We start from the raw sequence: 57671 nt of genomic DNA, 5'->3' as shown, positions 1-57671 counted from the left end.
GAAGAAGGGCAGACGCTGGACGGTTTCCTGTGGGCTTATGTCGACAACCAGCCCATCGTCAATCACTTCCAGCCGGGCGAATTTCCAGCAAAAACTGATTTGTCGGACCGGCTTTCAAAAGACCTGGCCAGGCGCGGTTTCAAGTTTGTCGGCTCGACCATCATCTATGCCTACATGCAGGGCATCGGCATGATCGACGACCATGCGCCGACCTGCTTTTGCCGCACGGGCCGCTGATGACGATGGCTGCGTTGGTGGTGCTCGACACCGATTTCGACGGCGCGCGTTTTCTGGCCGCCTGCGGCAGGCATGGTGGCAAGCGCCTGCACTACACTGCGCTGGCGCCGCGCCCCGTCGATGCCGGCCAGTTGCCGTCGCCATGGCGGGAGCAGTGGCCGCCCCATGTGCGCGGCCTGCACCGCATGGTCTCGCGCGACGGGCTCGTCACGCTGGACCTGCTGATCGGCGAACCGGGCGCCAGCCTGGCGCAGCTGGCGCTGCGCGTCGACGAGGTCTGGCTGGCGTGGACGCCGCCGTCGATGACGGTGCTGGCGCGGCTGATGAACGATGGCGCGCGCCTGCAGGCGGTGCGGCTCGACGACGCCCAGCGTACGGCGCTGTGGAAGGCCGGCTTTGCGTTTGACGACAGCCGCCTGCGCGCCGTGTTCCATGCGCGCCAAAAACCGATCGAAGCCGTCCCCGACATCGACCGGCGCGCCATCGTGATCGGCGCCGGCGTGGCCGGCAGCGCCGCCTGCGAACGGCTGGCCGCGCGCGGCTGGCAGGTGACCCTGGTCGAGCGCCATGCGCAGCCGGCCGGCGAAGCTTCCGGCAACCTGGCCGGCATCTTCATGCCGCTGCTGTCAAGCGACGACAATATCCCCACGCGCCTGGTGCGCGCCGCCTACCTGTACGCGCTGCGCTACTGGGCCGGCCTGGGCGGCGTCGGCAGCGCGTTCGAGGGCGCCAGCTGCGGCGTGCTGCACCTGGCGCGCGATGGCGCGCATGCGCAGGTGCAGCGCCGCATCGCCGCCAGCGGTGATTATCCGCCCGAATTTGCGCGCTGGCTGGAAGCGCACGAAGCGAGCGCCATGCTGGGCGCCAGCGCGCCGCACGGCGCCTGGTGGTTCGCGCAGGGCGGCTGGGCGCGCCCGTCGTCGGCCTGCGCCGCCATGCTGGACGCCTGCGGCGCGCGCCTCACGCGATGCTTTTCCAGCAGCGCGCTGACGCTGTCGCGCGTCGATGACGAATGGCAGGTGCTCGATGCCGCGGGCGTGGCGATCGCCGCCGCGCCGACCGTGATCCTGGCCGCCGGCGCTGGCGCCGTGCAGTTCGCCCAGGCCTCCGGTTTGCCCTTGTACACCGTGCGCGGCCAGGTCACGCATCTGGACCCCGCCAGCCTGTCGGCGCGGCCCTTTGTGGTCTGCCGCGAGTCCTACATGACGCCGCCGCATGCGGGCGTGGTCTGCGTCGGCGCCACCTACGATGCGCAGGATGACGACGCCAGCCTGCGGCCAGCCAGCCAGCGGGACAATATCGACAAGACCGCCGCCATCCTCGGCGTGGCGCCGTTCGACGCACCCTTGGCCGGGCGCACCGGCTTTCGCTGCATGGCGCCCGACCGCATGCCGCTGGTGGGCGCCTTGCCCGATCCCGGCGTGCCGCGCCGCTGCGAGCAGTTGCGCGACGTGCCGCGCTGGCCCGGCCTGTTCGGTCTGCTGGGCTATGCCTCGCGCGGCTTGATCTGGGCGCCGCTGGCGGCCGAGGTGCTGGCCTGCCAGCTCGAAGGCGAGCCGCCGCCGCTGGAAAACCCGTTGCTGGCGGCCATCGATCCGGGCCGCTTCGTGCTCAAGGAACGGCGCCGCGCGCAGTAGGCCGAGCGCACCAGCGGCCATATACGTTTTCCAGCTTTCCTAACTCTTTTTAATTTGTTTTACGAACAACACAAGTTCGCTACAGTGAGCGTGTGGATGTTCTGACGACGACGGAAAGAGGTGGCAAGATGGTGGCAACAACATTGGTATTCGATCCCCGGGCCGCGCATGTTTGACGCCGTGCTGAACGACGCGCGCGCCCAGGCGCAGGCGCAGCAGATGCCGTATGCCGGCATCGTCAGCGCGCAGGATGCGTGGCAGCTGGTGCAGGCCGGCAAAGCCCAACTGGTCGACGTGCGCACCAATGAAGAACGCGTGTTTGTCGGCCAGGTGCCCGGCTCGCTGCACGTGGCCTGGGCCACCGGCACGGCGATGAACCGCAACCCCCGTTTTGCGCGAGAACTGGAAGCGAAGGTGGGTGGCAAGACGGCCGTGGTGCTGCTGCTGTGCCGCAGCGGCAAGCGCTCGGCCGCCGCTGCCGAGGCGGCCGCCAAGGCCGGTTTCAGCAATGTCTTCAATATCGCACAAGGCTTCGAGGGCGACCTCGACGACCAGCAGCAGCGCGGCCATCAAGGTGGCTGGCGCTGGCATTCCTTGCCGTGGGTGCAAGAGTGAACCCGCACGCTTTGTCCGCTGAACTTTCCGCTCCCGCCGCCTCTGCGCCGCAATGGGAGCTGCACCAGATCGTCGATGAACTGCGCGCCGTGCGCGAGCGCTGGCGCGACGGACTGGCCAGCAACCAGGAATGCGGCGCGCGCCAGTTCCCTTCGCGCCAGCATTTGCGCGAGCTGGTCGGCGCCCTGTGCGCGGCGCTGTTCCCGATGCGCCTGGGGCCGCTCGACCTGCAGCAGGAGAGCGAAGATTTTTTTGTCGGCCATACGCTCGACACCACCCTGACGGGCCTGCACGAACAGGTGCGCCGCGAACTGGCTTACCAGGCGCGCCAGCATGGCTTGCCGCAGGCGGTGAGCGCCGAGCAGCAGGCGCTGGCCATCGTGCAGCGCTTTGCACGCGCGCTGCCCGGCATCCGCGCCTGGCTCGACACCGACGTGGCGGCCGCCTTCCATGGCGACCCGGCCGCGCACAGTGTCGATGAAGTGTTGCTGTGCTACCCGGGCATCCTGGCCATCATCCATTACCGCCTGGCCCATGCGCTGCATGCGCTGGGTGCGCCGCTGGTGGCGCGCATCATCGCCGAAGTGGCGCATTCGCAGACCGGCATCGACATCCATCCGGGCGCCGTGATCGGCGCCAGCTTCTTCATCGACCACGGCACCGGCGTGGTGATTGGCGAGACGGCCATCATCGGCGAGCGGGTGCGCATCTACCAGGCCGTGACCCTGGGCGCCAAGCGCTTTCCGGCCGGTGCCGACGGCGTGCTGAAAAAGGGCCTGGCGCGCCACCCGATTGTCGAGGACGACGTGGTGATCTACGCCGGCGCCACCATCCTCGGCCGGGTGACGATAGGCCAGGGCTCGGTCATCGGCGGCAATGTCTGGCTGACCCGCAGCATCGCGCCCGGCAGCCATGTCACGCAGGCGCATAACCAGCAGGAGGCACCCGAACCCGTTTCCGCCAGCCCACCTACCTTGAGGACCCCATGTTGATCAAACAGTTTGGACTGGCCGTGCGCCAGTTGCGCGAAGGGCGAGGCTGGTCGCAGGAGCGCCTCGCCGAAGCGGCCGATTTGAACCGCTCGTTTATCGGCGAGATCGAACGCGGTGCGGCCACGCCGTCGCTGCTGACGGTGGAAAAATTGGCGCATGCGCTGGGCATCGGCCTGGCCGGGCTGCTGGCGCGCTGCGAACCGGAGTTAATTGACTGATCAAGCCGCGTTGACGGCCATAGCATGTTGAGAGAACAGGGGAGACGCCCGATACTTTATTTGGTTTCCAAATAAGCATATTCACTTTTCTCATCAGGAGTACTTGTTCATGTCCGATGCAACAAACGACAACCAGATTGCGCTGGGCGACAACGCCGCGCGCCAGCTGGCCAATGCCAGCAAGAGCGTTCCCCAGTTATCCACCATCACGCCGCGCTGGCTGGTGCATCTGCTGCAATGGCTGCCGGTCGAAGCGGGTATCTACCGCTTGAACAAGGTCAGGAATCCCAAGGATGTGCGCGTTGCCTGCTCGCAGCGCGACGAGTCGGAACTGCCGCAAACCTTTGTCGACTACGAAGACCAGCCGCGCGAGTATTTCCTCAATGCCGTCAGTACCGTGCTCGATGTGCATACCCGCGTGTCGGACCTGTACAGCAGCCCGCACGACCAGATCAAGGAGCAGCTGCGCCTGACCATCGAAACGATCAAGGAGCGCCAGGAAAGCGAATTGATCAACAATCCCGATTACGGCCTGCTGGCCAGCGTGCATGACGACCAGCGCATCTTTACCCTGACGGGCGCGCCGACGCCGGACGACCTCGACGAACTGCTGACGAAAGTATGGAAGGAGCCGGGCTTCTTCCTGGCGCACCCGCTGGCGATCGCCGCCTTTGGTCGCGAATGCACGCGCCGCGGCGTGCCGCCACCGACCGTCAGCCTGTTCGGTTCGCAGTTCCTGACATGGCGCGGCGTGCCGCTGGTGCCGTCGGACAAATTGCCGATCGAAGACGGCAAGACCAGGATCATTTTGCTGCGCGTGGGCGAACAGCGCCAGGGCGTGATCGGCCTGTTCCAGCCTGGCCTGGCGGGCGAACAAAGCCCGGGCCTGTCGGTGCGCTTCATGGGCATCAACCGCCATGCGATTTCGTCCTACCTGATTTCGCTGTATTGCTCGCTGGCCGTGCTGACCGACGATGCGCTGGCCGTACTGGAAGACGTGGAGATCGGTAAATACCATGACTACCCAGACACCTACAAGTGATGGCGCGGCGGGCCTGCCCGCCGTCCCATTTCTTCCTGACGAGGCGACCCTGAACCGGCTGGCCGGCGAGTTTTTCGCGCGCCTGCCAGGTGTGCGTCCCGAGTTGGACAAGTCGCCCAGCCTGGGCGGTTCGGGCAGCGCGCTCGACGCGGCGCCACGCTACGCCAATCCGCAGCGTCCTGCGCCCCAGCCCGGCCCGTCGTTTGCCGCCATCGCCCCCGGCGTGGCGACGGCGCAGGTGCCGCCGGTCAAGCCACCCCTTGAAGCGCCGGTCGCGCCGGCGCCTGCCTCGATCCCGACGCCGCGCGCGTCCGGCATCGGTGCGCCGTCGCCCTATTATTTTGTCGGCGGCGCGCATGGCTATCCCACTTCGCATGACAAGCTCGATGGGCTGGCACGCCAGGGGCAGGGCCAGCCGGGTACGGACGATCTGAAGGACGTGTACGCGGCGCCGCAGCGTGGCCAGCAGCTGCCAGTCACGCCATCGGCCGGCGCGCCGCAGTTCTATTTCGAGACCGTGCTGCCGGCGCGGCCGACCGGAAAGGCGCAGCGACAAACGCCGGCACCATTCGACGTGCAGGCCGTGCGGCGCGATTTTCCCGTGCTGGCCGAGCGGGTCAACGGCAAGCCGCTGGCCTGGTTCGACAATGCGGCCACTACCCACAAGCCGCAGTCGGTGATCGATCGCGTGTCGTATTTTTATGCGCACGAGAACTCGAACATTCATCGGGCCGCCCATGCGCTGGCCGCGCGCGCCAGCGATGCGTATGAGGCGGCGCGCGCCAAGGTCGCCAGTTTCCTCGGCGCCGTATCGCCCAATGAGATCATTTTCGTGCGCGGCGCCACCGAAGGCATCAATCTGATCGCCAATACCTTTGGCCGCACGTTCATCGGCAGCGGCGACGAGATCATCGTCTCGCAGCTCGAACACCACGCCAATATCGTGCCGTGGCAGCAGCTGGCGGCGGAAAAGGGCGCCACCCTGCGCGTGATCCCGGTCGACGACAGCGGCCAGATCATCCTCGACGAGTTCCGCACGCTGTTGAATAACCGCACCAAGCTGGTGTCGGTGACGCAGGTGTCGAATGCCCTGGGCACCGTCACGCCGGTGGCGCAGATCATCGCGCTGGCGCATGCGGCCGGCGTGCGGGTGCTGGTCGACGGCGCGCAGGCGGTGTCGCACCTGCGGGTCGACGTGCAGGCGCTGGGGGCCGACTTCTATGTGTTCTCGGGCCACAAGGTGTTCGGCCCGACCGGCATAGGCGCCGTGTACGGCAAGCTCGATTTGCTGGAGCAACTGCCGCCATGGCAGGGTGGCGGCAACATGATCGCCGACGTCACCTTCGAGCGCACCGTGTACCAGGGCGTGCCGAACCGTTTCGAGGCCGGCACCGGCAATATCGCCGACGCCGTGGGACTGGGCGCGGCGATCGACTACGTGCAGCGCATCGGCCTGGACAACATCGCCGCCTATGAACATGCGCTGCTCGACTACGCCACGCACAAGTTGCAAGCGATACCCGGCGTGCGCCTGATTGGCACAGCGGTTGAAAAGGCGAGCGTGGCCTCGTTCGTGCTGGCCGGTTACGAGCCGGCCGAGGTGGGCCGCGCGCTCAATGAGGAGGGCATCGCCGTGCGCTCGGGCCACCATTGCGCCCAGCCGATTTTGCGCCGCTTCGGCGTGGAAGCGACCGTGCGGCCATCGTTTGCGTTCTACAACACCTACGAGGAAATCGACCGCATGATCGTGGTCATCCGGCGCCTGGCCGCAGCGCGCCGATAACTGTTGTCAGCCAGCGTCATGGCACTGATGCCGTCTCGCAGCGATGTGAGGCGGCATTGTTGCTTTGTCATGGCGGTTCTGCAACAGTCTGGTTGCGGCGCAACGACGGGCGGTATAATTTGCCGGTGGCAAGCTAGCCGCGGCGCCGTGCCGCCGGCGCCCGAGGAGAGATGCAGTGGAAGACCAGCACAGCGCGCCCGAGCTGTTTTTGTTCCTGGCGTCGACCGTCCATGACATGAAAAATTCCATCAGCGTGGTCAGCGGCACGCTGGAGTCCCTGCTGGCGGCCGAGCAGGCCAAGGCCACCGACGAGGTCAAGGCCGATCCCGCCTACCTGCAGATGGCGCAGATGCTGTACCAGACCAAGCGCCTCAACGACAACCTGATCCAGCTGCTGGCGCTGTACAAGCAGGTGGGCAAGCCCGGCTACCCGTTCGACGTGCAGCCGCAACTGGTGGGGCAACTGGTGACGCAGGTGGTGGACCAGGAAAAAATCCTGCTCGCCTCCAAGGGTATCGCGATGGAAACGGCATTCCCGCCCGAGCTGATCTGGACCCTGGACGAGGACCTGGTGATCGGCGTGCTGGCCCATGCTATCAACAACGCCATCCGCTACACGAAGGACACGATACGCCTGTCCGTGGCGGAAGAAAACGGCATGCTGGCGTTGCGCGTGGAAGACAATGGCGACGGCTATTCGAAAGCGCTGCTGGACGCGGGCGAAGCGGCCATGGATGGCCTGTCGGCGGGCGTGAATTTTTCCACCAACAGTACCGGCCTGGGGCTGTATTTTTCCAGCGAAGTGGCGAAGATGCACAAACACCGTGGCCAAAGCGGCAGCATCGCACTGGCCAATGGCGGCGCGCTCGGCGGCGGCTGCTTTACCCTGCGCCTGCCGTGAACCGGGCACTGACGATGGACCAGACCTCCCGCCCCAACGAAGCCGATACCACCGACTGGGCCGAAAAACACTATCTGCTGGTCGACGATTTTGTCGGCATCCGCATTTTGCTGCGCGAATCCCTGCGCAACCTGGGGGCGCGCCATATCGACCAGGCCGCCAGCGGCGGCGAAGCGATGAAGCTGCTGGCCAAGACGCGCTACGACGTGGTGCTGTGCGACTACAACCTCGGCGAGGGCAAGAACGGCCAGCAGGTGCTGGAAGAAACGCGCGTGCGCAACCTGACGGCGCCGTCCAGCGTGTGGCTGATGGTGTCGGCCGAGAAAAGCGTCGAGTCGGTGATGGGCGCGGCCGAGCACCAGCCCGACGCCTACCTGATCAAGCCGATCACCGAAGGCGTGCTGCTGACGCGGTTGAACCGGGTGTGGCATAAAAAGCAGGTGTTCCGCGAGATCGACCAGGCCTGCATGGAAAAGGATTATCTGCGCGCGGCCAAATTGTGCGACGCGCAGATCGCGCAGAACAAGCTGCACGAGCTGGACTTGCTGCGCATGAAGGCCAGCCTGCTGCTGAAAAGCGGCGAGCCGGAAAAGGCGCGCGCCATCTATGAAAAAGTGCTGGCCGAGCGCGATTACAGCTGGGCCCGGGCAGGGCTGGGCAAGATTCGCATGAACAACGGCGAGCACGAGGCGGCGCGCCAGATCTTCCAGGGCGTGATCGTGGAAAACCGCTATTACATCGACGCCTACGACCAGATGGCGGTGGCCTACCAGCTGATGGGCCAGCATGAAGAGGCGTGCGGCGTGCTGGAAAAGGCGGCGCGGCTGTCGCCCAATTCGGTGCCGCGCCAGCGCAACCTGGGCCAGGCGGCTTTAAAGATCGGCAATGTGAGCATGGCCGAAAAAGCGTTTCGCAAATGCGTGGCGATCGGCGAATTTTCCGTGATGAAGACAGTGGACGCCTACCTGGGCCTGGCGCGCGTGTGCGGCCTGAAAAAGGAGGCGAAGGAGGCGCTGCAGTGGCTGATGCTGGCGCAGCGCGAATTTCCGCCTGAAGAGATCGGCTTGCGCGCCAAGATCACCGAAGGCCTGGTACACCATGAGACGGGCGACTACCGGCGCGCGCGCAAGAGCGGCGACGAGCTTGAGGCGATGCTGGAGCAAGACCCGGCGCGCCCCGGGAAGGAAGTGTGCATGGAGCTGGCCACCTTGCTGTTTGCCGTCGGCGTCAAGGATGCGCCGGCCGGCCTCTTGTGCTATGTGGTGAAGAACAATCACGACAACCAGGTGGTGCAGGACGAGGTGCAGAAGATCTTCGACAAGGCCAAGATGAGCGATGAAGGCACCAGCCTGATCCTGGCTTCGCGCAAGGAAGCGTCGGACCTGATGAACAAGGGCGTACTGCTGTGGAAGACCGACAAGCTGGACGAGGCCGTGGCGTGGATGCGCGCGGCGCGCGACAAGTTGCCGAACAACCTGCGCATCCTGTTCAACTCGGTGCAGATTATCGTGTCATATTTGCAGCAGCGTGGCTATCACGCGGAACTGGCGGCCGAGGCCGTCGACGTGTTGCTGTATGTGGATAAAATCGCACCAGGCCAGCAGCGTTTTGCGCAGCTGATGGAGCAATTGATGCAACTCACGCCAGCGGAGGCGGCGGCAGGCGAAGCTGCCGCACCGGTGGCGGAAAACGTGGCGCCAGCGCCCGAGAAAGCCGTAAAACACATGCGCGGGCGTGGCGGATGATAAACTATGCGCCAGCGTGGTGCAGGCAGCAGCCGGTTCCGCGCTGAAGTTGCTTTACAACAATAAGGAAGAAACTATGCGTGATGTGGTCAATGAAGTCTACAAAAAAATGAAGGTCGGCAGCATCGCCTGGGTACGCCCGGTCGCCGCCAAGGGAGACACGCTGGAAACATTCCAGTCCTCGTACGAGCACGCCAAGGCGCTGGCCGACGAAGGCCTGATCACCATCGGCGACGTCAAGCGTCAGGATGACAACATGATCGAAGCGATCCGGATTCATCGTTTGGCCTGAGCACCCGTAATGCCGGGTTCGCCAAGCGAAGCTTGAAATGCTGGGGTCAGACCCTCGATGCCGCCAACTCGGAGGCTTGCGCTGACGGTCGTGGGGTCTGGCCCCGGCTGTTCACGGGTTCTGCAAAAACTACGACTTGCCTGCTTTGCCCTTTGGTGCCGCCGCACGTCTGACCGGCGCCTTGGTCTTCGCTGCCGTCTCCGCCGCAGCCGGTTTGGCGCGTGGCGCTGGCTTGGCTGCGGCGCCTTCCTTGGCCGGTTCCGGCGTCATGGCCGTCGATACCGCCTGCTTGAACTGATCCTGCAGCAAGTTCCACCACACGGCCGGATTGGCCAGCTGGGCCGCCGCGTCGGCTGACGGGCTGGCTTGCTGAGCGGGCTGAGCCTGTGGCGCTGGCGCTTCCTGTGGCGCAGGCGGTGGCGGTGGCGGTGCTTTTTCAGCCGGCTTGGCCGCTGGCGGCGTCTGCTGGAAGAAGGCCGAGGCGTAAGGCACGGAATCGAACAGGTTTTTTTCGGTGGCGCCCGGCTGCGTGATGGCGGCGGCCATCGAGGCGCCCATCGATTTCAGGGTGGCGATGGTGCCGCGCTGTACTTCCAATGCCTGGATGCTGCCGCGCAGCATGCTGATATTGAGATTGAGCCATGCTTCGACGGCTTTCAGGTCATTGATTTTCTTGTCCAGCTCTTCCACCGACAGGCTCGGCGCGGTCATGCCGGGGACACCCATGCCAGGCACGCTCATGCTGCCCCACAGGTTCTTGACGAAGTCGAGCGTATCAGTCATCACTGCTGCGCCCGGAAGATGGGGCATTTGCGGATTTGCCATGCGAGAGTCTCCTGGTAGGTCGATGGCCCTAGCGTAGCAGATATCAGCTTGCTACTGACGAAATCGCGATGACATTTTTCGCCCGCATTTTCCGGCAAGCTCAGGGGTATTGATCTGCAGCAAGAAAGCGCGTCTGCGGTACAGGCGTTACACTAGCAGCCATGACGTCCGCCTCCTTTTTCAAGCCGCCGCGCCGCCGCACCGTGATCTTTGTCGCCGTGATCGGCGCGCTGCATGTCGTGGCGCTGCAATGGCTGGGCGGGCATGCGGGCAGGGTGGCCGTGCACGAGCAGGCGCAGCTGGTCAGCATGGCCATCGTTGCCGAGGCGCCACCACCGCCCGAGGCGGCGCCGCCACCGCCGGTGCCCTTGCCACCGCCGCCCGCGCCGCCGCTGCCGGCCTTGCCTGCCTTGCCGGTGGTCGATTTGCCGCAGGTGATCGTGCCCGATGCGCCGGCACCGCTGCAGGTGGCGCCGGTGGCGCCGTCCGCACCGGAAAACCCGGCACCGGCGACGGCGCTGGCGCAATTGCCGGCCATCACGCCGCCGGCTGAAACTGCTGCGCCGCCGCCGGTGGTTGAGCAGGCGCGGCGCTACAAAACCGATGTGCCGGCCTCGGCCGATTTCGACCTGCAGGTCGACCGGCGCGATGCCGACGGCACCAAATGGACGGGCGTGGCGGCGATGTCGTGGCAAAATAAGGGCGACAGCTATCGTTTGAGCCTGGAAGTGGGCCTGAGCATGCTGATCACCCGCATCAACCTGCTGGTGCTGAGCAGCGAAGGGGCGATCGACGCCAGCGGCATCGTGCCGGCCAAGGCCACGGAAAAACGCCGCGGCCGCGCGCAGACGGCAACGCATTTCAATGCGGCGGACCAGACCATCCGCTTTTCTGCCACCACCGCCACCGCACCCTGGCAGCAAGGAGCGCAGGACAAGGCCAGCCTGCCGTTCCAGCTGGCCGCCATCGGCCGCGCCGACGTGAGTCAGCTGGCTGGCAATATCGACATCCTGGTCGGCGAAGAGAAGGAAGCGACCGTGTTCCGCTTCCAGATGGTGGGCGAGGAAACACTGGACACCGATATGGGCCGCTTGCAGACCTGGCATCTGCGCCGCCCGCCCAAGCGCGGCAGTTATTCCTCGCAGCTCGATATCTGGCTGGCGCCGTCGCTGCAATGGTATCCGGTACAAATACGCAATACAGAAGCGAACGGGGCGCTGACCACGCAAACCGTCTCCAAAATCACCGTGACAGGATCATGAATGACTTTTACACCCATCAAACAACTGCTGGCCGCAAGCTTGCTGGCCGCCACTTTTTCTTCCGCCATCGCCGCCGAGGACGCCGCCGAACATCCGGTGATCAAGCGCCCGTTCAAGCTGGCGCCGTCGGCCGACCTGGTCTATTCCATCAAGGCAAAGCAAAAAGGCATCGCGCTGTCGGGCGAGTCCGTCAGCAACTGGCGCGCCGGCGACGGCAAGTACACGCTGGTGGCCGAAACCAAAGCTGCGCTGTTTGGCAAGATACTCGAACAGCGCAGCGAGGGCGCGGTCGATGACTACGGCCTGGCGCCGGCCCAGTTCGTGGAAAAACGCTTCCGCAAGGAAGCCGCCACCACCGTGTTCAAACGCGACAGCAAGACCATCGTCTTCAGCGAAGGCGACAAAAGCTATCCGCTCAAGGGCGGCGAACAGGACCGCAACAGCGCCGTCTGGCAACTGGCGGCCGTGGCCCGCGCCGCCCCTGAAAAATTCGTGCCCGGCTCCGAGTGGGCGTTCTTTGTGGCTGGCCGCCATGACGCCGAGCCGTGGATCTTCAAGGTCGTCAAGCAGGAAACCGTCGGCACCGGCCAGGGCCTGGTGGAAGCCGTGCACCTGGTCAAGGCGCCACCGACCGACAAGAAGGGCCAGCAAGTGGACCTGTGGCTGTCGCCGTCGCTGGAATGGTATCCCGTCAAGGTGACGTTCGAGGATGACGATGGGGACTATGTGGAGCAGACGTTGCAGAAGATCGTTAAAAAGTAACTTTTTGAACAGCTAACCCAGATGCAGAACCTGGGGTCGGACCCGCCGGGTCTGCCCCCTGAAATGATATACTGACGCCCCCGCGACCCTTTATGCCCGCAGCGTCCACCATGCCCGCTGCGCCGCCCGCTGAACACTCATCCGGAATAGAATGATTGATATAATGGCAAGTGCAGCCCTGGCTGCGGATGCAAATCAGACCGAGCAGGAGCATCACGATTCATTGCAGGCGCATTTCCAGCCGAATATTTCGGCGGACGAGATCGAACAAGTCTTTCATCTGAAGCGCGCGCAGCCCCTGCTGCAGGTGTTCACGGCGCTGTTCCACGGCGGTTTCGACGGCGTGCTGGTGCGCCTCCTGGTGCTGCGCGAACTGGCGGCCGATGCCGCCACCTCGTCCTACACGCGCGCCGATATCAATACCCGCCTGGCCTATCTGTTGCCGGAAAGTCTGGAAACGGTGCTGCTGCGCCTGCGCAGCAACCAGCTGCTGGCCTGGGACGCGCAGCAGGGCGTGTACCGCGTCACGCCGATGGCGCGCAATGTGCTGTCGGCGATCGACAGCCTGCTGGGCCTGGGGCAGACCGAAGACGAAGCGGAAATGGGCTTTTTGCTGTCGCAGGTGGCTGGTGCGCAAGCCGTCGGCGGCGTGTCGGTGGAGCAATTGCAGCATCTGCTGGGGCGCCTGGTCGACCTGACGGACGAGTTTTCGGACGCGATCGCCTCCGGTTCCGAGTTCCGCTTGCGCACGGCGCAGGCGAAATGGAATATGGCGTGCGACTGGGTCGAAAAGGGTTCCGAGATCCTGGTGGCGATCACCTCCGATGAAAACGCCGACGGCGCCACGCACAAGGCGGCCCAGGCGATCGGCCGCGCGCAAAGCAAACTGCTGAACATGCAGGGCATGTTTTCGCGCGCGCTGAACCAGATCGAGCGCCAGCGCGTGCACCTGGGCCAGTCCGGCCTGTCGACCACCGACATCAAGCGCTGGCTGCTGCAGCACGAGGACCTGGCGTCCCTGGCCGAAGGCGCCATCGACCAGCCCGTCGTGCCGCTGTTTGCCACGCCGGCCGAAATGATCGATGTGGCCGAAACGGAACTGTTGTCCGAACGCGCGGCCGGCGTGGCCCAGACCGGCCTGCCGAGCGGCGAAGACGCCCCCACCACCATCAGCGACGGACCCGCCATGCAGCTGGAACTTGACGATTTGCTCGAGCGCCTGTCGAACTTTGCCAGCCTGGGCAACTTCCCCAGCATCGGCGAAGAAGGGCCAAAGCGTGTGCCGGTGCAGGATTCGCTGCTGCCGGCCAGCTTTGCCGTGGCGTCGTATCGCGCCTCGATGCTGCCGCTGCTCGGCGATGTGTCCGAAGCGAGCTTGCAGGGCGCGACGGCGGAGCTGGCACGGTTGCCGATCACTTTTACCCCGACCGACGAGATGGTCCAATTGAACGACCCGCACGTGGCGGCCATGTCGATCGCCTCGCTGTCCCTGAATATATCCCTTGATTTAGATAGCGGCACTGCCGATGAATGACGATTCCCAAATCCTGATTGCGCGCCTGCTCACGCATCAAACCCTGCGCCGCGACGACAAACTCGTCAAGCGCGTGCTGTCGGACGAACTGTTCCGCGCCGAGATCGATGCGCGATTGCTTGCCTGCGGCCTGAAACTGCTCGACAACGTGTACGCCGACCACGTGACGCTGGCCCTGTCGCGCACCATCGAGCCGAAGATATTCGGCGCGCGCGATGTGTGGCAGAACAATAATTTCGGTCTGGCCCGCGATGGTGTGGCCCTCTTGGTGGTGCTGTGGGCGCAGATTATTTTGCCCAAGCGTGAACGCCAGGAAACCCACCAGCACGCGGACGACGACCAGAACGACATGTTCGGCACCGACAAGCCGCTGCCGCGCGCGGAGGACGCCTCGATCGGCATCGCCTACAAAGCCTTGCTGGCCGACTTTGGCGACAAGCTGGGCAAGAAGACGCGCATGGACATGAATCTGGGCACGCTGGCCAAGCTGGGCTTTATCGAGCGGCGCGGCGACTTTATCGTCGAAGGGCCGTTGCTGGACCTGATGATGGACACCGACGTGCTGAAGGAACGCATCATCAACGGCGCGCTGGCCGACGTGTTCAAGCGCGCGCCGTCGCGGCTGGTGGCGGTCGATCTCGATGCGGAGCTGTCACTTGACAGCGGCGACCTGCCGGACGCCGGCGACGAGCCCGCGCCCGAACTCCCTCACTGAAAGCGTCCATGTTTCATATCAAATCACTTGAACTGGTGCACTGGGATTACTGGCAGCGCATCAAGAATATTCCGCTCGACGCCAAGATCATCACGATCGCCGGCCAGAATGGTTCCGGCAAGACCACCTTGCTCGACGCGCTGCGCACCCTGTTCGGCCTGGACTGCTCGATGGGCCGCACCTATAAACACTATGCGCGCCACTCGGGCCAGCAGACGGCCTGGCTGCGCGCCGTGGTCGACAACCGCAACGTGGGCAAGCAATTGTCGAACCGGCCGTTTCGCAGCTCGGGCTTTTTCAGCGACGATGAAGTCACGCTGTTCTGCCAGATCCAGAAGAACGGCGGTGACTGGAAACGCCAGTACCTGATGCGTCCGGGCAATGTGCAGATCGAAGATATTGCCGACGCCAATGACTGGCTGGGCGTGGAAAACTACCGCAAGCGCCTGGCCAATGCCGGCCTGTCGCCGGCCATGTCGAAAGTGCTGGCGCTCGAGCAGGGCGAAACCGACAAACTGTGCGAATACGCGCCGCGCCAGCTGCTCGACCTGGTATTCCAGGTGTTCGGCGACAAGGAAGTGCTGGACGCCTACGATGAAGCGAAACGCCACCAGCGCGACACGGAAGTGGAACTGAAGCGTTTCGAGACGGAACTCGAAGCGTCGAAAACCAATCTGGAAGGCCTGCGCCTGCGCGTGGCCAACTACCATCAGTGGGAAGGATTGCACCGCGAGCGCCGCAATCTGCTCGAGGAAGTGCTGCCCAGCCTGCAATACCACGAGGCGCGTGAAAAAGCCGCCACCGTCAGCCGGCAGTTGCGCGATGCGCGCAAACCGATGGTGCTGAACGATCCGCTGCTGGCCGATAAGCGCAATGCGCTGGCGGCGCAGGCGAAAGCCCTGTCCGACGCGCAGATGAACGAAACCCTGCTGGAGCAGGAGTCGATCGGCCTGCAGAGCCGCCTTGGGCTGATCAATGCCAAGCTGAAACCGCTCGACAGCCTGCTGGAACAGAAGGAACGCCTGCAAAAGCTGGCGGCGGACTCGGGCAGCGATATCGCCGCCGTCGCCGCCCAGCTGGAACAACAGGAAGCGGCCTTGCTGCTGCAGCGCCAGCAGCGCGACGCGCTGTCGGCACGGATTGCCGGCGAGCAGGCGACGATCGCCGCGCTGCAGGGCAAGACGGCCATGCCGGAGCCGGACAATGTGCGCGGCATGCGCCGCGCGCTGCGCGATGCGGGCATTGCCCACGCCATGCTGTCCGATATCGTCGAAGTGACGGACAGCCGCTGGCAGGGCGCCGTCGAAGGTATCTTGGGTGGCTACGCATCGGTGGTGCTGCTGGACAAGGCGAAAGATGCGTCCGCCGCCTACCGCCTGGCCGAAAAGGAACGCTATCGCCACTTTATCGTGCCCGAACTGGTCACCGCGCCCACCTCCAGGGACGACAGCCTGCTGGCGGTAGTAAAATTTTCCGCACCGGTGCCCAGCTGGCTGATCGAGCAATTGTCGCGCATTACGCGCGTCGACTCGGTCGAAGCCGGCTTCAAGCTGGGCAACCATGACGAGTGGATCACGCCCGAGGCCTATCACCGCGAACGCCGCGGTGGTCGCTCGCTGTTTGTCGAAGCGTCGCGCTACCGCTTCGGCCAGGCGGGCCGCAGCGGGCGCCTCGAAGCGCTGCTGCGTTCCTTGCCGGGCCTGGAAGCGCAGGAAGATACGCTGACCCTGGCCATTTCGAAACTGGCGGCGGAAGTGGGCAATTTGAAAGCACGGATCGCCGGCGTCGATGCGGCCAAGGAATTGAGCGCCCGCCAGGAAGAATTTGCCGAAGCGCTGCGCAATTCAAAACCGTTGAAAGAAGAGCGGCTGGACGTGGGCGGCCGCCTGGGCGAATTGCAGAACCTGACCAAGAACGCGACTGTCGCGCGTACCCGCGCCGACACCGTGTGGCAGAACGCGCGCCTGGCCTTGTCCGAGGCGGAAGCCGGTTCGCGCCTGGGCTACAAGAAGCAGATCGAGCAGCGTGCCGAGCATGCGCGCGCCTTGCTGGCACTGCGCCGCGCCTGGCGCCATTTGCCGCGCAGCTGGCGCCGTCCGGCGCGGCGCGCCGCGCTGGTGGCCGAACACCAGAATGCGCACCAGGTCGACCTGCGCGTGTCCAGTTTGCAAAGCAGCCTGGCGCGCGACGACTGGGAGCTGGACGCCACCGTGATCGACCAGCATCACCGCCTGTCGGAGCAGCTGAGCGGGCGCCAGTCGGAAACGGACGAACGCCGCTACCAGAACAACCGCGCCATCGAAGCGACGGGCAATGCGCGCGGCGCCTATATGGAGCGGCTGCGCTATACCATCAAGACCTACAGCAAGAACATCAAGGAGCTGGGCGAACTGGCCGGCATCGAAGTGCATGCCGATCCGGTGCGCCTGGAAAACGACGATGTGCAGCTGTCGCAGGCGGGCCTGCATGTGCGCTTCAAGTTCGACGGCAAGGGCATTATCGGCATGAACGACGGCGAAGCGTCGGGCGGCCAGCAGGTGATGAAGTCGCTGGTGCTGCTCATCGGCCTGCTGAAATCGGAGGGCGGCTCGGGCGGCTTCGTGTTTATCGACGAGCCGTTTGCCCACCTCGATATCCGCAATATCCAGCTGGTCGGCGAATTTCTGAAAAACACCGAAGCACAGTACCTGATGACCACGCCGCTGACGCACAATACCGACGTCTACGATCCATCCGAACTGACTTTGATTACCAGCAAAAAGAAAAAGGACACGCAATGGGCGCAACCGATTTTCGTACTGCAACGCCGCCAGGAAGCGGCCGCCGGCAAGGCGGCATGATCAAGCTTGCGATGTTGCTGGCACCGGTGCTGGCGCTGGCCGCATCAGCGCCGGCAATCGCCAATGACGGCATCGGCTCGGTCAGCGCCGGCGGCATTATCGTCGGCAAGACCGACGCCGTGGCCATGAAAAAGGAAGTGCTGACGGTCAGCCCGGACCTGATCAAGGTCGAGTACGAGTTCCTCAATGAATCGAAGGCCGACGTGGAAGAGACCATCATCTTCCCGCTGCCGGCGTATGATGCCGGCTACCACCAGTCGCCCACGTATTACGGCCAGCCGCAGCAGTTCTCGATCGAGGTCGACGGCAAGCCCCGCGACTACCAGACCGTGCTGCTCGCCAAGCTCGACGGCAAGGATGTGACGGCGCGCCTGAAAGCGCTGGGCCTGACGGACAAGCAGGTGGCGTATTTCCCGTCGTTTACGCCCTTCGACAGGAAGGTCGAGCCGCTCACTGCCCAGCAGAAAAAAGCCCTGATCGCCGACGGCTTGCTGGCCAAGCTGTCCGACGACGAACAGTGGGTGCCGGCCTGGTCGGTGACGGTGGTCTATCAGTGGCAGCAGAAATTTGCGGCCGGTAAAACCGTGCGCGTGCGCCATCAATATGCGCCATTCGTGGCCGCCGGCCCCGGCGCGTCCTACCTGGGCGATGGCAACGAGTTTGAGAAGAAATATTGCGGCGACAAGGCCTTTTATGCGACCTGGAACAAGCTGGCCAAGCAGCAGGGCGAGAGCGGCTTCGTCAATGCCAAATGGGTGTCGTACATCCTGAAGACCGGCAACACCTGGAAAAACGGCATCGAGGACTTTACCCTGAACCTGGTCAAGGGCAAGTCGGACGAGCTGATCAGCCTGTGCTTTCCCGGCACGTTTACCAAGATCAATCCGACCACCCTGCAGGTGAAACTGCGCAATTTCCGCCCGACCCAGGACTTGAACGTCTACTTTGGCAATGTCGAAAATGGCAGCGAGAATACCGGCGAGGCGCCCGCCTTGCGCGGCAATTATCTGAAGACCAAATAGCCGCCGGCGCTGCTTATTCGATGGCGTCCAGCGGCTTGTTGCGCTGGCGCCAGCGCAGCAGGCCCCAGGCGTAGCAAGCATAGTAGCCGGTGACCATGCCGTAGGCGGCCATGGTCAGCGGGCTCTGGCCGAACGGTGGCGGCGGCACCGGCACGTCCAGCCGCGTGTTCAGGTAGATCTCCATGCCGCGGTACAGCAGGCGCGCGATGAACAGCATGGTAATGGCCAGGCCCAGGTAGCGGTGCTGGGTGAAGTAATAATCCTTGCCGACCTGTTCGAATCGGGTCAGCTTGATGCCCAGTACGCCCAGCCAGCCACCGGCCAGCACGCCGGCGCCCAGGCTCGACAGCGGCAGAATGTCGAATTTGGTCGTCGTGGCCAGGAACACGATCAGTGCGGGAAAACCGAAAGCCACCAGGCGGTGCCGCCATACCAGCGACTTCTGGCGCGCCACCAGTTTTTTCAGGCGCGAGTAGATGCGCCAGACCAGCAGCGGGACCAGGAACAGCAGGGCAAGGGTGGTGGTTTCCATGTAAGGCTTCGGGCAACGGTAAAGCAGCGATTGTAAGCCAGATCGCCCTCGCTCGCCGCAGTCATGGCCGGTATTGAAATGTTGCTTATTGACATTTTGATGGCGGGTCAGCACTATGGACTGCTACCCATCCACCGTCCGCGGAGCGCCATGTCATCCCGTTTCCCCTTGTTGCCCGTTACCGTCGGCCTGATGGCCGCTTCCTCCCTGGCCACCGCCGACACGGGCGGCTATCAGCTGCCGCCGGCGGCGCTGCAAGCCATCGTCGATGCGCCGCGCGCGCCGACCCTGAGCCTGAGCCCGAAGCGCAACCTGGCCGCCGTGCTGGCCACGCCGTCGCTGCCGGGCATCAGCGAAGTGGCGCAGCCCGAACTGAAGCTGGCCGGCCTGCGCATCAACCCGCGCACCTATTCGGCCAGCCGCTTCAGTTTTTACACAGGGCTGGGCCTGCTCGATATCGACACGCAAAAGGAATTCAAGGTCAGCGGCCTGCCGGCAGCGCCGCGCATCGCCGACCTGGCCTGGTCGCCCGACCAGCGCTACCTGGCGTTCAGCAATGTGGTGTATGCCGATGCCGCCAAGGGCGTCAAGGAGTCCGGCGTGGAATTGTGGCTGCTCGACGTGCAGGGCAAGGCCGCGCGCAAGCTGTCGAATCAAGCTTTGTCGGGCGTATCCGGCCGCGGTTTTTCGTGGATGCCGGACAGCAAGACCTTGCTGCTGCACCTGAAGCCGGCCAGGCTGGGCGCGGCGCCCGCCGTCAACGGCATTCCGACCGGCCCGGCCATCCAGGACAGCCTGCCCGGCGGCGCCGTCAAGCAGTTGCGCACTTACCCTGACCTGCTGAAAAATGCGCAGGACGCGCAGCTGTTCGAACACTACATCACGGCGCAGCTGGCCTTGCTGGATGTCACCGGCAAACAGCGCCTGGTGGGCCAGCCGGGCGCCTACTCGCGCGCCACCGTGGCGCCGGGCGGCAAGTTTCTGCTGACCGAAACCATAGCCCGTCCGTATTCGTATATCGTGCCGGCAAGCGACTTCGGCAGCAAGATCGAAGTGCGCGACCTGGCCGGCAAGGTGGTGCATGTGGTGGCGACCCTGCCGCTGGAAGAAGGCCTGCCACCAGGCAATGACGCCGTTTCGCCCGGCGTGCGCAGTGTCAGCTGGAGGGTCGATGCGCCGGCCACCCTGGTATGGGCCGAAGCGCAGGATGGCGGCGACCCGGCCAAGAGCGCCGAGATCCGCGACATCGTCTACACCCAGGCCGCGCCGTTTACAAGCAAGCCGGCCGTGCTGGCCAGGCTCGCTTCGCGCTATGCCGGCATCGCCTGGGGCCGTGGCGACCTGGCCCTGTTGAGCGAAGCATGGTACAAGACGCGCGCCGTCAAGCAATGGCGCATAGCTCCAGATCACCCCGCGGATCAACCGGGCATGCCAGGCGACCTGGTGTATTCGGGCTCGTTCGAAGACCGCTACAACGATCCGGGCCAGCCCGTGATGCGCGCCGACGCCGCCGGCCTGCCGCGCATTTTGATTTCCGCCGACGGCACCATCCTGCTCGACGGCGCCGGTGCGAGCAAAGATGGCGACCGGCCGTTTATCGACCGCCTGGACCTGGTGACGAAAAAGAAGGAGCGCTTGTTCCAGAGCGCCGCGCCGTATTATGAAAACGTGGTGGCCGTGCTCGACGAAGACGGCGGCCGTTTCCTGTCGACGCGCGAATCGCCGACCGAGCAGCCCAACTTTTATGTGCGCAATCTGAAGCCGGGCGCGACAGCCCTGACGCCGCTGACGCATTTCCCGCATCCGTTGCCGCAGCTCAAGGACGTGCAGAAAGAGCTGATCCGCTACAAGCGCGCCGACGGCGTCGACCTGACGGCCACCCTGATGCTGCCGCCGAACTACGACGTCAAGCGCGACGGTCCGCTGCCAACCCTGATGTGGGCTTACCCGCAGGAATTCAAGACCGCCAGCGCCGCCAGCCAGACCAGAGGCTCGCCGTACAAATTCAACGCCGTCAGCTATTCGGGGCCGGCCGCCTTTTTGTCCATGGGTTACGCCGTGCTCGACAATCCATCGTTCCCCATTGTCGGCACCGGCGAGCAGGAGCCAAACGACACCTACCTGCCGCAACTGGTGGCCGACGCCGAAGCGGCTGTCGACGAAGTGGTGCGGCGCGGCGTGGCCGACCGCGACCGTATCGCCATCGGCGGCCACTCGTATGGCGCCTTTATGACCGGCAACCTGCTGGCCCATACGCGGCTGTTCCGCGCCGGCATCGCCCGCAGCGGCGCCTATAACCGCACCCTGACGCCATTCGGCTTCCAGTCGGAAGACCGGCCGTTCTGGCAGGCGCAGGCGGTGTACCAGGCCATGTCGCCGTTTAACCATGCCGACAAGATCAAGGATGCGCTGCTGCTGATCCACGGCGAGCAGGACAACAACTCGGGCACCTTCCCGATCCAGAGCGAGCGCATGTTCCAGGCCATCAAGGGCCTGGGCGGCACGGCCCGTTTGGTGATGCTGCCCAACGAAAGCCATGGCTACCGCGCGCGCGAGTCCATCATGCACATGCTGTATGAAAGCAACAACTGGCTGGAAAAATACGTCAAAAACGCCGCCCCGCGCACGCCGGCGGCCAGCAAGGAAGGCCAATAAGGCGCAGCCGGCAGCGAGTCGTGGTATGGTCTTCCTTTGCCTGTTCGCTAATGGAGGCCTGCCATGAAAAGCGTTGCCATTGAAGCGCACCGTGCGCCCGACCCGGCGCCGGTCGATGATCCCATGCCTGCGCCCGAGCCCGATACCAGTCCCGGCCACCGGCCCGGTCCGGCGCATCCGGTGCCGCAGGACGATCCGGTTCCCGATCCGCACCCAAGTTAATTCGTCAAAGAAAGGCTGTTTCAGATGGCATTGATCAAGGAAAACTACACCCGCAAGGTCAGCGGAGAAACGTTCGACTATGAACTCGACTACACGCCCGGCAGCGACGTCGGCTGGATCGCCCGCGTCTACCACGACGGCGTGCTGAAAGGCTCGCCGCACGGCGCACTGACGGCCAACGTGCTGTCCGGCCCGGCGCTGGAACAATATCTGCGTGCGTACGTCGAAGGCATGATCGAGCGCGGCCTCGATGTCGCGGAATAAGCGGTAGGTCGGATTAGCCCGAAGGGCGTAATCCGACAACACCACGATCAGCGTTAACAATGTTGTCGGATTACGGTCCTATGGACCTAATCCGACCTACGAACCCCGGTGGACGTAATAAACGAAAAGGGCGCCGAGGCGCCCTTTGTGTTTTGGGTCAATCAAACGCCCATGTATACAAGATATCCAGCGCATTGTTGGTGCCGGTCTGGAACTGCAAGGTAAAGCGGCGGTTCAGCTTGTAGCGCAGCTTTACCAGGCTCGACGCCGTGCTGGCGCCTTGCTCGAACGTCAGGTAGGCGCGCGAGGACAGACGCTTGCCGACCGTGACGACCGTGCTTTCCAGTCCCTTGGCCTGCGACAGGCCCACTTCATCAAGGCCCAGCGAGCTGGCCAGCTTGCCCTGCATGCCGCCGCCCGAGCCGCCGAAGAGGGCGCCGGCGGCCGTGGTCAGCAGGGCCATTTCATCGCCGGCCGCCGTTTCCGCGCCGTGGCCGAGGATCAGCCAGGCCAGCTTGTCGCTGTCCGACACGTTCGGCGTCGACACCAGCTTGGCCGTGGGCGCCTGGGCCGTGCCGCGCACTTCCACGCCGGCTTCCACATTGGTTTCCGACAGCGCCTCGCCTTGCGGACGCTTGCGCACGGCCAAGACGTTCAGCGACGGATTGTCGTAGGCGCCCGTAAAGTTGATCACGCCGCGCTCGATCGCCAGTTTCTGCCCGTAGGCCGCATACAGGCCGTTGACGACGCGGATGCTGCCGGTGACGCGCGGCGCGGCGCGGTTTTGCACGCGGGCGCGGATATTGCCGGCCAGATCGGCATCGATGCCCATGCCGCGCAGATGGAAGGCGTTGCCAAGATCAAACTCCACGTCGATATTCAAGGGCAGCTCGGGCGCGGCCTTGGTGGCGCGGCTGTTCTTGCCCAGCACTACCACGTCATCGCTCTGCGTCGGCGTGCCTTCCGGCGCCAGTTCGATCAGCGCGCGATTGGCCCTGAACTTGCCTTCCAGGCTGAACAGCTTGTCGTTGCGCAGCACGGTGGCGTTGCCCGACAGGATCAGGGTGCGGTCCGGGCGCGACAGCGCCGTCAGGCGGTCTGCCAGCAGTTTGAGCTCCATCGTCGCTTCGCCGTTCGCAAAGCGCACCCAGCCATCAAGCTGGGCCTTGCCGTTGCCGCCGTCAAAGGTCAGGCGCTGCAGCTGCAGCTGGTCGCCGGCCAGCTTGGCCTGCAGCACGCCATTGCGCAGGCGCAAGCCTTGCTCGGCCCAGTTCACCAGCAGGCCGCTGCCCGTGATGTCGCCATTGAGCAGGGGCGCGCCGATGGTGCCGCTGCCGGTCAAGGCCACTTTCAGGGCGCCGCCCAGTTCCAGGCCAGGCTGGCCGGCCAGTGGCGCCACCCACGACAGCGAGGCGATATTGGTGGTGCCGGTCAGGCTCAGGGCGCTGCTGTTGCTGATGCGCCCGCCCAGCATCTGCACGCTGGCGTTGATATCGCTCTGGCCGGCGCGCGTGCCGTCCAGCTTTACGGCCAGGCGCAATTGCTGGTTGGCCACGTCCATGCGTGCATCGAGCGTGCGCAGGCCCAGGGTCAGCGGCTGGTCGACGCCGACCGTGATATCGCCTTTTTCACGGAAGATGTGCAGCATGCCGGCCAGCGCCGGTTCTTTCTGGCTGGCAGTGGCCGCTTGCATGTCGAGCGACCATTGCGCGCCCAGTGTCAGGTCGCCACGCATGTTTTCCTTCAGCGCCGGTGCGAACTGCGCCAGGTAGTTCAAGGCCACGCCGGTGGCCTGGCCGGCACTGGTCCAGCGCGCACCGTTCTTGGCCAGGCTTTGCATGGTGATGCTGCCGGCTGGCAGCTTGATGACGGTATTGCCCACGCTGAGCTGCTCGGGATTGCCCAGGCCCGCCACGCCGCTGCCGGCTGGCCCTGCCACTTTGACCGGCACCGGCGCTTGCAGCACCAGCGCATAGCGGCCCTTGTTTTGCAGGCTGTCGATGCTGCCGGTCCAGCTGGCGCCGCTCTGGCTGCCCCTGGCGGCGATGGTGGCGTCGAAGTCGTCGTTGCGCGCCGCCAGATTGATCGTGTGGTTGCCGCGCGTGCCGGTGGTGCCCAGGCGCGCCGTGGCCAGCTTGAAGGTCGGGGTGCTGTAGCCGGTGATTTCCAGCGCGCCGAGCATCGGGTCCTGCGCGCCCTGGCCGGAGCCGACGCTGGCGCTGCCCTTGACGGCCTGCAGGCGCTGGTCGCCGAAGAAGGTCAGGTTGTTGCCGTCCAGGCTAAGCTGTGCCGACGGCGCATCCATCTTGCCCGCCACCACGCCGGACGCGTGCAGCACGCCGCCGAACTGCGGTCCCAGGGTGGCCAATTGCGGCGCATCGAGTTTCCAGTTCAGCTTGTCGGTGGCGCCGCCCAGCGCGCCTTTGGCGACCAGGCTGTTGGGGCCCAGGCGCAGTTCCACGTCGGCATTGTCGACCCGTTTGGCGGATGCTGCCAGCTTGGCGTAGCCGGCCAGCGGCGCGTTTTGCAAGGTCGATTCGCGCAGCGCCAGGGTCAGCGCCATGCGCCAGTCGGCACTCAGGTTGCCGCTGCCGTTGAAGTCGGCGTTGATATTGCCCACCGGCAGATTGCCAAACGCGGCCGGATTGAGTTTTTGCACCGTGCCGGCCATTTTCACTTCCGGCGACTGTTTTGGTCCTGTCAGGCCGATGTCGCCGCTGGCGTGGATCACGCTGTCGGGCGCCGGACGCTTGCTGCTGGACAGTCCCAAGCCTTTCGCATCAGCCACAAAGCTGGTGCGCGGTTCCTTCAGCGTGCCTTGCACCACGCCGCTGGCCAGCACCGCGCCGGCCAGGTCGCCCTGCACGGCGGACAGTTGCCGCGCGTCGACATTCCAGTTCAGTTTTTCACCAAGGCCGCCAAAGTTGCCCTTGGCCGCGATGGTGTTCTTGCCCAGCGCCAGCTGCACGTCGATGCCGCTGAAGTGCGCCGCGTCGGCCGTCAGCTTGCCCTTGCCCGACAAAGGCTGGTCGAGCAGCTTGCTGGGGCGCACCGTGAAGTCGGCATTGGCCAGCCACTGCGGGGCCACGTGGCCGTTGGCGCGCACGTCGAGATTCAGGTCGGCGACGGGAAACGCGCCGAAGTCGGCCGGGTTCAAGCGGCTGGTGCTGGCGACGGCCCTGAACGGCTGCTCGTCCTTCAGGCTGATCTGGCCGGTGGCGTTGATGCTGCTCTTGCCCGCTTGCAAAGTCGCCTTGCTCAGGTTTACCAGCGAATCGGCCAGCGTCGCTTCCAGGTCCAGGCGCAGCCTGGCTTCGCCGAGCTTGGCGCGCACGGTCTGCGTCTTGCCGTCGCTATCCAAGGTGATGTCGCCGGCGATTCTGGTGCTGTTGATGCTGCTGTAGATTTGCTGCAGGTCGATCTTGTCGGTATGCAGGGCAATCCTGGCCTGGGCTATGCCGGCGTCGGGCGCGTCGCGGTCGATCTTGCCGCTACCGGTAAATTTGCCGGCATTGCCGAAGTCGATGATGGCGGACTCCAGCGTGGTGGCCGTCAAGGTGCCGCCCAGGCGCGCGTCGAACTGGCGCAGCGGCAGCTTTTGCTGGTCGATCGGGCCGGGCGTGGCGTGGTTGACGATGGCCAGCTTGCCCGACACGCTTTGATTGGCGCCGATGGCCGCGTCCAGGTCCAGGCTCAGGTCGGCCTGCGGCAAGGTCGCATCGAACTTGCCCGGATTGATATTGCTGCCCTTGATGCTGGCCGAGCGCAGGATGATGACGGGGTCGAACGGCGCCAGCGCCAGCTGCGCGTCGGCGGTGGCGGCGCCGGCATTGCCCTTGGCATTGAGATTGAGCAGATTCAGGTCGCCGCCGAGCGCCAGGTTCAGGGCCGCCGGTTTTTCGCCGGCCGGCGCCACCGCCTGCATCAGGCTGGCCGTGCCGTTGAGCTTGAACGGTTTCACGGCACCTATGGTGGCGTCGGCTTTGGCCAGGCCAAACGGCGTGACGGCCGAGGCGTCTTTCAGCCGCCATGCGGCCTTGTCGCCGGACAAGGCAAAGCGGACCTTTTCAAATACGGTGTTGCCGCTCTCGCTGATCAGGGTGATCTTGTCGAGGCGCGCCTCGCTGATGCCGATTTTAAAAGGCGAGGCCAGGCTGTCGGGCATGCTTGACGGCTCGTCGGACTTGGCCAGGGTCTGCACGCCCAGGCTGGCCACATGCAGTTCGGAAATCGCGATGCCTTCCGAAAAATACTGGAACGGCGACCAGTTGATGTCGATATTGTCGGCCGTGATGTGCTGCGTCTTGCTGCGGTAGCTGACGTGGTCCAGGTGCATGCGGTTGTAGAGCGAACCGGACACGCCGGACACTTCGATCTGGCCGCCGCTGGCGCTGGCCACTTTTTGCACCAGCAGTTGCAGGGTCGATTCGCGGCCCAGGAACCAGAAGGCGCCGCCCAGCAGCACGGCCAGGCTGGCGACGGCGATCAGCAGGTAGCGCGGCCAGCGGCGTTGTTTCGCCGGCGGCGGTGGCGCAGGTGGTGGCGCGGCGGAGGAGGACTCGGTGGCAAGGTCGGACATCAGAAGGTGAATCCCAGAGAAAAGTGCAAACGGAAGGCGTGGACGGCGTGGCCATACGCCACGTCGACATTGATGGGGCCGACGGGGCTCTTGTAGCGCCCGCCGAGGCCATAGCCTGATTTCAATTCGAGCGCATCCTTGACGCTGTCGGCCGCATTGCCGGCGTCATAGAAGGCGGCGATCGCCCATTTCGGCTTGAACCAGTATTGGTATTCGGCGCTGGCGGTGGCCAGGTAGCGCCCGCCGACGGTGGCGTCGCCTTCCTTCACGCCCAGCTCCTGGTAGGCATAGCCGCGCACGGACTGGTCGCCGCCGGCGCGGAACAGGTAGACGGCCGGCACGCCTTTTTTCTCTTTCGAGCCCAGCGCGCCCATTTCGCCGCGCACGATCAGCTCGCCTTTTTCGCCGAGCGGCTTGTAATACACGCCCTTGCCCGACACGCGCACGAAGCGCTCGTCGGTCAGCACCGGCAGCAGCGCGCCGCCGACCTGGGCGTTGATCACATAGCCCTTGGTCGGGAACAGCAGGCTGTCGAGGCTGCGCTTGGTGATGGCATAGGTCAGCGGCAAGCTCTTGCTGCGCGTCTGTTCCAGGCCGACCACGGTTTTATCTTCGCTCAAGAATTCGAAGGTCAGGCTGCGTTCCAGGTTGGTGCCGCCCCAGTTGCGCTTGGCGGCAATCGTCGACACGGCCGTGATCTCGTTGGAAATATCGCTGCGCTCGAACGAGGCGCCGACGCTGTCGTTGTAGCCGCGCTCGGTGGTCGGAAAGTAGAAGTTGGCGTGCGCCGTCTGCTTCTTCGTTTCCATCGTGATCGCGCTCTTGAAACGCGTGCCCCAGACATTGAGGTTGTCGTAGTTGAGCTGGGCGCGGTTGCCCGTATTGGTACTGAAACCGATACCGGCGCTGACGTTCTGCTGCTTGTTTTCCGTCACGCGCACCACCAGCGGCAGTTGCGGCGCGGGGCCGCGGCTGGCCTGGGCGCTGGCCACGGTTTCGCCTTCCTGCACCGCCTGGCCGGCCTCGATCTGCTCATTGAGGATGCTGCTCATGTCGGCGCTCACTTCCACGCTGGCAAAGTAACCGGTGTCCTGCAGCCGTGCCTGGTACAACTGCAGCGCCGATTCGCTGTAATACTCGCCGGGGCGGATCTTGTTGAGGTTGCGGATGATGGCCGGATCGTAGCGCTTCAGGCCCTCGATGCGCAGTTCGCCAAAGCGCAGCTCGGGGCCGCTGCTGAGGATCACCAGCAGCGAGGCCTTGTGGGTTTCCGGGTCGACCACGGCTTGCGTGTCGACCAGCTGGGCGCGCGGGTAGCGCGTCTGCACCACCTCGCGCAGCAGCGCGCGCTTGGCGGACTCCCATTCGGCCTGGCGGAAGATGGCGCCTGTCTTCAGGGGCCAGCGGCGCTTGAGGCCTTCGGTGTCGTACGGCTCGCTGGCCGCCAGCGGCGGGGTCGGATCGAAACCGCGCAATTCCAGCTCGACCTTGTCGACCACCACCGCTTCGCCCGGCTCGACGTTGACGGTGACCACCGGCCGGCTGCCGGCCGTGTCGACATTGACCGTGACCACGGGCGTGTAGAAGCCGGCCGTGGCCACCAGGTCCTTGACCTGCTCGGGCGCGTCGCGCACCAGGCGCTGCAATTGCTCGCGGTCCATGCGCGGATTGCCGCGAAAGCGTTCGAGGTCGAGATTTTTTTCCAGCAGCTCATCGAGATCGCCGGGCGCGTTGACGCGCACATCGTATTGCAGGGCTGGCGCGACGGGTGCCGTATCGGCAACCGGCTCGTCCGCCGGAGGGGCGGCGACCGTGTCGGCAGGCGTGTCCTGCACGACGTCGGCCGTCGCTGGCAGCGGCGCCGCCACCGCTTCCTGCGCATACGCATGGGCCATCGGCAGGGTCAGGATGGCGCCGCCGGCAGCGGCCAGTGTCAGTTGCCCCATTACTTTTGCCACCAGTTGTGCCAAAATTCGTGGTTGTATTGCCTTGCCGGTGGCCAAGTGCGCTAGGGGACGTGCAGAAAACATGGTGCTCCAGATGAGTAAATGCTGCCCGCATGTTACCGGAAGTGGGAAATTGATGGCGGACGAATAAGGCTATTTTGCACAGGTATTTCATGACCTTGCGCCTGGTCCGCCAGCCTGTACTTTATAAAGAAAGAATATTATGTTAGCAACTGATACGGCACTGGTGCTGTTTAGCGGTGGGCAAGATTCCACCACCTGTCTGGCCTGGGCCCTGGAACACTATAGCCGGGTAGAGACCATCGGCTTTGACTATGGCCAGCGCCATGCCATCGAGCTGACGGTGCGCCCGGGCCTCTTGGCCAGGATGCGCGAGCACTCGCCCCAGTGGCGCGAGCGCCTCGGCGAAGACCATATGATCGACCTGTCGCTGATCTCGGCCATTTCCGATACGGCCATGACGCAGGACGTGGAAATCGTGATGCAGGAAAACGGCTTGCCGAACACTTTTGTTCCTGGCCGCAACCTGCTGTTCATGACCGTGGCCGCCACCGTGGCCTACCGCCGCGGCCTGACGGTGCTGGTGGGCGGCATGTGCGAGACGGATTTCTCGGGCTATCCCGATTGCCGCGACGACACCATGAAAGCGCTGCAAGTGGCGCTGAATCTGGGCATGGCCACGCGCCTGAAGCTGGAAACGCCGCTGATGTGGCTGGACAAGGCGCAAAGCTGGGACCTGGCCGAAAGCCTCGGCGGCCAGACCCTGGTCGACCTGATCCGCAGCGACACGCATACCTGCTACCTGGGCGAGCGCGGCCAGCTGCACGCGTGGGGCTATGGCTGCGGCACGTGCCCGGCCTGCGCGCTGCGCGCCAACGGTTATCGCCAGTACGTGGCGGGCAAGGCGGCTTTGCCTGCACCGTGATCGTGTGGTCTTTTTGATACAAAGATACAAAGTTTGCAACAGTGCTTGCGCTGACGTAGTATCGTTGACATCCGCTACCGACGGTGGCGGCGCGTTCGCGCGAACTTCGATCCGTTTTCCAGCCCGCCATGAACAGACGCGCCTCGCCGTTGTCGTCAAGATCGCACCGCCCGCAGTGGGTGGGTCCGCCGCTGTTCGCGGCGCTGGTGCTGTTGCTGGGGCTATGCCTCAGTTACGGCGCCTGGCGCGCCGCCAGCGATGCCAGTGAACAGCAGCTGCGCGCCGATTTCGATTTTCGCGTGCGTGAACTGGTCGGCAGCATTACCGGCCGCATGCGTACCTACACCGACCTGCTCAATGGCGTGCAGGGTCTGTACGCCAGCTCGACCGACGTCACGCGCGATGAATTCCACTCCTATCTGTCGGTGCGCGACCTGGCCCGCCACTACCCCGGCATTCTGGGCATCGGCTACCTGCCGCTGCTGCCGGCGTCGCAGCGCGCGGCGCACGAGGCGCGGGCGCGCGCGCAGGGCTTGCCTGGCTATGCCATCAAATCGCCGGGCGCGCGGCCCTTGCTGGCGCCGATTACCTATCTGGAGCCGCTCAACGCCAGCAACCTGCGCGCGATGGGCCACGACCTGCTGGCCGAGCCGGTGCGCCGCGCCGCCCTGGAGCAGGCACGCGATACGGGCCAGGCGGCCATGACGGCCAAGCTCAAGCTGTTGCAGGATAATGGCGCCAGCGACACGGTGTACGGTTTTTTGCTGGTGATGCCGATTTTCGACAACGCCCTGGCGCACGACAGCGTGCAGCAGCGCCGCGCCGCCTTGCGCGCCTGGGTGTTCGCGCCGTTCCGCATGCAGGACCTGATGCGCGGCGTGGGCGGCGAGGCGTCGCGGCTGCTGGACCTGGAAATCTACGACGGTGAGCAGCTGGACGCCGGCACCCAGCTCTATGACAGCCTGCCGGCGGCACAGCCGGCGCCGGCCAGACTGTCGGCGACCCGGGCCGTGACCATCGCCGGCCATGTCTGGACCGTGCGCGTGCGCGCGCTGCCTGCGTTTGACGGCGAGTTGCTGGCCCGTCCGCGGGTGGTGGGCTGGACCGGCCTGTGCGTCAGCCTGGCCCTGGCGCTGGCCACCTGGTTGCTGGCAGTCAGCCGCTACCAGGCGCAGCGCTCGCTGGCGCGCGCCAATGAAATGGCCGGCCAGCTCGAGCAAGGCCAGGCCAGCGTGCTGGCGATGGCCGAGGCGGCGCAGCGCAGCCAGGCGATGCTGCGCAACATCCTCGATTCCACGCTCGACGGCATTTTGGTCGACAATCGCGACGGCCATATCTTTACTTCGAACCGGCGCTTTCGCGACCTGTGGCAGGTGCCCGACACGCTCGACTGGCAGGCCGATGGCGCGGCGCTGGCGCTGCATGTGCAAAGCCGGCTGGAGCAGGCCACGCCCTTTCTCGACGCGCTGCGCCACGCGCCGCACGGCCACCGCGAGCAGCGCGACCTGCTGCACCTGCGCGACGGCCGGGTGATCGAGCAATATATCCGCAGCATGCAGCTCGGCAATGAGCAGGCCAGGCTGTGGACCTTCCGCGATATCAGCGAACGCAGCCTGGCCGAGCGGCGCGAAACCACGCGGCGCCAGGTGCTCGAAATGCTGGCCATCGGCGCGCCGCTGGAACGAGTACTGGAAAGCGTGGTGCTGGGGGTACAGGCCGACCATCATGCCATGCTGTGCAGCATCTTGCTGCTCGATGAGGGCCGCCACCGGCTGGTGCTGGGCGCCGCGCCTTCGCTGCCGGCATTCTTCAACCTGTCGAGCCATGGCCACGGCCTCGACATGCTGCGCGGCGTGCATGGCGTGGCGGCGCTGGCGGTGCGCAGCGGCCAGCGCATCAGCGTGCCCGACTTGCGCGCCGCCGAAACCCTGCCGGGCGAGATGGAACTGGCCGGGCAGGCCGGGTTGCAATCGTGCTGGGCCGAACCGGTGCGCGGCGGCTCGGGCAAACTGCTCGGCGTGCTGATGGCCTACCACCGCCAGCCGCTGGCGCCGGGCGCCTCGCACCTGGCGCGCCTCAGCGAGGCGGCGCACCTGGCCGGCATGGCGATCGAGCAGGCGCAGGTGGCGCAGGCGCTGCGCGCCGGCGAAGCACGTTTTCGCAGCCTGTACGACCACGCGCCGGTGGCTTTGTGGGAGCAGGACTGGTCGGCCGTGCGCGCGGCGCTCGATCTTCTCGATCAGCCGGACTTGCCGGCGTATTTCCAGCGGCGTCCTGACGAACTCAAGCGCCTGGCCGGCCTGGTGCGCATTCTCGACGCCAATGGCGCCGCGCTGGCGCAGGTGCGGGCCAACCTCGACGACCAGCGGCGGGGCAGGCTGGGCCTGGCGCAAAATTTTGACGACGCCGCCTTGCCGGCGTTTGGCGCGGCGCTGCTGGCGCTGGCCGGCGGCGCCCATGTGTACGAGTGTGAAAGCAGCTTTCAGCGCCTCGATGGCGCGGCGCGCCAAAACGAGCTGAGTTTATTGGTGATGCCGGGTCATGCCGACAGCCTGAACTTCGTGATGGTCTCTTCGCTCGACATCACCGAACGCAAGCGCATGAATGCCGAACTGCTGCAACTGGCCACCACCGATTTTCTGACGGGCCTGCCGAACCGGCGCCAGTTCATGACGGCTTTGGCCAACGAACATGCGCGATTGCAGCGCGAGTTGGCCAGCGTGGCCACCGTGCTGATGCTCGATATCGATCATTTCAAGCGCGTCAACGATGAGCACGGCCACGCGGTGGGCGACGTGGTGCTGCGCCACCTGGGTGCGCTGATGTGCCAGGCGCTGCGCAAGGTCGACGTGTCGGGCCGCATGGGCGGCGAGGAATTCGCCATCCTGCTGCCGGGCACCGGCATGGCGTCGGCGGCCGTGTTTGCCGAACGCTTGCGCGCGCGTGTCGCCGACAGCTCGGTCGGCATCGACGGCGGCGCGCTACTGAGCGTGACGGTCAGCATCGGCATGGCGGCCATGAGCGGCACGGACGCCGGCTGCGATGCGGTGCTGGCGCGCGCCGATGAAGCGCTGTACCGCGCCAAGCGGAGCGGCCGCAACCGGGTGGAACACCATGATGGCGGCAACGGCGGAGTGCTGAGCCAGTTCATGGCCAGCTGATCACAGCCCGGACTGGCGCGCCCTGGCCTGGCTGCGGCTGCGGCTCGACAGCAACCAGACCATGGCCACAATGACCAGCAGCGGCAGCAGCACCGGTGCGCTGCAGGCCAGCAAGACCAGCACCAGCACGCCGCCGCCGATGACGATGCCGGCCACCATGAACAGGCCGACGCTGGCCACCACCACGCCCGCGACGACGGCCGCACACAGCAGCGCGAGCAGGGCGATCAGCAGGCCGCCGCTGGCAAACACCAAACCGAACAGCCACTCCAGCGGGCCGTCGACATCGTCGCCGTTGAAATGCATGTGCATGTCGCCGGCGCCGATCTTGTCGAGGAACAGGCAGGCCAGCACGAGGATCAGGGCAAACGCGAGTATTTTTTTCATGGCAGGCCTCAGGCAGTTGAATGGGAAAAAGCATGTTCACACTGTAGCGGCGCGCCTCCGGCCCGGCCAGGCGCGTGCGACAGGCGGTCGTTTTTGCGGCATGGATGGCGCATGCGCGGTGCATGGTGTCAAACAAGATTTCTTTTCTTGTAATACGCCGATGGCGTCCTATACTGAACACTCACATTTGCAAGGAGGGCACCATGCTTGTGACTGCAGCGAACGGGGATCAATCGCTATCCCTGCCACACCACCGAACCACGCGCCAGCGTAGCGCCGTCAAGTCTTGCGCCGAGCCTGTCGGTGCGCCATCGGCCATCCCGCCGATCATCATTACCCCCTTTAATTATCGCGTGCCGCTGCCGGCCATCGACCCGCGCTGGACACCGCCCGGGCCACCGCTGACCTGGCCGGCGCGGCCCGCCATGTCGATGTGCTGAGCGGGCTGTAGCAAGGTGGGGCGGCATGCCGTTTGGCGTATGCCAAACGCGGCACGGCAGGGCGATTTCGTCTATCATGCAGGCCCCACCCTCCTTCACGAGCACCGCCATGAGTACCGATCTTCCCGAGTTTTCCGATCACCTTTCCGAGCAGGATGAAGCAGACAGCGACGCCCCGATCCAGGAACCGCGCCTGTGGACAGGCAACGGCTGGACCGCGCGCGTGATCAAGAACGAGGAAGACGAAGGCTGGGCCGTGGCCATGATCAAGGATGGCGAACCGGAGCCGGCCCTGGTCGGTCCGTGGACCATGGGCCGCGACAAGAAAAACCCCAAGCCGCTCGACGTGAACGCGTTTAACACCCTGGTGAAAACCGCCTCCGAGGTGCTGCGCCGCCACGAACAGCAGCTGCATGCGCAACTGCACAAGAGTTTATACGTGGCCACCGACGAGGGTCAGGTCAAGGTCATGTTCGACATCGTGCCCGACGAAGAGCACCCGTACGCCGAGCTGAGCGCCTACGACGCCGACGGCGAACAGATCGCCAAGGTGCGCGCCCCGGCCGCATTCAAATTCAACGCCACCGCGGCGGCCAACTGGATCGAGGGCGGCTACCGCAAACCCTGACCCGGCGCCACCTCCGGCCACGGCCAACAATGTTGTCGGATTACGCGAGGCACTACCTCCGGCCCCGGCCAACAATGTTGTCGGATTACGCGAGACACTACCTCCGGCCCCGGCCAACAATGTTGTCGGATTACGCGAGGCTGCGCCTCGCTAATCCGACCTACGCTTCGGCACTCAACGTAGGTCGGGTTAGCGCACAGCGCGTAACCCGACAACATCGTCGGTGCCATTCGTCTCTCTCCTGTAAGCCAGCCGGTACAACAACGGCAGCACCAGCAAGGTCAACACCGTCGACGACAATATGCCGCCGATCACCACCGTGGCCAGCGGACGCTGCACTTCGGCGCCGGTGCCGGTGGCGATCGCCATCGGCACGAAACCCAGTGAGGCGACCAGCGCCGTCATCAACACCGGCCGCAAGCGCGACAGGGCGCCGTCGCGGATCGCCTCTTGCAGCGGCAGGCCCTGCTCGCGCAGCTGGCGGATAAAGGCGATCATCACCAGCCCGTTCAGCACGGCCACGCCCGACAGCGCGATAAAGCCCACCGCCGCCGAGATCGACAGCGGGATATCGCGCAGCCACAGCGCCAGGATGCCGCCGGTCAGCGCAAACGGAATGCCGCTGAACACCAGCAAGCCATCTTTCACATTGCCGAACATGGCAAACAGCACAATGAACACCAGGCCCAGGGCCAGCGGCACCACCAGCTGCAATCGCGCGGTGGCCGACTGCAGCTGCTCGAACTGGCCGCCCCAGCTGGTCCAGTAGCCGGCCGGAATCTTGACCTGGGATTGCAGCTGCTGCGTGGCCTCGGCGACGAACGAGCCGATATCGCGCCCGCGCACATTGGCGCTGATGACGATGCGGCGCTTGCCGTCTTCGCGGCTGATCTGGTTTGGCCCGGGCGCCACCTGCAGGCTGGCCACTTCGCCGAGCGGAATAAAGCGCGCGCGGCCTTCGGCAGTGGCGCCCTGGGGCAGGGCCAGCGGCAAACGCTTCAGTTGTTCCAGGTCGCTGCGCAGGCTGTCGGGCAGGCGCACCACGATGTCGAAACGGCGGTCGCCCTGGAACACGGTGCCGGCCTGCTGGCCGCCGATGGCCGTCGAAATCGCCGCCTGCACGTCGGCCATGTTCAGGCCATAGCGCGCCGTCTGCTCGCGGTCGATCTGCACTGTCAGCATCGGCAGGCCGCTGGTCTGCTCGACCTTCACTTCGGTGGCGCCGGCCACCTTGCCCAGCACGCCGGCAATGCGGGCCGCCGTCGCATCGAGCACGGCCATGTCGTCGCCATACAGTTTCACCGCCACGTCGCTGCGCACGCCGGAGATCAGTTCATTGAAGCGCAGCTGGATCGGCTGCGAGAACTCGTAGTTGCTGCCCGGCAGACTGGTGGCCGTGGCCTCGATTTCGGCCAGCAACTGCTCGCGCGGCTTGTTGGGCCGCGGCCACTGCGCGCGCGGTTTGAGCATGATGTAGCCGTCCGAGATATTCGGCGGCATCGGGTCGGACGCGATCTCGGCCGTGCCCGTGCGGGCGAACACGCGCTCGATTTCCTGGTGTTTGCTCATCAGCCTGGTTTCCAGCTGCTGCTGCATCGCCAGCGATTGCGTGAGGCTGGTGCCGGGAATGCGCAGCGCCTGGATGGCGATATCGCCTTCGTTCAGGCTGGGCACGAATTGGCTGCCCATGCGCGTGGCCAGCAGGCCCGACAGCAGCACGGCCACGGCGGCAAACACCAGCACCACCGGCGTATTGCCCATCACCTTGTCCAGCGCCGGCGCATACCAGCGCCTGGCGGCGCGCATGACGGCGTTTTCCTTTTCGGCCACCTTGTCGCCGATAAACAGCGCCACTGCGGCCGGAATAAAGGTGATCGACAGCAGCATCGCGCCCAGCAGTGCTATCACCACCGTCAGGGCCATCGGGGTGAACATGCGGCCTTCGACGCCGGTCAGCGCAAAGATCGGCAGGTACACCACCATGATGATCAGCTGGCCGTACAGCAGCGGCCGGCGTGCCTCGTGCGAGGCCGCGAATACCTCCGCAAAGCGTTCGGGCAAGCTCAAGCGCCGGCCCAGCTTGTGCTGCGCGTGGGCCAGGCGGCGCACGCAGTTTTCCACGATCACCACGGCGCCATCGATAATGATGCCGAAGTCCAGCGCGCCCAGGCTCATCAGGTTGGCGCTGACATGGAACCGCACCATGCCCGTAAACGTGAACAGCATGGCCAAGGGAATCACCATGGCCGTGATCAGGGCGGCTCTTATGTTCCCCAGGAACATAAAAAGGATGGCGATCACCAACACGGCGCCTTCCAGCAGGTTTTTCTTGACCGTATTGATGGCCTTGTCGACCAGCACCGTGCGGTCATACACGGTGACGGCATGCACCCCCTCGGGCAGGCTGCGGTTGATTTCCACCATCTTCTTGTCGACCGCCTGCGACACGGCGCGGCTATTCTGCCCGATCAGCATGAACACCGTGCCGAGCACCACTTCGCGTCCGTTCTCGGTGGCCGCGCCGGTGCGCAGTTCGCGCCCGATGACGACATCGGCCACGTCGCGGATGCGGATCGCCACGCCTTCGCGGCTGGCCACCACGATATTGGCGATATCGTCCTGATTGCCCACCTGGCCCGGCGCGCGTATCAGCAGCTGCTCGCCCTGGCGTTCGATATAGCCGGCGCCCACATTGCTGTTGTTGCGCTCGAGCGCGGCGACGATCTCCTGCAGGCTGATGCCGTAGGAGCCCAGCTTGTCCGGATGCGGCGCCACCTGGTATTGCCTGGCGTAGCCGCCGATGGCGTTAATTTCCGTGACCCCCAGCACATTGCGCAGCTGCGGCTTGATGATCCAGTCCTGGATTTCGCGCAGGTCGGTCGGCGTGTATGGCGTGCCATCGGGCTTTTTTGCGCCCGGCCTGGTTTCCACCGTCCACAGGTAGATTTCACCGAGACCGGTCGACACCGGCCCCATCTTCGGCGTGATGCCGGCTGGCAGGCTTTCCTTCGCCTCCTGCAGGCGCTCGTTGATCATCTGGCGCGCAAAATAGATGTCGGTGCCGTCCTTGAAAATCACCGTGACCTGCGACAGGCCGTAGCGCGACAGCGAACGGGTCTGTTCCAGTTTCGGCAGGCCGGCCATCGCCGTCTCGATCGGAAAGGTGATGCGCTGCTCGGTTTCCAGCGGCGAGTAGCCGGCCGCCGCCGTATTGATTTGCACCTGCACATTGGTGATATCGGGCACGGCGTCGATCGGCAGTTGCTGGTAGTTGTAGATGCCGAAGGCGGCCATGGCGGCCACGGCCAGCATCACCAGCGCGCGCTGGGCGATGGCAAAGCGGATCAAGCGTTCAAACATGATGGTGTCCCTGTTCTGGTCTATCAGTGCTCGTGGCCGGCGGACGCCTTGCCCAGCTCGGATTTCAAGGTAAAGCTGCCTTGCGCCGCATACGGCGTGCCCACCGCCAATCCCCTGGTGATTTCCGTCAGCTGGCCGTCGCTGCGGCCGGTAATCACCGGCGTGGCCTGGTAGCCATGCTTGAGCTGCACGAATACCGATGGTTTGTCTTCCACCGACTGGATCGCCGTGCTCTGCACGGTGACCGGTGCGTCCTGTTCGCCAGCGATCACTTCGACGCTGACAAACAGGCCCGGGCGCCAGGCCATGTCGGGGTTTTGCAGGCTGATGCGCGCCTTGGCCGTGCGCGTCTGCTCGCCGAGCAGCGCGCCGACATAGGTAATCGTGCCTTTGGCGCTGGCATTGAAGGCCGACGCTTTCACCAGCACCTTGCCGCCGACGCGCACGGTGGCCAGGTCCTTGGCCGGCACGGCGATTTCAGCCCAGACGGTCGACAGGTCGGAGATGACAAAGATATTCGCGTCTTCCTTGACCGCTTCGCCCAGCGTGATGTGCTTTTCCAGCACCATGGCGTCGAACGGCGCGCGGATGTCGTAGCGGTTCAGCGGCCCCTTGGCGCTGCCGGCGGCGCCCAGGGCCTGCAGTTTCTGCTGTGCGTTCTGCACCGCGATCTCCGCTTCGCGCCACGCCTGCTGGGCTTGCAGGTAGTCGAGTTCAGCCGAGATTTTTTCCTGCCACAGCATCTTTTCGCGCTCGTAGGTGGCACGCGCCAGCGATAGTCTGCGCTGGGCCGACAGCAACGCGCTGCGCTGCTCGGACAATTCCGTGCTGGCGATCACGGCCAGTACCTGCCCCTTTTTCACCAGCTGCCCCAGGTCCGCATGCACGGCCTCGACTACGCCAGCCAGGCGCGGCACCACGTGCGCCGTGCGGTCTTCATTGAAGCGGATTTCACCGGGCAGGGCCACGCTGGTCTGGATACGTCCCGGCGCGGCTGTGGCAATGACCACGCCGGCCGCCTTGCCTTGCTCGGCGCTCATCAGCAACAGCCCTTCGACTGGCGGCGCGGATTTTTCTTCGGCATGGGCGTGTTTCTCTTCTTCATGTGCATGGTCGTCCTTGGCGCCGCCATTGCCAAGAATCAGCAGTGCCAGCACGATGCCGGCGATAAGGATGGCCGCGATGGCGATCAGCTGTTTTTTGCTCAATGTGATATTCATGGCAGGCTTTCTTGCGTGGTCACGGGGGCGCCCAGCAGGCGCTCGAGTTCGGCGGCCGCGTGGTGCGCTTCGGTCAGCGCGCGCAGGGTCTGGTTTTTCGCTTGCAGCAAGGTGCGCTGGGCATCGAGCACATCGAGAAAGGCGAACTTGCCGAACTCGAAGCCCCTGCTGGCCGCGTCATAGGCGCTTTGCGCACCGGGCACGATCTCGTTTTGCAGGCTTTCGGCGTCCAGCCTGGCCGTGGCCAGCCGGTCGCGCGTCTGCGCCAGCGCTGTTTGCAGCTGCACCTGGGCGGCTGCCAGTTCGTCGCCGGCCTTGTCGCTGCGGCGCAAGGCATCGAGCTGGTTGCCGGCATTGCGGTCGAACAGGGGCAAGGGCAAAGCCAGGCCGATAATCGCCTGGTTGCGGCCCAGCTCTGCCGAGCGTTTCATGCCGATGCTGACGGTGACGTCGGGCGTGGCGCGGCGCTGTTCCACCTCCAGCATGGCCTGCCGCTGCGCCAGATGGCTGCGCGCCTGGCGCACGCCGGGGGCGGCATCGCGCCGCGCCGCCAGCTGCGCCGGCGAGGGCAGTGGCGGCAGCACATCGAGCCGCCCCTCGGCCTCGGTAAAGCGGGGCGCGCTGGCGCCCCACAGCGCGGCCAGGCGCTGGCGTGCCTGGGTCAGGTTGCTGCGCGCCAGATTGCCTTCCAGCCGCACACTGGCTTCAAGCACCTTGGCGCGCGTCGCTTCCACCGGCGAGGCCTTGCCGGCCGTCACGCGGCGCGCCGTGATGTCGCTGGCGCGCGCCGCCAGCGCCTGTGCGCTGTCGGCCAGGCGCAAGCCTTCCTGCGCGGCCAGCACGTCGGCAAACGCGGTGGTGACCGCGGCGCGCGTGTCGGCCGCTTGCAGTGCCAGCGCCGCTTGCGCCAGGTCCTGGCCGCGCAGGGCCACGGCGGCGCGCGCGCCGCGCTTGCCGCCCAGCTCGATCAGCTGATTGACTTGCACGGTGGTGCTGCGCGAGGCGCGGCGCGTATCTTCGAGCACGGTTTGCAGTTCGGGATTGGGCAGCGCCTGCGCCTGTTGCAAGCTGCCGCCCTGGGCCGCCAGTTCATGGCGCGCGGCCGACAGGGTGGGGTTGCCGGCTTCGGCCAGCTGCAGCGCGGCACCCAGGCTCAAGGGACCGGGCGCTTCCTGCTGCGCTTGGGCAAAGGCAGGCGCGGGCGCAATAAGGCCCAGCAATAGGCAATACATGAGTCGGTACATCGAATGCTCCTGATAAGGGAAAGAAATTCGACGGGACGTGTGTGCAGGCACGGCGCTTCACAGCGCGGCGCGATGACTAACAGTGAGAGCGTCCCGCCGGTCTAGGAAAGGACCGGCGACCAGTCGGGCCGCTTGGGCCCATCGGGAATATGCGAGACGTACAGGGAAAAAATGCTATCGATGGTCAGCGAGGCCGAGTCGAACACGGGCATGGTGGCGCCGGGCGGCAGCCAGGCATGGCCGATGCCGTGGCAGACGTTGCAGTCGCCGTGCGGCTTGGCCTTGGCTTTCAGGTCCTTGCCGGCGTCGTCGGGCTGCGGTTCGTCGTCGGCGCTGGCCTTGTGCTGGTGGCTGTGGTGGCCCAGGTGCTGGGCCGCCTTGCCTTCTTCATGCAGGCAATAGGCGCTCGCCGCGGCCCAGGACATCTGGAGCGGAAGCACGAACAGCAGCAGGAGCAGGAAGAATTTTTTCATCGCTGCGGCCATTGTACCGAATTTAACGCGGCTGGGCGCGCCAGTTTTTCAGCTGCTGGCCGATGGCCTTGCCCTGGAAAATCTGTGGTTCGGAATGCTCCTCTTCGCCCTCGCCGCTGTCCTTGAAGTCTTGCGCTTCGCGCGCGCGCACCAGTGTCTTTGCTTTCTCGAACGCTTCGGCAAAGCCCGCGCTGGTGGGCAAGGCTTGCTTGAAATACGCTTCGCTGAAGTAGGTGAACTCGGCCTGGTCGTCGCAGCCGAACGAAGTACGGTCTGGCCGTGCGGCCGTGATGATCAGGGTATGGTCGTCCTTCAAGGGGGCGATAAAGCCGCCCGAATAGCAGGCCGAGACGACGATCACGCGCCATTTGACGCCGCTGTGTTTCAGCATGCCGGCCAGGTCCTGGGCGGGCAGGCTGTGCAGGTCCATGCCGTTTTGCGCCAGCGCCAGCTGGTGGTCGGCCGAGCCGTGGCTGGTCAGGAACAAGAACAGCACGTCGTTGTTCTTGTCCATTTTCGCGCCCAGCGCGTCGAGGCTGGCGCGGAGGCTGGTGCGGGTGGCCATCGGCTGCTGCGCCACCGTGTTGCGGCTGTTGACCAGCACCATCGAGCGCCCGGCCGTGCCATAGTCGCGGTCGAACTGGCGCTGCACGAAGGCCGTTTCGCGGCGGAACACTTCCTGCGCGCCATCGCCGGCGACGCCGAGAAAATACAGATTGATTTTCTTTGCCGGGTCGCGCGGCAGCACGCCGGCCAGGGTTTTTTCCAGCAGCGCCGGCTGATTGTACAAAGCCAGTTCGATATTGTCGCGCGTGAGCTTGTCCGCTGCCGGGTCGTCGAGCTGCCCTTCGGTCCAGTTGCCGCTGTCGCTGGTGCGCCCGTCCGGCTGGGCGTGCGCGTAGCGCAGCACGCCGGCGCCGTCGAACAGGCCGTTGCTGAAGTGGCCCCTGTATTCGTCGCCCTCGGCGGTTTGCAATACGCCCTCGCCATCGAACTTCCAGTCCTTCAGTCCGCCCGTGTAGATGATGCCGTCGGGCGTACTGACCTGCATCTTGCCCTGCGGCTGGCCTTGCACGAACTGTCCCTGGAAGACCATGCCGTCGCTGTCGGTCAGCACGCCGGCGCCATGCGGCTTCCAGTTGCGAAAGGCACCGACATAACTGCCGTCCACGCCCTGGTAGCTGCCCTGGCCGTCGAAATTGCCCTTGGTGAAATGGCCGTTGTACACCTCTCCCCTGGGCGAGGTATAGCGGCCTTGTCCTTCGAACGCACCCTGGCGGAACTGGCCTTCGTAGCGCACGCCCGAGGGCTGGCGCAACACGCCCTGGCCGCTGAACACGCCACGCTCGAAGCCGCCTTCATAGTAGGCGCCGCTCGCGTATTCGAGCCGCCCCTTGCCCTGCATCTTGCCGTCGACCAGCGGGCCGAAATAGCGTCCGCCATCGGCCGTCTGCGCGGCCGGCACGCGCGCCGGCGCGGCGCACAGCGGCGGCAGGCCGAAGGCGGAAAACAGCAGCAGGCCGGCAAGGGTGTAGGGGCGGACTGCGGCGCGTAGCGATGTGTTCATGGGGAAATCTTGCGTGGACGAGCCCCTAGTCTGCCACTGTCGCCGGATGCTGGCAAATCCTTGCCGGTTTAACGTGCCAAGGGTCATGTGAACTGCTAACATTGATTTTTGGAACTATTTTTGCCGCCGTCAGGAAAGCCCTATGGAAAGTCGTCTCAGCCGCCTGGAAGCGGTACAAACCGTGTTGCTGGAGATCGGCCAGCGTTCCAGCACCTGCAGCGATATCGCCGACTTCCTGCAGGCGGTGCATGCGGCTCTGGGGCGCATCATGTATGCGGCCAATTTTTATGTGGCGCTGAGCGACCGCGACGACGGTACCGTGCGCTTTCCGTACTTTGTCGACGAGTTCGACAGCGCGCCCGATGCGGCCCACGGCGTGCGCCTGGCCAGCGCCGAACAGTCGCCCACTGCCTGGGTCATTGTCAACCGCAGGCAGCTGGTGATGACGGCTGGCGACGCGGCCATGCATGTCGAGGGCGGCGCTTCCTGGGGCGGCGGCACGGCGGCCGAGCACTGGATCGGCTGCCCGCTGCTCGACCAGCAGCACCAGGTGCTGGGCGCCATCGTAATCCAGAGCTACGACGCCGAGCACCGCTTCAGCCAGGAAGACGAGGCCCTGTTCGCGCTGATCGCCACCCATGTGTCGAGCGCGCTGCAAGGCCTGCAAAGCATGGACCGGCTGGAAAAGGCGGTGCAGGAACGCACGGCCCTGCTGGCGCACGAAGTGGCCGAGCGGCGCCGCGCGGAAAACCTGCAGCATGCGCTGTTTGAAATCGCCAACCTGTCGGCCCAGGCGGCCGACGCCACCACCCTGTACACGCGCCTGCACGCCATCATCAGCGCACTGGTGACGGCCAAAAATTTCCTGATCGCCCTGTACCATCCGGATAGCCACGAGATCACGATTCCGTACTTTGTCGATGAAAAAGATGCGCAGGCGCCAGTGAAACGTTTTCATTATGGCGTGGGCATGAGTTCCTATGTGCTGGCGCGGCGCCAGCCCTGCCTGCTCGACGCCGGCAGCTATGCGGCGCTGCTGGCCAGCGGCAAAATGAACGAGCCGCTCGGCAATGCCGGCATCGCCAGCTGGATGGGCGCGCCGATGCTGCTGGGTGAGCGCGCCTATGGCGTGATCATCGTGCAAAGTTATGATGCTTCAGTGGTGTATGGCCAGGCGGAGCTGGATGTGCTGGCCTTTATGGCCAGCCATGTGGCGGTGGCGATCGCCCGCATGCAGGCCGACCGCGCCATGCGCCAGGCCAAGGAAGCCCTGGAAGAGCAGAATGCGGCCCTGAACAGCGCGCTGCAGGCCTTGAAGGAAGCGCAGTCGGAACTGGTGCGCCAGGAAAAGCTGGCCTCGCTGGGTCGCCTGGTGGCCGGCGTCGCCCATGAAATCAATACGCCGCTGGGCATTTGCGTCACGGCCACCAGCCACCTGGTGCAGGAGCTCAAACTGACGCGCGAAGACCTGGCGTCCGGCCAGCTCGACGAAGACGGCTTGCAGGAGTTTTTCGGCATTATCGACCAGACCCTGCGCATCATGACCACCAACACCCAGCGCGCCGCGGCGCTGGTGCGCAGCTTCAAGCAGGTGGCCGTCGACCAGTCTTCGGACGACATGCGCAGCTTTAACCTGCGCAAATATCTCGACGAAATTTTATTGTCGCTGCAGCCCAAGCTCAAGGGCAAGCCGATCAAGGTCGAGGTCGAGTGCGCACCCGAGCTGCAGCTGCGCAGTTATCCTGGCGCGATTTCGCAGATCGTCACCAATATGGTGGTCAATTCCTTGGTACATGGGTTTGCGGAAGGCGAGCCGGGCAATATCAGGATCAGCGCTCGCAGCGACGGCGAGATGCTGCTGCTCGACTATAGCGATGATGGGTTGGGGATGGATAGTGCCACCCTGGGACAGTTGTTTGATCCGTTTTTTACGACCAAGCGTGGGTCCGGGGGCAGTGGCTTGGGGGCGCATATTTTGTATAACCTGGTGACGGGGCCTTTGGGAGGGACGGTCAAGGTGGCGAGTGCGCCGGGGATGGGGTTGCACTATACGATACGCTTCCCCCTCGAACCGAAGAGTGCTTGAACTTTAAACTTCAAAACAGCGGGCCGGAGACGCGGGCCTGAGAAAATGCCGATGGCTGCGTTGCGGCTCCTCGCCGACCATGCGTACTGTCTTCGTCGCCGCGCCTTGCCCTCGACATTTTTCAGGCCCGCTTGGCCCGAAGCGCCCAGGTTGGGGTCTTGGGGCGAAACTTGGTTTGCTGGTGTGCATATTGCCAGGGCAAGGGCACTTGGCTATTTGAGGTGTGGCTGCTGTCGCCCCACAGCGGCCTTTCCATTCTGTGCAAGCAATCCTGCTCCCCAATCTAAATCGTTTTTGCCTGCCGCTTAAGGTGCAGTTTCAGTTGTGCAAAATAAAATAAACCTGCCACGAGTACGAACGCAAATGATTCAACGTACAGAACAAAATGTCCAGTTTCTACAGCGTTCCAGAACTTCATAACTGACAGCAATAGCCAAGGAAGGGGAGCTATAAACCTCGCATTTTGCCGGGCAAATCTCAACATTTGCAACTTTCGTTTTTAAATTATTCAGTGGCCGCTTTTGGCTTATTGCCGACCCTCATCAATTCCCACCGCATTCGCAAACCGTGCATGACGAGCTCAGCCGCAGCCACTTTCTGCGGCTTCTTCAGACCCACTGATTGCGACTGATAAAAAGGCCGTGCCTGCATAGCCCGTGCCGCGTCCGCCTAGCGTATCGCTGACGTCTGCGGCAACTCCGCCTAGTCCGGAAACCGCTGATTGAGCGCCAGCGCCTCATCGAGATTCGCAATCAACAACTCCACATACTGCGGATCGAGGTGGCTGCCGCTCACTTCGCGCAGGTAGCTGACCACGCGTTCGAGGGGCCAGGCTTCCTTGTAGCAGCGCTTGTGCATCAGCGCGTCGAAGACGTCGGCCACCGCAGCGATGCGGGCGTATTTGTGGATGTCTTCGCCGGCCAGGCCTTGCGGGTAGCCGCTGCCGTCGTATTTTTCATGGTGCTGGTGGGCGATCACGGCGGCTGCTTTTAACAGCGGGCGCTGCGAGCCGTCGAGGATGGACATGCCGACCGTCGGGTGCTGCTTCATGATTTCCCATTCGGCCGCGTCGAGCTTGCCCGGTTTCAATAGCACCGCGTCGGGGGTCGAGATCTTGCCGATGTCGTGCATCGGTGCGGCGTGGCGCAGCACCATGGTTTCTTCGTCCGACATCCCCGACGCCTGCGCCAGCAGCTGGCACACTTCGGCCATGCGGCGCACGTGGTTGCCGCCTTCGTGGGAGCGCGATTCGACCACGTCGCCCAGGCGCAAGATCAGTTCGGCCTGGGTGTCGGTGATTTCCTGGGTCAGCAGGATGTTGTCGAAGGCGATCGCCACGCCGGAACAGAATACTTCCAGCAGCTGCGCGTCGAGGTCGGAAATTTCTTCCACGCCCTTTAATACCAGCAGGGACGCCTTGCCGCTGCTGTTGGGAAAATAGCCGACATAGGTGTCGCCATGCAGGCGCGAAATCTTGTTGCTCTTGGCCTCGTCCAGCTGCGACAGCAGGGCAGGGCTCAGCATGGCGTCGTCGGTGTCGCCGATCTGCGCCAGGATTTCATAATCCTGCACGCCGGTAATGGCGCTGGCGCCGCGCAGGCGCAGCAGCATGCTTGTTTCCAGGCGCAGCAGGGCGACCACTTGCTGCAGCAGGCCGCTGGCGAAGTCGCGCAGGTTGCGCTGCTTGAAGATGTGCGCCGAGGCGGCGATCACGCGCTCCAGGCCTTCGCGGTAATGCAGCTGCGACAGCCGCGCTTCCTCGACCTTCATGATGTCGCGGTAGGCGCGCAGGGCGGCAAAGGTGGTGGTAAACAGCTTGGTGCGGTCGAGCTCGGTTTTTTCCTTGTAATCGTTGATATCGTAATTGACGATCACGCGCTCTTCCGGCGCCTGGCCAGGCTGGCCCGTGCGCAGCACGATGCGGGTAAAGTGGTTGCCGAGATCTTCGCGCATCCAGCGCGCCACTTCCAGCCCACTGTCTTCGCGCTCCATCACCACGTCGAGAAACACCAGCGCAATGCCCTCCTCGCGCGCCAGCACCTGCTTGGCCTCGGCGCCGCTGTAAGCATGCACGAAACTGAGGGCGCGGCCTTCGAGGCGGAAACGGGACAATGTCAGCTTGGTGATGTCGTGGATGTCGGGTTCATCGTCGACAAGCAAGACTTTCCACGGTGGTAACTTGGGCGAGGCTGAAGACAAAAATGACATAAGGGCGAGTTCCGCTAAAGGGCATGACTGACCGCCAGGCGCCAGGCGATCCCTGTGCGCCACCAGTGGCGTTGCGCGTTTTCCGGGCGCATTCTGTCGATTGTAGACCGAGCGCATGGTATTAACAACAGGCAAGATTAATTGTCCTGTTTCCATGCAACAGTGTCTTCAATACATGAAAACATTGTCATACATGCTTTATATCTTATGCAACTATATTCTCAAGACAATACTTTGTTTTAATTGATATTGCCATTAAAAAATTACAGCTAGAGCTTATGGCCGCACCTGCTGTTCGCCACTTCGTAACAAGGTATGAATTTCAGTGGGCAGAGCAGGTGAAGCGCGTATATTCGACGCTGGAGCTGACTGCCATTGTTTTTTGAAAGGGATGATCATGAAGAAGGAAATCAGGCGCCTGCTGCTGGCGGGAGCCGTCTTGTTGGCAAGCAATGGGGCCTGGGCGCAGGCTGCCTCGAACACCGAGGTGCGCTATGACAAGCCGGAACAATTCATGGACGTATCGTTCGACCAGCACAAGCGCGAAGAAGTGCTGACGGAACTGACGCGCCACTTCGAAAAACTGGGCGCCACGCTGCCTGCCGGCCAGCAGCTCAAGATCGTCGTCAAGGATATCGACCTCGCGGGCCGCGAAAATCCGGCGCTCAGGACAGCGAATGACATCCGCGTAATGACCGGCGGCGCCGACTGGCCGCGCATCAGCCTGTCCTACGTGCTGGAACAGGACGGCAAGGTGATCGGGAGCGCCGATGCGCAGCTGTCCGACATGGCTTACCTGACCCATATGAACCGTTACGCCAGCGGCGAGCGCTTGCGCTATGAAAAGCGGATGATCGACGAATGGTTTGCCAAAGCCTTCAACATACCGCTGAGCCGGCTCAATCGATCCAGTTAACCTGGGTAAATTTGCTGCCGAACTCTTCCGGCATGGGCACTACCTGGCTGCGCTTGTAGTTGAAAAACACAAAGCCGGACTTGGCCATGGCGATCAGGGTGTTGTCGCGCGGACGCGTGATGCGGAAGGTGATGTCGCCGCCGTATTTGTTGAAGTCCATCACGCCTACTTCGAACAGCAGCTGGTCGCGCGCATGGGCTTCGGCGCGGTAGGTGGTGGCCAGGTCGGTGACGATGATGCCGGTGCCGTCGGCCTCGATGTCGCGCACGCCGAATTCGAACAGGAAGCGGGCGCGCGCCTCTGAAATCATGGAGATCATGGAGTCGTTGCCAAGATGATTGCCGGCATTGATGTCGGTGGTGCGTACCGTCAGTTGCGAGGAATAGCAGTATTGGTCTTCAGGAAATTCAAGTTTCAAACGGGCCATGGGTCTCTCTTTGCAGGTGCGCCGGAGGTGGCGGGAAAGTCAATTCTAGCTGCTTCCCCGCCGGGCGTCGAAAAATGCCACTGTGTCATTGCTTGCGCACGATGCGATACACTTTGCCGCTGCCGCCGAGCAGGTACAGTTCCTTTTGCGCATCCTGGCCGAACGACACGATATTGCCGACGTTGGTGATATTCCAGGTCGTCACGGCCGAGGCGCTGCCATTGCTGTAAGTGAAACTCTTCAGCCAGCCGCTGCAAAAGTCGGAGTACAGGTAGTGGCCCGCCAGCTCCGGCAGCGCCGTGCCGCGATACACATACCCGCCCGTAATCGAACAGCCACCGTTGCTGTCGTGGCCGTATTCGACCTTGGGCAGCACCAGCCCAGCCTGGCTGCAACTGGCGCTGTCGTAGCACTGCGTGCCTTCCATGATGTCCCAGCCATAATTGTTGCCTGCCTGGCCCATGGGCGCCACATTGACTTCTTCGCGCTGGGCCTGGCCCACGTCGGCGATATACAGTAGTTGCGCCGTGGTATCGAAAGCGTAGCGCCAGGGATTGCGCAGCCCGTAGGCCCAGATTTCGCCGCGCTTGCCCGTCATGTTGACGAAGGGATTGCCGGCCGGGATGGTGTAGGGATGCGCGATGGTGCTGGCGTTCACGTCGAGGCGCAGCATCTTGCCCAGCAGCACATTGGTATTTTGCGCATTGCCGGCCGGGTCGCCGGCGCCGCCGCCGTCGCCGGTGGCCGCATACAGATAGCCGTCCGGGCCAAAACTGAGCAGGCCGCCATTGTGGTTGTTGAAGCCGGGGTGGGGAATGGCGATGATCTGCACGCTGGCCAGCGCATCGGCGACATTGGCGTTGCCGGCCGAGACCTGGCGCCGTTCGATGACGATATTGCCGATCAGATCGGTGTAGTACAGGAAAAAATAGCCGTTGCTGGCGTATTGCGGATGAAACGCCATCGACAGCAGGCCCCGTTCGCCGTCGGTGGTGGTGCGGCTGCTGATGTCGAGAAACGGCGTGGGCAGCAGGCTGCCGTTGGCGACGATGCGGATGCGTCCGGCGCGCTCGACGATGAACAGGCGGCTGTCGCCGGGCGGCGCCGTCAGGAAGGTCGGCCCCTGCAGGCCGCTGGCCACTTCCTGCAGGGCCAGCGCCAGCGGCGCCGTGGCCGCGTAGGCGACGCCGGCGCTGGCGCTGGTGCCGGCGCCCACCTGCACTTGCTGGCTCGCTGGCGTGGCCGCCAGGTTGCCTGTGCCGTACGCCACGTTGGCGGCGGTGACGGCATAGGCGCCGGGCGCCAGCTCGTTCAGCGTGGCAGAGGCCGTCAGCAGCTTGCTGTAGGACGCCGGTCCGGTGACGGTGACGGCGCCATTCACGCCGGCCGGCAGGCCGCTGATGCTGACCGCCAGGCTGCCGGTGGTGGCGCCTGGCGGCGGATCGTCGTCATCGTCGTGGCCGCCGCACGAGGCCAGCAGGCCCACGGTGAACAGCATCAGCAGCGCCAGCAACGTGTGTTTTAAAGCGGAGGGGGAAATTCGATTGCGCATGTCAGTCTCCCGGGATGGAACGACGCAGCCGCCTGTCGGATGATGACGGCGTTGAACTACAATCATGCATTTTCTCGCTGGCTGGCTTGATCCGTCGCAAGCGATCACCGAACTGTCGCGAGCATGCGCCGGCCGCATACCGCGTCCGTTCGCTGCCGCACGATCGGACAAAGGCGCGGCGTTTTCAGACAATTGCGGCGCAGTTCTTCCCGCGCGCGGCGCAGGCAGGCCATAATGCGCAATCCGAAACCCACACCGCGCAGGAGCAACCCATGAAAACCAAAGCAGCCGTGGCCTGGAAGGCCGGCGCCCCATTGACCATCGAAGAAGTCGACCTGGCCGGCCCGCGCGAAGGCGAAGTGCTGATCGAACTGAAAGCGACCGGCATCTGCCATACCGATTACTACACCTTGTCGGGCGCCGATCCGGAAGGCATCTTCCCCGCCATCCTGGGCCATGAAGGCGCCGGCATCGTGGTCGAGGTGGGCCCGGGCGTGAAAACCCTGAAAAAAGACGATCACGTGATTCCGCTGTACACGCCGGAATGCCGCGAGTGCAAGTTCTGCCTGTCGCAGAAAACCAATCTGTGCCAGAAAATCCGCAGCACCCAGGGCCGTGGCCTGATGCCGGACGCCACCAGCCGCTTTTCGCTCGACGGCAAGCCGCTGTTCCACTACATGGGTACTTCGACCTTTTCGAACTATATCGTGGTGCCGGAAATCGCCCTGGCCAAGATCCGCGAAGACGCGCCGTTCGACAAGGTCTGCTACATCGGTTGCGGCGTGACCACCGGCGTGGGCGCGGTGCTGTTCTCGGCCAAGGTCGAGGCGGGCGCCAACGTGGCCGTGTTCGGCCTGGGCGGCATCGGCCTGAACGTGATCCAGGCGGCCAAGATGGTTGGCGCCGACAAGATCATCGGCATCGACATCAACCCGGCGCGCCAGGCGATCGCGCGCAAGTTCGGCATGACGCACTTTATCAATCCGAATGAAGTGGACAACGTGGTCGACGCCATCGTGCAGCTGACCGACGGCGGCGCCGATTACAGTTTTGAATGTGTCGGCAACACCACCCTGATGCGCCAGGCGCTCGAGTGCACGCACAAGGGCTGGGGCAAATCGTTCATTATCGGCGTGGCGGCGGCCGGCCAGGAAATCTCGACCCGTCCGTTCCAGCTGGTGACGGGCCGCGAATGGCGCGGTTCCGCGTTTGGCGGTGCACGCGGCCGTACCGACGTGCCGAAGATCGTCGACTGGTATATGGAAGGCAAGCTCAATATCGACGACCTGATCACGCACCGCCTGCCGCTCGAACGCATCAACGAAGGTTTTGACCTGATGAAGAGCGGCGAATCGATCCGTTCGGTGGTGCTGTACTGATACAGTCAGCGGCTGGTGCTGGAGAAACGTTCGCGGTAGTCGCGCGGCGTCACCCCGAGTTTCTTCTGGAACAGCCGGCGCAGCCGTTCTTCGCTGTGCAAACCGGTTTGCGCCGCCACCTGTTTCAGTGACGAGACGTTTTCTTCCAGCAAGCGGCGCGCGACCTCGAAGCGCGCCGTTTCGATGAATTCCGTGGGATTGGTTTGCGTTTCGCGCTGGAACACGCGCGTAAAATTGCGCTCGCTCATGGCCAGGCTGGCCGCCAGCTGCGGCACGCTGAGGTCTTCGGCCAGGTGTTCCATGATCCATGCCTGCAACTGGCGGATGGTCGGGTGGGTCGTCATCTGGCTCGACAGGTGCACCGAAAACTGCGACTGCCCGCCCGGACGCTTCAGGTACACCACCAGGTCGCGCGCCACCTCCAGGGCGATATCGCGGCTGAAATCCTCTTCCACCAATGCCAGCGCCAGGTCGATGCCGGCCGTCACGCCGGCCGAGGTCCACACATTGCCTTCGCGCACGAAGATCGCATCGGCATTGACGTCGATCTGCGGATAGCGCCGGCGCAGGCTGTCGACCGCGCTCCAGTGCGTGGCGGCGCGCTTGCCATCGAGCACGCCCGCTTCGGCCAGGAAAAAGCAGCCCGTGCACAGCGCCGCCAGGGTATCGATGCGTGGCGCCGCCTGCGCCACCCAGGCGGCAATCGCCGGGATCTCGTCGAGCACCTGCTCGACGTTATGGCAGCCGACAATCACCGCCAGGTCGGGCAGGTTGGTGCTCGACAAGGCTTTGCTGGCCTGCAAATTCATCAGCGTGTCCGATTCCACCGGGCCGATGGCAGTGGAGGCGATGCGCATGTCATAGCCACCTGGCAAGTTGCGCAGGCGCAGGTGAGTGTTGGCATAATCAAACACCTTCATGGCGCCGATGGCTTCGAGGGCCTTGAAGCCCGGGTAAATAATGATGTCGACGGTGCGCAGGGGCGAGCGGGAAGTGGCGAGCGAATCGGTCATCAGGGGCATGGTGAGCTGGGTCAAGGCGACAGCTTAGCATGCGTGGGCACTGCTCAAAGTCAATCCTCGATGCTTCCTGGATACTAAACGGCTTTATAATCGCGGCTATGAAAAACGCCCTGTTCAAGTATCTGGCAGTATTCTGGCTATTTTTGACCGTCTCTGTCGTCACGCAGGCTGCCAACCTGAATTTCAATGGCGGCGCCGTGTCGGCTTGTTCCATCACGGGCAATCAATATAGTTGTAGTGGCCTCGATATGCCCGATTACAACAACACCATGGTGATTGCCAGCGGCTACACGGTGGTGGTGCCAGGCCCCATTTCCTTCGGATACAACCAGAGCCTGACAATGAGCGGTACGGCGGCGCTGTTTGTCAATGGCGACCTCGATATCGGCAATATCAACGGCCCCAACCTGAGGATCTCCGGCGGCAGCCTGACAGCGCAGGGCGGCACGTTCAAGGTCGGGCAGCAGGCCCAGACGCTGACGGCGAACGTCAGCGCGACCAATATTTACCTGGGCAGTGGCTCAACCCTGAACATCACCGGCACCATTACGGCCACCGGACTGGTCGATGTTGCTTCGCATGCCACCGTCACCGGCCCGATCAGTGGCTCCACCGTGCATACCAATTCGCCGGTGGTGCTCAATGGCGACGTCACCGCCAGGGTCGAGTTCAACCTGGCGTCCGGCAGCCGCCTGACCGGCAAGCTGGTCTCGCCCACCGTCAATATCGAACCATCGGACACCCGTGTCGTCGGCGATGTCACGGCGTCCAAATCGCTGACCCTTGGTTCTGGGAATTTTATTTCCGGCAACGTTGTGGCGGGGAAGCTCGAATTGCAATCGTCGGAAGCGTATATCACCGGCAACGCCAGGGTCGATTCCATCATCCTCGGCTGGCATGGGCGGGTACGGCAGCAAATTACCTGCAATGCCTATACGCCCAGCACTCCCTGCAGCTGCGTGAGCAATAACAGCGGCTACGATGCAGGCACGGTCAACGGGCCTTCCTGCGCCGCGCCGCAAGTGGCCGGCCCCCATCATTTCCAGATCACCCACCCGGCCGCAGCACTGAGCTGTGCCCCGGGAAAAGTCACTGTCAAGGCCTGCGCCGACGCCAGCTGCGGTACCGCCTATACCAATGGCGCAACCGTCGTTCTGTCGCCAGGCGGCGCCACGGCGCAGACGGGCAATACCGGCAGCGTCGACAGCACGGTGGCGCAATATGCGGGCGGCACGGCCACCCTGAGCCTGACCAGCACGCCGTCCACCACGGGCGCATTGGTGTGCAAAAACAGCGCCACCGGCAACGTTACCAACTGCCAGATGCCGTTCAACAGCAGCGGCCTGCAGGTCAGCGGCGATGCGCGCTATGCGGAAGATGAGGCGACGGTGTCGATCAGCGCGCTGCAGGCGTCGGGCAGCAATCCCAAGGCTTGCGTGCCGCTGTTTGCCAACCAGGATAAAGCCATCAAGCTCAAGTGTACTTACAACAATCCCGATAGCGGAACGCTGCCTGCACGCATTCAGGGCACGAATGGCGCTTACGTGCCGTTGGGCGCCAATGAAAGCAGTGCCTGCAGCACAACCGCCGTCGATGTCATGTTGAAATTCGATGCTACCGGCGAGGCCAGGCCGAACATGTTGTATGCGGACGCGGGGCAGCTGGGCCTGGTGGCCACTTATACTTCGAACAGCGGCGCCGACAAGGGTCTGAGCATGACCGGTGAAGGCAGGGTGATTGTCGCGCCGGCCTCGTTTGCATTTACCACCTTGGCCACGCCGCAGCGTGCGGGATTGGCTGCCATGCCGGTGACCCCCGTTTCTCCCTCCGTCAGTGTGACGATCTCGGCGGTGAATGCCAAGGGCGGCGTGACGAGAAACTTTGGCCGGGAGAAAACGGTACAGCAGGTGGTGCTTGATCGTCGCGTGGAGGCGCCCATCTTCGCAGGCCATGCCAATCCGGTCGTTGCCGGGACCTTGAGTTTTTTGAACAGCAACGGGGTGATCGCGGCGCCAGCGTTGATCTGGCCCGAAGTGGGGCGCATCAAATTTACCGCCGGCCTGCAGAGCAGCTATCTGGACAGCACTTTGCAGCCGCTCGGCAGCAGCAATGAAGTCACTTTTGTGCCGCATCACTTCGTCACTGAGCTCATCGAGATGGGAAACAGCACGAGTCCGTTTCCCTTTATCTGCGCGGCGCCGCTCAACTGTGCAGGCAAGCGTGCCGTCTATTCGCGCCAGCCGTTCGCGCTGCGCATCCGGGCAGAAACGTCCGCCAATCAGGCGACCCTCAATTTCGACGCCAGAAACAAGGATCTGACCGGGCAGGTAGTGCTGAATGGCTACGAAGCAACGACTGCCAATACCAACAGCCCGCAGGTCAGGCCGGCCGGCAGCACGCTGACTGATGACGCTACTCCGGCCGCCACGGTGACGGGGATGGCAATAGGACAGTTCAGCGATGGCATCGGCACCCAATCGATTGCCTATCAATTTCCCGTGGCGTTTTCGCTTTCGCCAGGACCGGTGGTGCTGGCGTCGCCGACAGACGTGATGCTGCGTGCCAGTTACAACCATGCAGGCGTTACGGCGAGCTCCGCAGCGGCGCAGCAGGGTACGGAGGCGCAACTGACGGTGCTGACGGGACGCGCCATGGTGCCCAACAGCTACGGCTCGGAACTGCTGCCGATCCGGCTGGCCGTACAGGCGCAGTACTGGGATGGCACGGCCTGGCGCATCAATCTTGCCGATAGCAAAACCCGATTCGGCAAAATCAATGTAGTGCTGGCCAACTGCCTCAAGCAGGTCGTGTGCAACCCCGTGATGATTGCCGACCAGGCATATCAGTTCAGTGGCGGTGTGTTGGCAGGCAATGATCGTCTGACCCTGCTGGCGCCGAAGGTGGCCGGCAGCGTCGATGTGTCGGTGGGCGGCTTTTCCTATCTGCCATCGAGCGTGGGCCGCGTGGTGTTCGGCGTGTTCAGGTCCGGCCCAGTGCTGTATCTGCGCGAAATGTACTAAACGTCTGACATAAGCTGCTGCGCGTCGCGCTTTGCGGCCTGCGATGCTCACTGTGCTCAAGCACAGTTGTGCTTCTCGGCCACAAATCGCTGCCGCTCGCGACGGTTCTGTCAGACGTTTCGGCATTGTCGCCTGTCACAAGACAGGGGCAGGGCGGACGCAGGAAGCGGCAAAAACCAGTAAGATGCCTTTCTGTTTCCTCCCCCTTACAGAACTGGAGTCTTCATGAGCATCACTACGCAGTGGATCGATATTGCCGGCGCCGACGGCGTCACTTTCCAGGCCTACCTGGCCGTGCCGCATATCGGCAAAGGCCCCGGCATCGTGCTGTTGCAGGAAATTTTTGGCGTCAACGAACATATCCGCACGGTGGCCGAGCAATATGCGCTGGACGGCTATGTGGTGCTGGTGCCCGACCTGTTCTGGCGCGACGGCGCACACATCGAACTGGGCTATGACGAGGCTGGCTGGAAGCGCGCCGTCGAACTGATGCAGGCCACCGATAACGCGCACGCCGTGGCCGACATCACCGCCAGCGTCGCCGCCCTGCGCGCGCGTCCTGAAGTCGACGGCAAGATCGCTTCCATCGGCTACTGCTTCGGCGGACGTTTGTCCTACCAGACGGCAGCGGCCGGCCTGGTCGATAGCGCCATCGCCTATTACGGCGGCGGCATCCAGAACAAGCTGGACCTGGCCGACGAGATCAAGGTGCCGCTGCTGATGCATTTCGGCGGCAACGACAGCCATATCCCGGCTGACGCCGTGAAAAGCATCGCCGAACGCTTCGACGGCCGCGAAGAGGTGGAAATCCATGTCTACCCGCAAGCCGAACACGGTTTCAACTGCAATTACCGCGACAGCTACCATCAGCGCGCGTCGGTGCAGGCGCATGGCAATTCGCTCATTTTCCTGTCAGAAAATCTGTAGCCACCTCGGCAGCAAAGCGGCATGGGCGCTAAAATAGCGCCTGTGCCGGGCATTCCGGCCGGCCGGGCGCCGTGCCCGGCAAACCTGGATGAGGAACCGAATCAAAGATGGCCCAAGTAACTGTTTCTGTGACACTGGCGGCAAGCGCCGAACGCGTGTGGGATTTTATCGGCGGCTTCCATTCGCTGGCGGAGTGGTCGAGCTCGATCAAGACCAGCTTGCCGGAGCAGGGCGGCCGCGTGCGCCGCCTGAAAACCACGGACGGCGCCATCATCGCCGAGCGCCTGCAAAGCTTCAGCGAAGCGGACAAAAGCTACAGCTACACCATCGTCTCGGGCCCGATTCCCGTCAAAAACTACCGTTCCACCCTGCGCGTGACGGGCGAGCCTGGCGCCGCCTCCTGCGTGGCCGAATGGGCCAGCCAGTTCGACGCCGCCGAAGGCGTGGAAGAGGTGATGGTCGGCGCCTTCCAGCACCTGTATGAGACGGCGTTTGTCGACCTGAAACGGATCATGGCGATTTGATACGCGCTGACGCGCTTACACTTCGTAGTCGACTATCATGTTCCTGGCGCGCGCTTCCTTGAGCCACATCGGGAACTCTTTCATCATGCGGTCGTACAGTTCGGCTTCGGAGATCTGGCGCAAGTCGTCGACGGCAAAGAAATTGGCGTTGTCGATATGGCGTTTCGACAGTTCATCGAGTTTGGCCAAAGCGCCATAACCGGAGCCGCCGATGCCGATGAACTGCCAGAAGATCGGCAAGGTGCTGGCCCAGCGTATCAGGAACTGGATCTCGCTGTTCTCCGACACGCCGCCGTCTGAAATGAACAGCACGAATACCGGCGCCCTGGCAGTGATGGCTGGGGCAAAGCCTTTCGGAAATACTTTTTTCAATCCGAAAAAGCCTTTATTGTCAGCATCAGCTTCCGGCGGCGCCAGGCCGGAAAAGTGCTCGATCACCTGCCGTATGACCACCGGTTCATTATTGGTGTTTGACTGCACGTCCATCATCCATTGAAACCAGCCTCCCGCCTCTTGCGTGACATAGTCCTTGAAATTGCCGAAGGTGACGTTCGACAACTGCTTGCTCTTGTTCCCAAAGGCCCAGGTTTCCAGCGCTTCGTCGTCATCGAAATGCACGCCCAGCGGAAACACGCGGTTGACCACCTCCTGCACCTGGCCGCGTTCATACTGCTGTTTCATCGAACCGGACGCGTCGATGACAAACGCCACTTTGGCGCGCACGCGCTCCAGCTTGTTCTTGGCCAGGGACACACCGGCGATTTTTGCCAGTGACACCAGTTGCGGCGCTTTTTGCTCGAAGCGTTTTTCCAGCGAGACCCTGGCTGGCGCTGGTGCCGGCGCCGGCGCAGTAGCGGCAGCGGCCGGCGCGAGCGCACCGCCAAAGTGCACCAGCAGGGCGTCGAGCCCGCCATTGAAACCCTGGCCATTGACGCCGAGGCGCCAGTCGCCATCTTTCCTGTAGAGCTCGGCAACCATGATGGCTTTTTCGCCGCTGAAATCAGCGCCGCTCAAGGCGAACACATGTTCGCCCAGGCGAAACTCCAGGCTGCCCAGCTCGCGCATGGTCTGGCTGTGCGCCGGGTCGATGGCGGCCGCAAATACCAGCTTGTCGATCTGCGCCGGCAGCGCTGGCAGCCTGAGCATGAACTGGCTGTCGGGCACGTCGGCAAGCAGGCGGATCTCTTCCCTGGGCGAGGCGGCCTGGTTGTAGAACACCATATAGGCGTCGTCGGACAACTTGCCGTTCGCGTCGAGGCCAAAACAGCTGACGTCGATATGGAAGGGCGCCTTGACGGTACACCGCACGGCGAGGTCCGCCGCCACAGTGCCGCTGTCGAGCTTGAGTTTCTGGCCTTTTTGTAACGACATGCTGGTCCTTGTCAGATAATCGATGGGCTTGCTTTTAGCGCTTGACCTTGCCAAACGCCTCGTCCTTGTTCCATGCCGGCATGGTCTTGTCATTCGCCACTTCATAGCCCAGGTTCAGGGTGAACTGCGCCTGCTGCACCATGCCCGACAGATCCCAGGACGGGTGATATTCGTCCGTGACCTGATGATAATC

Annotated in this window: 45 protein-coding genes (2 of these 45 cut by a window edge); 29 read left to right on the top strand and 16 right to left on the bottom strand. The window is 64.0% G+C overall.

Going from position 1 to position 57671, the window contains the following annotated elements:
• The 10 genes from ASR47_RS22560 to ASR47_RS22515 all read left to right on the top strand — a co-directional run.
• Nucleotides 1-237 carry the final stretch of a DNA-3-methyladenine glycosylase I gene (locus ASR47_RS22560; protein WP_065310306.1) on the top strand. The gene continues 327 nt to the left of window position 1, outside the view, so only the last 237 of its 564 coding nucleotides appear in the window; its start codon lies beyond the left edge, outside the window; the stop codon is at nt 235-237.
• Nucleotides 237-1874 carry an FAD-dependent 5-carboxymethylaminomethyl-2-thiouridine(34) oxidoreductase MnmC1 gene (mnmC1, locus tag ASR47_RS22555; protein ID WP_342670560.1) on the top strand — a complete coding sequence of 546 codons (1638 nt, stop codon included), beginning with the start codon at nt 237-239 and terminating at the stop codon, nt 1872-1874. The genes ASR47_RS22560 and mnmC1 overlap by 1 nt, the downstream gene beginning before the upstream one ends.
• A gap of 168 nt (nt 1875-2042) precedes the next feature.
• The gene (locus tag ASR47_RS22550; RefSeq protein ID WP_065310053.1) at nt 2043-2489 is read left to right on the top strand and encodes a rhodanese-like domain-containing protein; all 447 of its coding nucleotides are present in this window, start codon (nt 2043-2045) and stop codon (nt 2487-2489) included.
• A gap of 11 nt (nt 2490-2500) precedes the next feature.
• A complete protein-coding gene (gene epsC, locus ASR47_RS22545; protein ID WP_065310304.1) occupies nt 2501-3481 on the top strand; it encodes a serine O-acetyltransferase EpsC in 981 nt (326 codons plus the stop codon).
• Nucleotides 3475-3699: a helix-turn-helix domain-containing protein gene (locus tag ASR47_RS22540; RefSeq protein WP_065310052.1), complete on the top strand. Its 225-nt coding sequence runs from the start codon at nt 3475-3477 to the stop codon at nt 3697-3699. The genes epsC and ASR47_RS22540 overlap by 7 nt, the downstream gene beginning before the upstream one ends.
• 109 nt (nt 3700-3808) lie before the next feature.
• Nucleotides 3809-4741, top strand: coding sequence for a family 2A encapsulin nanocompartment shell protein (locus ASR47_RS22535; protein WP_065310051.1), 933 nt, complete (start codon nt 3809-3811; stop codon nt 4739-4741).
• Nucleotides 4716-6524 carry a family 2A encapsulin nanocompartment cargo protein cysteine desulfurase gene (locus ASR47_RS22530; protein WP_065310050.1) on the top strand — a complete coding sequence of 603 codons (1809 nt, stop codon included), beginning with the start codon at nt 4716-4718 and terminating at the stop codon, nt 6522-6524. Before ASR47_RS22535 ends, ASR47_RS22530 begins: the two co-directional genes overlap by 26 nt.
• 175 nt (nt 6525-6699) lie before the next feature.
• Entirely contained in the window at nt 6700-7425 is a 726-nt protein-coding gene (locus ASR47_RS22525; RefSeq protein WP_065310049.1) for a sensor histidine kinase, read from the top strand.
• Between the two features lie 14 nt (nt 7426-7439).
• On the top strand, nt 7440-9170 hold the full coding sequence (locus tag ASR47_RS22520) for a response regulator (protein ID WP_065310048.1): 1731 nt from the start codon (nt 7440-7442) through the stop codon (nt 9168-9170).
• Nucleotides 9160-9462, top strand: coding sequence for a hypothetical protein (locus ASR47_RS22515; protein WP_245714450.1), 303 nt, complete (start codon nt 9160-9162; stop codon nt 9460-9462). The genes ASR47_RS22520 and ASR47_RS22515 overlap by 11 nt, the downstream gene beginning before the upstream one ends.
• Before the next feature lie 129 nt (nt 9463-9591).
• Here ASR47_RS22515 and ASR47_RS22510 read toward each other — a convergent pair whose 3' ends face one another.
• Entirely contained in the window at nt 9592-10245 is a 654-nt protein-coding gene (locus ASR47_RS22510) for a PhaM family polyhydroxyalkanoate granule multifunctional regulatory protein (RefSeq protein WP_245714449.1), read from the bottom strand.
• 203 nt (nt 10246-10448) lie between these two features.
• Here ASR47_RS22510 and ASR47_RS22505 point away from each other — a divergent pair, with 203 nt between their 5' ends.
• From ASR47_RS22505 to ASR47_RS22480, 6 genes are all read left to right on the top strand, one after another.
• Nucleotides 10449-11549, top strand: a complete 1101-nt coding sequence (locus ASR47_RS22505; RefSeq protein ID WP_065310046.1) for a DUF3108 domain-containing protein — start codon at nt 10449-10451, stop codon at nt 11547-11549.
• Nucleotides 11550-12311, top strand: a complete 762-nt coding sequence (locus ASR47_RS22500) for a DUF3108 domain-containing protein (RefSeq protein WP_065310045.1) — start codon at nt 11550-11552, stop codon at nt 12309-12311.
• Between the two features lie 163 nt (nt 12312-12474).
• Complete coding sequence (locus tag ASR47_RS22495) at nt 12475-13845, top strand: hypothetical protein (RefSeq protein ID WP_150127938.1); 1371 nt, start codon at nt 12475-12477, stop codon at nt 13843-13845.
• Entirely contained in the window at nt 13838-14560 is a 723-nt protein-coding gene (locus ASR47_RS22490; RefSeq protein ID WP_065310043.1) for a hypothetical protein, read from the top strand. The genes ASR47_RS22495 and ASR47_RS22490 overlap by 8 nt, the downstream gene beginning before the upstream one ends.
• Nucleotides 14561-14568: 8 nt before the next feature.
• Nucleotides 14569-17400, top strand: a complete 2832-nt coding sequence (locus ASR47_RS22485) for an ATP-binding protein (protein WP_065310042.1) — start codon at nt 14569-14571, stop codon at nt 17398-17400.
• Nucleotides 17397-18422 carry a DUF4424 family protein gene (locus ASR47_RS22480; RefSeq protein WP_065310041.1) on the top strand — a complete coding sequence of 342 codons (1026 nt, stop codon included), beginning with the start codon at nt 17397-17399 and terminating at the stop codon, nt 18420-18422. The genes ASR47_RS22485 and ASR47_RS22480 overlap by 4 nt, the downstream gene beginning before the upstream one ends.
• A 13-nt stretch (nt 18423-18435) precedes the next feature.
• Here ASR47_RS22480 and ASR47_RS22475 read toward each other — a convergent pair whose 3' ends face one another.
• The gene (locus tag ASR47_RS22475) at nt 18436-18954 is read right to left on the bottom strand and encodes a CcdC protein domain-containing protein (protein ID WP_065310040.1); all 519 of its coding nucleotides are present in this window, start codon (nt 18952-18954) and stop codon (nt 18436-18438) included.
• Nucleotides 18955-19104: 150 nt separating this feature from the next.
• Here ASR47_RS22475 and ASR47_RS22470 point away from each other — a divergent pair, with 150 nt between their 5' ends.
• The 3 genes from ASR47_RS22470 (at nt 19105) to ASR47_RS22465 (ending at nt 22095) form a co-directional block, all read left to right on the top strand.
• The gene (locus ASR47_RS22470; protein WP_065310039.1) at nt 19105-21609 is read left to right on the top strand and encodes an alpha/beta hydrolase family protein; all 2505 of its coding nucleotides are present in this window, start codon (nt 19105-19107) and stop codon (nt 21607-21609) included.
• Between the two features lie 63 nt (nt 21610-21672).
• Entirely contained in the window at nt 21673-21831 is a 159-nt protein-coding gene (locus ASR47_RS27580) for a hypothetical protein (protein ID WP_171899021.1), read from the top strand.
• 24 nt (nt 21832-21855) lie between these two features.
• Nucleotides 21856-22095, top strand: a complete 240-nt coding sequence (locus ASR47_RS22465; RefSeq protein WP_065310038.1) for a hypothetical protein — start codon at nt 21856-21858, stop codon at nt 22093-22095.
• A gap of 157 nt (nt 22096-22252) precedes the next feature.
• Here the strand turns inward: ASR47_RS22465 and ASR47_RS22460 are convergent, their stop codons facing one another.
• Nucleotides 22253-26674: a translocation/assembly module TamB domain-containing protein gene (locus tag ASR47_RS22460; RefSeq protein ID WP_065310037.1), complete on the bottom strand. Its 4422-nt coding sequence runs from the start codon at nt 26672-26674 to the stop codon at nt 22253-22255.
• Nucleotides 26674-28620 (bottom strand): autotransporter assembly complex protein TamA, encoded by a 1947-nt coding sequence (locus ASR47_RS22455; protein ID WP_082989113.1) that lies wholly within the window; start codon nt 28618-28620, stop codon nt 26674-26676. Before ASR47_RS22455 ends, ASR47_RS22460 begins: the two co-directional genes overlap by 1 nt.
• Before the next feature lie 223 nt (nt 28621-28843).
• Here ASR47_RS22455 and queC point away from each other — a divergent pair, with 223 nt between their 5' ends.
• Together queC and ASR47_RS22445 are read left to right on the top strand one after the other, a co-directional pair.
• Nucleotides 28844-29566, top strand: a complete 723-nt coding sequence (gene queC, locus ASR47_RS22450; protein WP_065310036.1) for a 7-cyano-7-deazaguanine synthase QueC — start codon at nt 28844-28846, stop codon at nt 29564-29566.
• A gap of 128 nt (nt 29567-29694) precedes the next feature.
• Nucleotides 29695-32727: a CHASE domain-containing protein gene (locus tag ASR47_RS22445; RefSeq protein ID WP_065310035.1), complete on the top strand. Its 3033-nt coding sequence runs from the start codon at nt 29695-29697 to the stop codon at nt 32725-32727.
• On the opposite strand, the gene ASR47_RS22440 is transcribed toward ASR47_RS22445, so the two are convergent.
• The gene (locus ASR47_RS22440) at nt 32728-33114 is read right to left on the bottom strand and encodes a hypothetical protein (protein ID WP_082989111.1); all 387 of its coding nucleotides are present in this window, start codon (nt 33112-33114) and stop codon (nt 32728-32730) included.
• A gap of 203 nt (nt 33115-33317) precedes the next feature.
• Here ASR47_RS22440 and ASR47_RS27220 point away from each other — a divergent pair, with 203 nt between their 5' ends.
• Together ASR47_RS27220 and ASR47_RS22435 are read left to right on the top strand one after the other, a co-directional pair.
• A complete protein-coding gene (locus ASR47_RS27220; RefSeq protein ID WP_150127937.1) occupies nt 33318-33554 on the top strand; it encodes a hypothetical protein in 237 nt (78 codons plus the stop codon).
• 109 nt (nt 33555-33663) lie between these two features.
• On the top strand, nt 33664-34182 hold the full coding sequence (locus ASR47_RS22435; protein ID WP_065310033.1) for a hypothetical protein: 519 nt from the start codon (nt 33664-33666) through the stop codon (nt 34180-34182).
• A 189-nt stretch (nt 34183-34371) separates the two neighbouring features.
• Here ASR47_RS22435 and ASR47_RS22430 read toward each other — a convergent pair whose 3' ends face one another.
• The 5 genes from ASR47_RS22430 to ASR47_RS22410 form a co-directional block, all read right to left on the bottom strand.
• Nucleotides 34372-37542, bottom strand: a complete 3171-nt coding sequence (locus ASR47_RS22430; RefSeq protein WP_065310032.1) for an efflux RND transporter permease subunit — start codon at nt 37540-37542, stop codon at nt 34372-34374.
• Between the two features lie 23 nt (nt 37543-37565).
• A complete protein-coding gene (locus ASR47_RS22425; RefSeq protein ID WP_065310031.1) occupies nt 37566-38762 on the bottom strand; it encodes an efflux RND transporter periplasmic adaptor subunit in 1197 nt (398 codons plus the stop codon).
• Nucleotides 38759-40006 (bottom strand): TolC family protein, encoded by a 1248-nt coding sequence (locus ASR47_RS22420; protein ID WP_065310030.1) that lies wholly within the window; start codon nt 40004-40006, stop codon nt 38759-38761. Before ASR47_RS22420 ends, ASR47_RS22425 begins: the two co-directional genes overlap by 4 nt.
• Nucleotides 40007-40107: 101 nt before the next feature.
• Nucleotides 40108-40479 carry a cation efflux protein, CzcI family gene (gene czcI / locus ASR47_RS22415; RefSeq protein WP_065310029.1) on the bottom strand — a complete coding sequence of 124 codons (372 nt, stop codon included), beginning with the start codon at nt 40477-40479 and terminating at the stop codon, nt 40108-40110.
• Nucleotides 40480-40501: 22 nt separating this feature from the next.
• A complete protein-coding gene (locus ASR47_RS22410) occupies nt 40502-42046 on the bottom strand; it encodes a C13 family peptidase (protein WP_065310028.1) in 1545 nt (514 codons plus the stop codon).
• 142 nt (nt 42047-42188) lie between these two features.
• On the opposite strand from ASR47_RS22410, the gene ASR47_RS22405 reads away from it, so the two are divergent.
• A complete protein-coding gene (locus tag ASR47_RS22405; protein WP_065310027.1) occupies nt 42189-44132 on the top strand; it encodes a GAF domain-containing sensor histidine kinase in 1944 nt (647 codons plus the stop codon).
• A gap of 702 nt (nt 44133-44834) precedes the next feature.
• Here ASR47_RS22405 and ASR47_RS22400 read toward each other — a convergent pair.
• Nucleotides 44835-46340, bottom strand: coding sequence for a response regulator (locus tag ASR47_RS22400; protein ID WP_065310026.1), 1506 nt, complete (start codon nt 46338-46340; stop codon nt 44835-44837).
• 397 nt (nt 46341-46737) lie between these two features.
• Here ASR47_RS22400 and ASR47_RS22395 point away from each other — a divergent pair, with 397 nt between their 5' ends.
• A complete protein-coding gene (locus ASR47_RS22395; protein ID WP_065310301.1) occupies nt 46738-47256 on the top strand; it encodes a DUF3016 domain-containing protein in 519 nt (172 codons plus the stop codon).
• Here the strand turns inward: ASR47_RS22395 and ASR47_RS22390 are convergent.
• On the bottom strand, nt 47240-47683 hold the full coding sequence (locus ASR47_RS22390) for a thioesterase family protein (RefSeq protein ID WP_010394760.1): 444 nt from the start codon (nt 47681-47683) through the stop codon (nt 47240-47242). The two genes, ASR47_RS22395 and ASR47_RS22390, sit on opposite strands and share 17 nt — an antisense overlap.
• A gap of 85 nt (nt 47684-47768) precedes the next feature.
• Complete coding sequence (locus tag ASR47_RS22385; protein WP_065310025.1) at nt 47769-49235, bottom strand: PQQ-dependent sugar dehydrogenase; 1467 nt, start codon at nt 49233-49235, stop codon at nt 47769-47771.
• A 272-nt stretch (nt 49236-49507) separates the two neighbouring features.
• On the opposite strand from ASR47_RS22385, the gene ASR47_RS22380 reads away from it, so the two are divergent.
• Nucleotides 49508-50614, top strand: coding sequence for an S-(hydroxymethyl)glutathione dehydrogenase/class III alcohol dehydrogenase (locus ASR47_RS22380; protein ID WP_065310024.1), 1107 nt, complete (start codon nt 49508-49510; stop codon nt 50612-50614).
• A 5-nt stretch (nt 50615-50619) separates the two neighbouring features.
• On the opposite strand, the gene ASR47_RS22375 is transcribed toward ASR47_RS22380, so the two are convergent.
• Complete coding sequence (locus ASR47_RS22375) at nt 50620-51627, bottom strand: GlxA family transcriptional regulator (RefSeq protein ID WP_065310300.1); 1008 nt, start codon at nt 51625-51627, stop codon at nt 50620-50622.
• A gap of 107 nt (nt 51628-51734) precedes the next feature.
• Here ASR47_RS22375 and ASR47_RS22370 point away from each other — a divergent pair, with 107 nt between their 5' ends.
• The 3 genes from ASR47_RS22370 (at nt 51735) to ASR47_RS22360 (ending at nt 56107) form a co-directional block, all read left to right on the top strand.
• Nucleotides 51735-54656 (top strand): polymer-forming cytoskeletal protein, encoded by a 2922-nt coding sequence (locus tag ASR47_RS22370; protein ID WP_065310023.1) that lies wholly within the window; start codon nt 51735-51737, stop codon nt 54654-54656.
• Between the two features lie 225 nt (nt 54657-54881).
• Nucleotides 54882-55583 (top strand): dienelactone hydrolase family protein, encoded by a 702-nt coding sequence (locus tag ASR47_RS22365; protein ID WP_065310022.1) that lies wholly within the window; start codon nt 54882-54884, stop codon nt 55581-55583.
• Between the two features lie 107 nt (nt 55584-55690).
• The gene (locus tag ASR47_RS22360; RefSeq protein ID WP_065310021.1) at nt 55691-56107 is read left to right on the top strand and encodes an SRPBCC family protein; all 417 of its coding nucleotides are present in this window, start codon (nt 55691-55693) and stop codon (nt 56105-56107) included.
• A gap of 15 nt (nt 56108-56122) precedes the next feature.
• Here ASR47_RS22360 and ASR47_RS22355 read toward each other — a convergent pair whose 3' ends face one another.
• Both ASR47_RS22355 and ASR47_RS22350 read right to left on the bottom strand, forming a co-directional pair.
• Entirely contained in the window at nt 56123-57478 is a 1356-nt protein-coding gene (locus ASR47_RS22355; RefSeq protein ID WP_065310020.1) for a VWA domain-containing protein, read from the bottom strand.
• Between the two features lie 34 nt (nt 57479-57512).
• Nucleotides 57513-57671, bottom strand: partial view of a M28 family peptidase gene (locus ASR47_RS22350; protein ID WP_065310019.1) — the end only. The gene runs 1473 nt beyond the window's last position; the window shows 159 of its 1632 coding nt (coding positions 1474-1632); the start codon falls outside the window, past its right edge; the stop codon is at nt 57513-57515.

Origin of the sequence: Janthinobacterium psychrotolerans (assembly GCF_001677885.1) — a bacterium.
GTDB lineage: Bacteria > Pseudomonadota > Gammaproteobacteria > Burkholderiales > Burkholderiaceae_D > Janthinobacterium > Janthinobacterium psychrotolerans.
This window is presented reverse-complemented; position numbering and strand designations above follow the sequence as displayed.

Coding starts and splice junctions, on each gene's coding strand:
- mnmC1 (WP_342670560.1), top strand. CDS start 237: ATGACGATGGCTGCGTTGGTGGTGCTCGACACCGATTTCGACGGCGCG.
- ASR47_RS22550 (WP_065310053.1), top strand. CDS start 2,043: ATGTTTGACGCCGTGCTGAACGACGCGCGCGCCCAGGCGCAGGCGCAG.
- ASR47_RS22540 (WP_065310052.1), top strand. CDS start 3,475: ATGTTGATCAAACAGTTTGGACTGGCCGTGCGCCAGTTGCGCGAAGGG.
- ASR47_RS22535 (WP_065310051.1), top strand. CDS start 3,809: ATGTCCGATGCAACAAACGACAACCAGATTGCGCTGGGCGACAACGCC.
- ASR47_RS22530 (WP_065310050.1), top strand. CDS start 4,716: ATGACTACCCAGACACCTACAAGTGATGGCGCGGCGGGCCTGCCCGCC.
- ASR47_RS22520 (WP_065310048.1), top strand. CDS start 7,440: ATGGACCAGACCTCCCGCCCCAACGAAGCCGATACCACCGACTGGGCC.
- ASR47_RS22510 (WP_245714449.1), bottom strand. CDS start 10,245: ATGACTGATACGCTCGACTTCGTCAAGAACCTGTGGGGCAGCATGAGC.
- ASR47_RS22505 (WP_065310046.1), top strand. CDS start 10,449: ATGACGTCCGCCTCCTTTTTCAAGCCGCCGCGCCGCCGCACCGTGATC.
- ASR47_RS22500 (WP_065310045.1), top strand. CDS start 11,550: ATGACTTTTACACCCATCAAACAACTGCTGGCCGCAAGCTTGCTGGCC.
- ASR47_RS22495 (WP_150127938.1), top strand. CDS start 12,475: ATGGCAAGTGCAGCCCTGGCTGCGGATGCAAATCAGACCGAGCAGGAG.
- ASR47_RS22490 (WP_065310043.1), top strand. CDS start 13,838: ATGAATGACGATTCCCAAATCCTGATTGCGCGCCTGCTCACGCATCAA.
- ASR47_RS22485 (WP_065310042.1), top strand. CDS start 14,569: ATGTTTCATATCAAATCACTTGAACTGGTGCACTGGGATTACTGGCAG.
- ASR47_RS22480 (WP_065310041.1), top strand. CDS start 17,397: ATGATCAAGCTTGCGATGTTGCTGGCACCGGTGCTGGCGCTGGCCGCA.
- ASR47_RS22475 (WP_065310040.1), bottom strand. CDS start 18,954: ATGGAAACCACCACCCTTGCCCTGCTGTTCCTGGTCCCGCTGCTGGTC.
- ASR47_RS22470 (WP_065310039.1), top strand. CDS start 19,105: ATGTCATCCCGTTTCCCCTTGTTGCCCGTTACCGTCGGCCTGATGGCC.
- ASR47_RS27580 (WP_171899021.1), top strand. CDS start 21,673: ATGAAAAGCGTTGCCATTGAAGCGCACCGTGCGCCCGACCCGGCGCCG.
- ASR47_RS22465 (WP_065310038.1), top strand. CDS start 21,856: ATGGCATTGATCAAGGAAAACTACACCCGCAAGGTCAGCGGAGAAACG.
- ASR47_RS22460 (WP_065310037.1), bottom strand. CDS start 26,674: ATGTCCGACCTTGCCACCGAGTCCTCCTCCGCCGCGCCACCACCTGCG.
- ASR47_RS22455 (WP_082989113.1), bottom strand. CDS start 28,620: ATGGGGCAACTGACACTGGCCGCTGCCGGCGGCGCCATCCTGACCCTG.
- queC (WP_065310036.1), top strand. CDS start 28,844: ATGTTAGCAACTGATACGGCACTGGTGCTGTTTAGCGGTGGGCAAGAT.
- ASR47_RS22445 (WP_065310035.1), top strand. CDS start 29,695: ATGAACAGACGCGCCTCGCCGTTGTCGTCAAGATCGCACCGCCCGCAG.
- ASR47_RS22440 (WP_082989111.1), bottom strand. CDS start 33,114: ATGAAAAAAATACTCGCGTTTGCCCTGATCCTCGTGCTGGCCTGCCTG.
- ASR47_RS27220 (WP_150127937.1), top strand. CDS start 33,318: ATGCTTGTGACTGCAGCGAACGGGGATCAATCGCTATCCCTGCCACAC.
- ASR47_RS22435 (WP_065310033.1), top strand. CDS start 33,664: ATGAGTACCGATCTTCCCGAGTTTTCCGATCACCTTTCCGAGCAGGAT.
- ASR47_RS22430 (WP_065310032.1), bottom strand. CDS start 37,542: ATGTTTGAACGCTTGATCCGCTTTGCCATCGCCCAGCGCGCGCTGGTG.
- ASR47_RS22425 (WP_065310031.1), bottom strand. CDS start 38,762: ATGAATATCACATTGAGCAAAAAACAGCTGATCGCCATCGCGGCCATC.
- ASR47_RS22420 (WP_065310030.1), bottom strand. CDS start 40,006: ATGTACCGACTCATGTATTGCCTATTGCTGGGCCTTATTGCGCCCGCG.
- czcI (WP_065310029.1), bottom strand. CDS start 40,479: ATGAAAAAATTCTTCCTGCTCCTGCTGCTGTTCGTGCTTCCGCTCCAG.
- ASR47_RS22410 (WP_065310028.1), bottom strand. CDS start 42,046: ATGAACACATCGCTACGCGCCGCAGTCCGCCCCTACACCCTTGCCGGC.
- ASR47_RS22405 (WP_065310027.1), top strand. CDS start 42,189: ATGGAAAGTCGTCTCAGCCGCCTGGAAGCGGTACAAACCGTGTTGCTG.
- ASR47_RS22400 (WP_065310026.1), bottom strand. CDS start 46,340: ATGTCATTTTTGTCTTCAGCCTCGCCCAAGTTACCACCGTGGAAAGTC.
- ASR47_RS22395 (WP_065310301.1), top strand. CDS start 46,738: ATGAAGAAGGAAATCAGGCGCCTGCTGCTGGCGGGAGCCGTCTTGTTG.
- ASR47_RS22390 (WP_010394760.1), bottom strand. CDS start 47,683: ATGGCCCGTTTGAAACTTGAATTTCCTGAAGACCAATACTGCTATTCC.
- ASR47_RS22385 (WP_065310025.1), bottom strand. CDS start 49,235: ATGCGCAATCGAATTTCCCCCTCCGCTTTAAAACACACGTTGCTGGCG.
- ASR47_RS22380 (WP_065310024.1), top strand. CDS start 49,508: ATGAAAACCAAAGCAGCCGTGGCCTGGAAGGCCGGCGCCCCATTGACC.
- ASR47_RS22375 (WP_065310300.1), bottom strand. CDS start 51,627: ATGACCGATTCGCTCGCCACTTCCCGCTCGCCCCTGCGCACCGTCGAC.
- ASR47_RS22370 (WP_065310023.1), top strand. CDS start 51,735: ATGAAAAACGCCCTGTTCAAGTATCTGGCAGTATTCTGGCTATTTTTG.
- ASR47_RS22365 (WP_065310022.1), top strand. CDS start 54,882: ATGAGCATCACTACGCAGTGGATCGATATTGCCGGCGCCGACGGCGTC.
- ASR47_RS22360 (WP_065310021.1), top strand. CDS start 55,691: ATGGCCCAAGTAACTGTTTCTGTGACACTGGCGGCAAGCGCCGAACGC.
- ASR47_RS22355 (WP_065310020.1), bottom strand. CDS start 57,478: ATGTCGTTACAAAAAGGCCAGAAACTCAAGCTCGACAGCGGCACTGTG.